This window comes from Streptomyces cinereoruber (genome assembly GCF_009299385.1).
GTDB classification, from domain to species: Bacteria; Actinomycetota; Actinomycetes; order Streptomycetales; family Streptomycetaceae; genus Streptomyces; species Streptomyces bikiniensis.
In genome coordinates, this window is sequence record NZ_CP023693.1 from 4,206,523 (window position 1) to 4,260,182 (window position 53,660).

63 protein-coding genes and 1 pseudogene (2 of these 64 only partly in view) are annotated in these 53,660 nt (G+C 72.7%); 37 read left to right on the plus strand and 27 right to left on the minus strand.

What is annotated here, in order from left to right; translation table 11 throughout:
* The 5 genes from CP977_RS18840 to CP977_RS18860 form a co-directional block, all read right to left on the minus strand.
* Positions 1-1,238, minus strand: the 5' portion of a protein-coding gene (locus CP977_RS18840) for a HAMP domain-containing sensor histidine kinase (protein ID WP_167308908.1). The gene continues 235 nt to the left of window position 1, outside the view; 1,238 of the gene's 1,473 nt are visible here — the first part of the coding sequence; the start codon lies at positions 1,236-1,238; its stop codon lies off the left edge, out of view.
* On the minus strand, positions 1,235-1,960 hold the full coding sequence (locus tag CP977_RS18845) for a response regulator transcription factor (protein ID WP_062753407.1): 726 nt from the start codon (positions 1,958-1,960) through the stop codon (positions 1,235-1,237). Before CP977_RS18845 ends, CP977_RS18840 begins: the two co-directional genes overlap by 4 nt.
* Positions 1,961-1,980: 20 nt before the next feature.
* Positions 1,981-3,096: a S1C family serine protease gene (locus tag CP977_RS18850; RefSeq protein WP_152370522.1), complete on the minus strand. Its 1,116-nt coding sequence runs from the start codon at positions 3,094-3,096 to the stop codon at positions 1,981-1,983.
* Positions 3,097-3,200: 104 nt separating this feature from the next.
* Positions 3,201-4,262: a LacI family DNA-binding transcriptional regulator gene (locus CP977_RS18855; RefSeq protein ID WP_062753403.1), complete on the minus strand. Its 1,062-nt coding sequence runs from the start codon at positions 4,260-4,262 to the stop codon at positions 3,201-3,203.
* Positions 4,263-4,286: 24 nt separating this feature from the next.
* Complete coding sequence (locus tag CP977_RS18860; RefSeq protein WP_062753401.1) at positions 4,287-5,105, minus strand: response regulator transcription factor; 819 nt, start codon at positions 5,103-5,105, stop codon at positions 4,287-4,289.
* A gap of 420 nt (positions 5,106-5,525) precedes the next feature.
* On the opposite strand from CP977_RS18860, the gene CP977_RS18865 reads away from it, so the two are divergent.
* The 7 genes from CP977_RS18865 (at position 5,526) to CP977_RS18890 (ending at position 9,823) form a co-directional block, all read left to right on the plus strand.
* Positions 5,526-5,780, plus strand: coding sequence for a MoaD/ThiS family protein (locus CP977_RS18865; RefSeq protein WP_062753399.1), 255 nt, complete (start codon positions 5,526-5,528; stop codon positions 5,778-5,780).
* Between the two features lie 11 nt (positions 5,781-5,791).
* Entirely contained in the window at positions 5,792-7,027 is a 1,236-nt protein-coding gene (locus CP977_RS18870) for a hypothetical protein (RefSeq protein ID WP_152370523.1), read from the plus strand.
* 114 nt (positions 7,028-7,141) lie between these two features.
* The gene (locus CP977_RS18875) at positions 7,142-7,828 is read left to right on the plus strand and encodes an LmeA family phospholipid-binding protein (protein ID WP_062753397.1); all 687 of its coding nucleotides are present in this window, start codon (positions 7,142-7,144) and stop codon (positions 7,826-7,828) included.
* Positions 7,829-8,038: 210 nt separating this feature from the next.
* The gene (locus CP977_RS35520; protein WP_350497993.1) at positions 8,039-8,119 is read left to right on the plus strand and encodes a putative leader peptide; all 81 of its coding nucleotides are present in this window, start codon (positions 8,039-8,041) and stop codon (positions 8,117-8,119) included.
* Positions 8,120-8,268: 149 nt separating this feature from the next.
* Positions 8,269-9,114, plus strand: coding sequence for a sulfurtransferase (locus CP977_RS18880; RefSeq protein WP_109185011.1), 846 nt, complete (start codon positions 8,269-8,271; stop codon positions 9,112-9,114).
* A gap of 52 nt (positions 9,115-9,166) precedes the next feature.
* Positions 9,167-9,454: a DUF1416 domain-containing protein gene (locus CP977_RS18885; RefSeq protein WP_030220952.1), complete on the plus strand. Its 288-nt coding sequence runs from the start codon at positions 9,167-9,169 to the stop codon at positions 9,452-9,454.
* Between the two features lie 105 nt (positions 9,455-9,559).
* Positions 9,560-9,823: a DUF3099 domain-containing protein gene (locus tag CP977_RS18890; RefSeq protein WP_062753393.1), complete on the plus strand. Its 264-nt coding sequence runs from the start codon at positions 9,560-9,562 to the stop codon at positions 9,821-9,823.
* Positions 9,824-9,869: 46 nt separating this feature from the next.
* On the opposite strand, the gene CP977_RS18895 is transcribed toward CP977_RS18890, so the two are convergent.
* Positions 9,870-10,232: a DsrE family protein gene (locus CP977_RS18895; RefSeq protein WP_030220947.1), complete on the minus strand. Its 363-nt coding sequence runs from the start codon at positions 10,230-10,232 to the stop codon at positions 9,870-9,872.
* Positions 10,233-10,288: 56 nt separating this feature from the next.
* Here CP977_RS18895 and CP977_RS18900 point away from each other — a divergent pair, with 56 nt between their 5' ends.
* The 7 genes from CP977_RS18900 (at position 10,289) to ygfZ (ending at position 16,373) form a co-directional block, all read left to right on the plus strand.
* The gene (locus CP977_RS18900) at positions 10,289-10,693 is read left to right on the plus strand and encodes a hypothetical protein (RefSeq protein WP_152370524.1); all 405 of its coding nucleotides are present in this window, start codon (positions 10,289-10,291) and stop codon (positions 10,691-10,693) included.
* Positions 10,694-10,921: 228 nt separating this feature from the next.
* Complete coding sequence (locus tag CP977_RS18910) at positions 10,922-11,494, plus strand: heme-binding beta-barrel domain-containing protein (RefSeq protein ID WP_062753387.1); 573 nt, start codon at positions 10,922-10,924, stop codon at positions 11,492-11,494.
* Positions 11,495-11,850: 356 nt separating this feature from the next.
* Entirely contained in the window at positions 11,851-12,513 is a 663-nt protein-coding gene (locus tag CP977_RS18915) for a hypothetical protein (RefSeq protein WP_152370525.1), read from the plus strand.
* An 11-nt stretch (positions 12,514-12,524) separates the two neighbouring features.
* A complete protein-coding gene (locus CP977_RS18920) occupies positions 12,525-14,189 on the plus strand; it encodes an N-6 DNA methylase (RefSeq protein ID WP_152370526.1) in 1,665 nt (554 codons plus the stop codon).
* 5 nt (positions 14,190-14,194) lie between these two features.
* Positions 14,195-14,803 (plus strand): restriction endonuclease subunit S, encoded by a 609-nt coding sequence (locus CP977_RS18925; protein ID WP_229991436.1) that lies wholly within the window; start codon positions 14,195-14,197, stop codon positions 14,801-14,803.
* Between the two features lie 84 nt (positions 14,804-14,887).
* Positions 14,888-15,334 (plus strand): Fur family transcriptional regulator, encoded by a 447-nt coding sequence (locus CP977_RS18930; protein ID WP_062753385.1) that lies wholly within the window; start codon positions 14,888-14,890, stop codon positions 15,332-15,334.
* A gap of 58 nt (positions 15,335-15,392) precedes the next feature.
* Positions 15,393-16,373 (plus strand): CAF17-like 4Fe-4S cluster assembly/insertion protein YgfZ, encoded by a 981-nt coding sequence (gene ygfZ, locus CP977_RS18935; RefSeq protein ID WP_062753383.1) that lies wholly within the window; start codon positions 15,393-15,395, stop codon positions 16,371-16,373.
* 9 nt (positions 16,374-16,382) lie between these two features.
* Here the strand turns inward: ygfZ and dtd are convergent, their stop codons facing one another.
* The gene (dtd, locus tag CP977_RS18940) at positions 16,383-16,808 is read right to left on the minus strand and encodes a D-aminoacyl-tRNA deacylase (RefSeq protein WP_062753381.1); all 426 of its coding nucleotides are present in this window, start codon (positions 16,806-16,808) and stop codon (positions 16,383-16,385) included.
* Between the two features lie 129 nt (positions 16,809-16,937).
* Between dtd and CP977_RS18945 the strand changes: the two genes are divergently transcribed.
* Both CP977_RS18945 and CP977_RS18950 read left to right on the plus strand, forming a co-directional pair.
* Positions 16,938-17,537: an RsiG family protein gene (locus CP977_RS18945; protein ID WP_079131098.1), complete on the plus strand. Its 600-nt coding sequence runs from the start codon at positions 16,938-16,940 to the stop codon at positions 17,535-17,537.
* 172 nt (positions 17,538-17,709) lie between these two features.
* Positions 17,710-18,954 carry a GNAT family N-acetyltransferase gene (locus CP977_RS18950; RefSeq protein ID WP_062753379.1) on the plus strand — a complete coding sequence of 415 codons (1,245 nt, stop codon included), beginning with the start codon at positions 17,710-17,712 and terminating at the stop codon, positions 18,952-18,954.
* A 12-nt stretch (positions 18,955-18,966) separates the two neighbouring features.
* On the opposite strand, the gene CP977_RS18955 is transcribed toward CP977_RS18950, so the two are convergent.
* The 3 genes from CP977_RS18955 to CP977_RS35215 form a co-directional block, all read right to left on the minus strand.
* Positions 18,967-19,722, minus strand: a complete 756-nt coding sequence (locus tag CP977_RS18955) for an ABC transporter permease (protein WP_062753377.1) — start codon at positions 19,720-19,722, stop codon at positions 18,967-18,969.
* Positions 19,715-20,740, minus strand: coding sequence for an ATP-binding cassette domain-containing protein (locus CP977_RS18960; protein ID WP_152370528.1), 1,026 nt, complete (start codon positions 20,738-20,740; stop codon positions 19,715-19,717). Before CP977_RS18960 ends, CP977_RS18955 begins: the two co-directional genes overlap by 8 nt.
* 103 nt (positions 20,741-20,843) lie before the next feature.
* A complete protein-coding gene (locus CP977_RS35215) occupies positions 20,844-20,975 on the minus strand; it encodes a hypothetical protein (protein WP_260321756.1) in 132 nt (43 codons plus the stop codon).
* On the opposite strand from CP977_RS35215, the gene CP977_RS18965 reads away from it, so the two are divergent.
* Positions 20,974-21,876 (plus strand): TetR/AcrR family transcriptional regulator, encoded by a 903-nt coding sequence (locus CP977_RS18965; RefSeq protein ID WP_152370529.1) that lies wholly within the window; start codon positions 20,974-20,976, stop codon positions 21,874-21,876. The two genes, CP977_RS35215 and CP977_RS18965, sit on opposite strands and share 2 nt — an antisense overlap.
* A gap of 87 nt (positions 21,877-21,963) precedes the next feature.
* On the opposite strand, the gene CP977_RS18970 is transcribed toward CP977_RS18965, so the two are convergent.
* The 4 genes from CP977_RS18970 to CP977_RS18985 all read right to left on the minus strand — a co-directional run bounded on the left by CP977_RS18970 (position 21,964) and on the right by CP977_RS18985 (position 24,731).
* On the minus strand, positions 21,964-22,983 hold the full coding sequence (locus CP977_RS18970; protein ID WP_152370530.1) for a helix-turn-helix transcriptional regulator: 1,020 nt from the start codon (positions 22,981-22,983) through the stop codon (positions 21,964-21,966).
* A 54-nt stretch (positions 22,984-23,037) separates the two neighbouring features.
* Positions 23,038-23,754 (minus strand): DUF5710 domain-containing protein, encoded by a 717-nt coding sequence (locus CP977_RS18975; RefSeq protein ID WP_062753371.1) that lies wholly within the window; start codon positions 23,752-23,754, stop codon positions 23,038-23,040.
* 77 nt (positions 23,755-23,831) lie between these two features.
* Entirely contained in the window at positions 23,832-24,251 is a 420-nt protein-coding gene (locus tag CP977_RS18980) for a VOC family protein (RefSeq protein WP_062753369.1), read from the minus strand.
* Positions 24,252-24,335: 84 nt separating this feature from the next.
* The gene (locus CP977_RS18985) at positions 24,336-24,731 is read right to left on the minus strand and encodes a helix-turn-helix domain-containing protein (RefSeq protein ID WP_062753367.1); all 396 of its coding nucleotides are present in this window, start codon (positions 24,729-24,731) and stop codon (positions 24,336-24,338) included.
* Positions 24,732-24,882: 151 nt separating this feature from the next.
* On the opposite strand from CP977_RS18985, the gene CP977_RS18990 reads away from it, so the two are divergent.
* Positions 24,883-25,383: an HAD domain-containing protein gene (locus tag CP977_RS18990; RefSeq protein ID WP_062756954.1), complete on the plus strand. Its 501-nt coding sequence runs from the start codon at positions 24,883-24,885 to the stop codon at positions 25,381-25,383.
* Positions 25,384-25,386: 3 nt separating this feature from the next.
* Here the strand turns inward: CP977_RS18990 and CP977_RS18995 are convergent, their stop codons facing one another.
* The gene (locus CP977_RS18995) at positions 25,387-26,340 is read right to left on the minus strand and encodes an endonuclease/exonuclease/phosphatase family protein (RefSeq protein ID WP_167308907.1); all 954 of its coding nucleotides are present in this window, start codon (positions 26,338-26,340) and stop codon (positions 25,387-25,389) included.
* Positions 26,341-26,375: 35 nt separating this feature from the next.
* Between CP977_RS18995 and CP977_RS35220 the strand changes: the two genes are divergently transcribed.
* Positions 26,376-26,504 (plus strand): hypothetical protein, encoded by a 129-nt coding sequence (locus CP977_RS35220; RefSeq protein WP_267891086.1) that lies wholly within the window; start codon positions 26,376-26,378, stop codon positions 26,502-26,504.
* Between the two features lie 114 nt (positions 26,505-26,618).
* On the opposite strand, the gene CP977_RS19000 is transcribed toward CP977_RS35220, so the two are convergent.
* Positions 26,619-27,467 carry a helix-turn-helix transcriptional regulator gene (locus CP977_RS19000; RefSeq protein WP_062753364.1) on the minus strand — a complete coding sequence of 283 codons (849 nt, stop codon included), beginning with the start codon at positions 27,465-27,467 and terminating at the stop codon, positions 26,619-26,621.
* A 138-nt stretch (positions 27,468-27,605) separates the two neighbouring features.
* Here CP977_RS19000 and CP977_RS19005 point away from each other — a divergent pair, with 138 nt between their 5' ends.
* The 4 genes from CP977_RS19005 to CP977_RS19020 all read left to right on the plus strand — a co-directional run bounded on the left by CP977_RS19005 (position 27,606) and on the right by CP977_RS19020 (position 29,968).
* Positions 27,606-28,385 (plus strand): NAD(P)H-dependent oxidoreductase, encoded by a 780-nt coding sequence (locus CP977_RS19005; protein ID WP_062753362.1) that lies wholly within the window; start codon positions 27,606-27,608, stop codon positions 28,383-28,385.
* Between the two features lie 87 nt (positions 28,386-28,472).
* Positions 28,473-28,919 (plus strand): helix-turn-helix domain-containing protein, encoded by a 447-nt coding sequence (locus tag CP977_RS19010; protein WP_229991423.1) that lies wholly within the window; start codon positions 28,473-28,475, stop codon positions 28,917-28,919.
* A 31-nt stretch (positions 28,920-28,950) separates the two neighbouring features.
* On the plus strand, positions 28,951-29,535 hold the full coding sequence (locus CP977_RS19015) for a hypothetical protein (protein ID WP_152370531.1): 585 nt from the start codon (positions 28,951-28,953) through the stop codon (positions 29,533-29,535).
* A gap of 88 nt (positions 29,536-29,623) precedes the next feature.
* Positions 29,624-29,968 (plus strand): DUF2516 family protein, encoded by a 345-nt coding sequence (locus tag CP977_RS19020; RefSeq protein ID WP_062753356.1) that lies wholly within the window; start codon positions 29,624-29,626, stop codon positions 29,966-29,968.
* A gap of 41 nt (positions 29,969-30,009) precedes the next feature.
* On the opposite strand, the gene CP977_RS19025 is transcribed toward CP977_RS19020, so the two are convergent.
* From CP977_RS19025 to CP977_RS19035, 3 genes are all read right to left on the minus strand, one after another.
* A complete protein-coding gene (locus CP977_RS19025) occupies positions 30,010-31,245 on the minus strand; it encodes a PP2C family protein-serine/threonine phosphatase (RefSeq protein ID WP_229991422.1) in 1,236 nt (411 codons plus the stop codon).
* A gap of 495 nt (positions 31,246-31,740) precedes the next feature.
* Positions 31,741-32,787, minus strand: coding sequence for a C40 family peptidase (locus CP977_RS19030; protein ID WP_062753352.1), 1,047 nt, complete (start codon positions 32,785-32,787; stop codon positions 31,741-31,743).
* Positions 32,788-33,011: 224 nt separating this feature from the next.
* A complete protein-coding gene (locus CP977_RS19035) occupies positions 33,012-33,806 on the minus strand; it encodes a class I SAM-dependent methyltransferase (protein WP_062753350.1) in 795 nt (264 codons plus the stop codon).
* Between the two features lie 366 nt (positions 33,807-34,172).
* Between CP977_RS19035 and mshA the strand changes: the two genes are divergently transcribed.
* The gene (mshA, locus tag CP977_RS19040) at positions 34,173-35,540 is read left to right on the plus strand and encodes a D-inositol-3-phosphate glycosyltransferase (RefSeq protein ID WP_062753348.1); all 1,368 of its coding nucleotides are present in this window, start codon (positions 34,173-34,175) and stop codon (positions 35,538-35,540) included.
* Positions 35,533-36,066: a type III secretion system chaperone family protein gene (locus CP977_RS19045; protein WP_152370532.1), complete on the plus strand. Its 534-nt coding sequence runs from the start codon at positions 35,533-35,535 to the stop codon at positions 36,064-36,066. Before mshA ends, CP977_RS19045 begins: the two co-directional genes overlap by 8 nt.
* Here CP977_RS19045 and CP977_RS19050 read toward each other — a convergent pair.
* The gene (locus CP977_RS19050) at positions 36,011-37,015 is read right to left on the minus strand and encodes an AraC family transcriptional regulator (RefSeq protein ID WP_152370533.1); all 1,005 of its coding nucleotides are present in this window, start codon (positions 37,013-37,015) and stop codon (positions 36,011-36,013) included. The two genes, CP977_RS19045 and CP977_RS19050, sit on opposite strands and share 56 nt — an antisense overlap.
* A 99-nt stretch (positions 37,016-37,114) precedes the next feature.
* Between CP977_RS19050 and CP977_RS19055 the strand changes: the two genes are divergently transcribed.
* Entirely contained in the window at positions 37,115-38,047 is a 933-nt protein-coding gene (locus CP977_RS19055) for an MBL fold metallo-hydrolase (RefSeq protein ID WP_152370534.1), read from the plus strand.
* A 78-nt stretch (positions 38,048-38,125) separates the two neighbouring features.
* On the opposite strand, the gene CP977_RS19060 is transcribed toward CP977_RS19055, so the two are convergent.
* Positions 38,126-39,457: an MDR family MFS transporter gene (locus CP977_RS19060; protein ID WP_152370535.1), complete on the minus strand. Its 1,332-nt coding sequence runs from the start codon at positions 39,455-39,457 to the stop codon at positions 38,126-38,128.
* A gap of 124 nt (positions 39,458-39,581) precedes the next feature.
* Here CP977_RS19060 and CP977_RS19065 point away from each other — a divergent pair, with 124 nt between their 5' ends.
* Positions 39,582-40,343: a phosphoglyceromutase gene (locus CP977_RS19065; protein ID WP_062753341.1), complete on the plus strand. Its 762-nt coding sequence runs from the start codon at positions 39,582-39,584 to the stop codon at positions 40,341-40,343.
* 136 nt (positions 40,344-40,479) lie between these two features.
* Here the strand turns inward: CP977_RS19065 and CP977_RS19070 are convergent, their stop codons facing one another.
* Complete coding sequence (locus CP977_RS19070; RefSeq protein ID WP_152370536.1) at positions 40,480-40,917, minus strand: NUDIX hydrolase; 438 nt, start codon at positions 40,915-40,917, stop codon at positions 40,480-40,482.
* Between the two features lie 150 nt (positions 40,918-41,067).
* On the opposite strand from CP977_RS19070, the pseudogene CP977_RS19075 reads away from it, so the two are divergent.
* Positions 41,068-41,460: pseudogene (locus tag CP977_RS19075) on the plus strand (YxiG-like protein); the annotation flags it as partial.
* 47 nt (positions 41,461-41,507) lie between these two features.
* On the opposite strand, the gene CP977_RS19080 reads toward CP977_RS19075, so the two are convergent.
* A complete protein-coding gene (locus tag CP977_RS19080) occupies positions 41,508-41,981 on the minus strand; it encodes a GNAT family N-acetyltransferase (protein ID WP_062753336.1) in 474 nt (157 codons plus the stop codon).
* Between the two features lie 304 nt (positions 41,982-42,285).
* The gene (locus CP977_RS19085; protein ID WP_152370537.1) at positions 42,286-43,503 is read right to left on the minus strand and encodes an MFS transporter; all 1,218 of its coding nucleotides are present in this window, start codon (positions 43,501-43,503) and stop codon (positions 42,286-42,288) included.
* A 172-nt stretch (positions 43,504-43,675) separates the two neighbouring features.
* Here CP977_RS19085 and CP977_RS19090 point away from each other — a divergent pair, with 172 nt between their 5' ends.
* The gene (locus CP977_RS19090; RefSeq protein WP_152370538.1) at positions 43,676-44,164 is read left to right on the plus strand and encodes a GNAT family N-acetyltransferase; all 489 of its coding nucleotides are present in this window, start codon (positions 43,676-43,678) and stop codon (positions 44,162-44,164) included.
* A gap of 46 nt (positions 44,165-44,210) precedes the next feature.
* On the opposite strand, the gene CP977_RS34140 is transcribed toward CP977_RS19090, so the two are convergent.
* Together CP977_RS34140 and phoU are read right to left on the minus strand one after the other, a co-directional pair.
* Positions 44,211-44,363: a hypothetical protein gene (locus CP977_RS34140; RefSeq protein WP_167308906.1), complete on the minus strand. Its 153-nt coding sequence runs from the start codon at positions 44,361-44,363 to the stop codon at positions 44,211-44,213.
* Positions 44,364-44,509: 146 nt separating this feature from the next.
* Positions 44,510-45,190, minus strand: a complete 681-nt coding sequence (gene phoU / locus CP977_RS19095; RefSeq protein WP_030221245.1) for a phosphate signaling complex protein PhoU — start codon at positions 45,188-45,190, stop codon at positions 44,510-44,512.
* Between the two features lie 313 nt (positions 45,191-45,503).
* On the opposite strand from phoU, the gene phoR reads away from it, so the two are divergent.
* Both phoR and phoP read left to right on the plus strand, forming a co-directional pair.
* Positions 45,504-46,730 (plus strand): two-component system sensor histidine kinase PhoR, encoded by a 1,227-nt coding sequence (gene phoR / locus CP977_RS19100; RefSeq protein WP_030221242.1) that lies wholly within the window; start codon positions 45,504-45,506, stop codon positions 46,728-46,730.
* 5 nt (positions 46,731-46,735) lie between these two features.
* Positions 46,736-47,407: a two-component system response regulator PhoP gene (phoP, locus tag CP977_RS19105; protein WP_465270246.1), complete on the plus strand. Its 672-nt coding sequence runs from the start codon at positions 46,736-46,738 to the stop codon at positions 47,405-47,407.
* Positions 47,408-47,477: 70 nt separating this feature from the next.
* On the opposite strand, the gene CP977_RS19110 is transcribed toward phoP, so the two are convergent.
* The gene (locus tag CP977_RS19110; protein WP_152370539.1) at positions 47,478-48,080 is read right to left on the minus strand and encodes a DUF461 domain-containing protein; all 603 of its coding nucleotides are present in this window, start codon (positions 48,078-48,080) and stop codon (positions 47,478-47,480) included.
* 631 nt (positions 48,081-48,711) lie between these two features.
* Here CP977_RS19110 and CP977_RS19120 point away from each other — a divergent pair.
* From CP977_RS19120 to CP977_RS19145, 6 genes are all read left to right on the plus strand, one after another.
* A complete protein-coding gene (locus CP977_RS19120) occupies positions 48,712-49,194 on the plus strand; it encodes a CarD family transcriptional regulator (protein WP_003953493.1) in 483 nt (160 codons plus the stop codon).
* A 357-nt stretch (positions 49,195-49,551) separates the two neighbouring features.
* Positions 49,552-50,301 carry a 2-C-methyl-D-erythritol 4-phosphate cytidylyltransferase gene (gene ispD / locus CP977_RS19125; RefSeq protein WP_062753327.1) on the plus strand — a complete coding sequence of 250 codons (750 nt, stop codon included), beginning with the start codon at positions 49,552-49,554 and terminating at the stop codon, positions 50,299-50,301.
* Positions 50,291-50,788, plus strand: coding sequence for a 2-C-methyl-D-erythritol 2,4-cyclodiphosphate synthase (gene ispF / locus CP977_RS19130; protein WP_062753325.1), 498 nt, complete (start codon positions 50,291-50,293; stop codon positions 50,786-50,788). Before ispD ends, ispF begins: the two co-directional genes overlap by 11 nt.
* Before the next feature lie 73 nt (positions 50,789-50,861).
* The gene (gene cysS / locus CP977_RS19135) at positions 50,862-52,262 is read left to right on the plus strand and encodes a cysteine--tRNA ligase (RefSeq protein WP_109185039.1); all 1,401 of its coding nucleotides are present in this window, start codon (positions 50,862-50,864) and stop codon (positions 52,260-52,262) included.
* 77 nt (positions 52,263-52,339) lie between these two features.
* On the plus strand, positions 52,340-53,296 hold the full coding sequence (rlmB, locus tag CP977_RS19140; RefSeq protein WP_062753321.1) for a 23S rRNA (guanosine(2251)-2'-O)-methyltransferase RlmB: 957 nt from the start codon (positions 52,340-52,342) through the stop codon (positions 53,294-53,296).
* Positions 53,297-53,402: 106 nt separating this feature from the next.
* Positions 53,403-53,660, plus strand: the 5' end (the start) of a protein-coding gene (locus tag CP977_RS19145; protein WP_152370540.1) for a DoxX family protein. 1,368 nt of this gene lie beyond the right edge of the window; only the first 258 of its 1,626 coding nucleotides appear in the window; it begins with the start codon at positions 53,403-53,405; its stop codon lies off the right edge, out of view.

Sequence of the window (53,660 nt, forward strand, 5' to 3'; positions counted from 1 at the left end):
TCCGCCGGGATCCCCGGACCGTGGTCCCGGACCGTCAGCTCGCCCCGCATCAGGGTCACCTCGACCGTTCCCCGGGGCGGCGAGAACTTCACCGCGTTGTCCAGGACGTTCACCAGGGCCCGTTCCAGCGCCGCCGGCTCCGCCCGTACGTACCAGGGCGCCAGGTCCGTCACGAAGGCCAGCTCCGGGCCGCGCAGCCGCGCCCGGTCCAGGGCCGCCCGCAGCACCGTGTGCAGCGGCACCACCCCGAGGGGGCCCGAGCGCCCCGCGTCCGGCCGGGCCAGCTCCTGGAGGTCCCCGATCAGCGACGCCAGCTCCGTCATCTGCGCCTTCACCGAGGCCATCAGGGCCCGCCGGTCCTCCGGCGGGATCGCCCGGCCCGTCTCCTCGCTCCGCGCGAGGAGCTCGACGTTCGTCCGCAGCGAGGTCAGCGGCGTCCGCAGCTCGTGTCCCGCGTCCGCGATCAGCCGCGCCTGGAGGTCCCGGGAGGTCGCGAGCGCCGCCGTCATCGCGTTGAACGAGCGCGACAGACGGGCGATCTCGTCCTCGCCCTCCACCGGGATCCGGACCGTCAGGTCCTCGGTCGCCGCCACGTGCTCGACGGCCCCCGTCAGCCGGTTCACCGGCTCCAGACCCGTCCGCGCCACCCACAGCCCGGCCGCGCCCGCGCCGACGACCCCGATCCCGGAGACCAGGAGCAGCACCCAGCGCAGCGTGGACATCGAGTTGTCGATCTCGGAGAGCGGCCGGGCGAGGGAGACCGCGATCCCGGGCGCCCGCTCCTGCGGGTAGGTGTAGACCCGCATCTCGCGCCCGTCGGCGTCCTTCACCGTGTGCAGGACGTCCTCCAGGCGCCCCTGCGCCACCGCGAGGTCGTCGCGCCCGACGGGGATCGCGGCCTCCCCCGAGGTGCACACGCTCCCGTCGGCGAGGATCACCTGCACCGTGTACGAGCCCGCCACCGACGGTGGCGCGGTGCCCTGGCGGCAGAACGACAGGATGCTCTGCGCCCCGCCCGGGTCGAGCCGGGTGGCGCTCAGCGAGGAGTCCAGCTCGGTCTCCAGCTGCTCCCGCGTCACGAACCAGCAGGCCAGCGACACCGCCGCCACCGCGAGCGCCACCGCGACGGCGGTCAGCAGCGCGAGCCGGGAGCGCAGCGGCCGGGACCGGAACCAGGCCAGCGGACGGAAGCGGGGCCCGGGCGGGGCGGCGGGCGCGGGCGGAGGAACCGTCGTCACTCCCCGCCCCCTCCGCGCAGCGCGTACCCCACGCCCCGCACCGTGTGGACCAGGCGCGGCTCGCCGCCCGCCTCCGTCTTGCGCCGCAGGTACATCACGTACACGTCGAGCGAGTTCGAGCTCGGCTCGAAGTCGAAGCCCCACACGGCCTTGAGGATCTGCTCGCGGGTCAGCACCTGGCGCGGGTGCGCCAGGAACATCTCCAGGAGCGTGAACTCGGTCCGCGTCAGCTCCACGGTCCGGCCGCCCCGGGTCACCTCGCGGGTGGCCAGGTTCATCCGCAGGTCCTCGAAGGAGAGGACGTCGTCGGCCGGGGCCGCGGACGCCGCCGACGCGTACGAGCTGCGCCGCAGCAGGGCCCGGATGCGGGCGAACAGCTCGTCCAGCTCGAAGGGCTTCACCAGGTAGTCGTCCGCGCCCGCGTCGAGCCCGGTGACCCGGTCGCCGACGGTGTCGCGGGCGGTGAGCATCAGGATCGGCACGGTCGAGCCGGACGCCCGGATGCGGCGGGCCGCCGTCAGCCCGTCCATGCGGGGCATCTGCACGTCGAGGACGACGAGGTCGGGGGCGTACGACTCCATGGCGGCGAGCGCGTCGAGCCCGTCGACGGCCTCCCGCGTCCCGTACCCCTCGAAGGCGAGGCTGCGGCGCAGGGCCTCCCGTACGGCGGGCTCGTCGTCCACGACGAGGATCCGCTCGGCTTCGTTCTGCTGTCCCGTCATGGAGGCAGCGTCCCACGCGTTCAGCTGTCGCCGCCCGAGCGGAGGTCGTCCAGGTCGGCCTTCACGGTGTCGATCGGGATCGCGAATCCGAGGCCGACGCTCCCGGCCGTGGAACCGCTCGAAGAACTGGGCGAATACATGGCCGAATTGATTCCGATGATCTCGCCGTTCATATTGATCAGCGCGCCGCCGGAATTCCCCGGATTGAGCGAGGCGTCGGTCTGGAGCGCCTTGTACGTGGTCTTCGACGAGCCCGTGTCGCCGTTGAACTGCTGCCCGCCGAACTCGAACGGCCACCCCTGCCGGGGGTCGTACTGCCGCTGCCCCTGGCCCTGGTCCTCGTCCTTCGCGACGGTCACGTCCCGGTCGAGGGCGGAGACGATGCCGCTGGTGACGGTCCCGGTCAGCCCCTCGGGGGAGCCGATCGCCACGACCTCGTCGCCGACCTTCACGTCCTTCGAGCTGCCGAGCGAGGCGGCCTTCAGGCCGGACGCGCCCTTCAGCTCGATCAGCGCCAGGTCCTTGTCGGGGTCCGTGCCGACGACCTCGGCCGGGAAGGTCCTGCCGTCGTCCAGGCGCACGGTGATCTCGGAGGCGCCGGAGATCACGTGGTTGTTGGTGACGATCTCGCCGCCGGAGGTGATGATCACGCCCGAACCGGTGGACTTGCCGGAGTTCGAGGCGGCGGAGATCTCCACGATGGAGGGGGAGACGGCCTCGGCGACCCCGGCGACCGTGCCGGCGCCGCGCGCCGCCACGTTCGTGCCCGCCACGGGGGCGGAGGCGGAGGTCGTCGCCGGGTCGGCGGCGAGCTGCTGGACCAGCGTGGCCGTGCCGCCGCCGACCGCGGCGGCCGCGATGGCCACGGCCGCCATGAGCCCCACGCCGCGCTTGGCACGGCGGCGGGGGCCCGGGACGGGGGCGGGTGCCGGACCCGCAGGCGGGACGTGCCCGCCATGACCCCCGTGCCCGCCCGACGGCCAGATCGTGGTGCCGTGCTCGGTGGTGAACGGCTCGGCGGCGGAGGGCTGGGCGGCGATCGGCTCCGTGAACGGCTCGTACGGGCCCCGGTCCGGCTCGTACGGCGGCCTCGGCGGGTAGTACGGCTGCTGCGGCTGCTCCTGGTGATCCGTCATGGGAAGACTCTCGGAGCCGTACATGAGAACCGTCTGAGGAGCGGCTGAGAAGCCCGACAGAACCCCGTATGCCCGATATAAAGGGCCGTGCGGCAGTCGGCGTCTCAGCGCAGGGTCGAGAACGGCGCCGGGTCCGGCCCGCCCCCGTCGCAGCCGCAGGAGCGGCGCACGATCAGGGCCGACGGGAAGAGCTTCACCCGCTCGCGGCGCGAGCCCGCCACCCGCAGCGAGTCGTCGAGGACCAGGTCCACCGCCGCCCGGGCCATCGCCGGGCGGTCCGAGTACACCGTGGTCAGCGGCGGGTCGGTGAGCCCCGCCTCCTTCACGTCGTCGAAGCCCGCGACGGCCAGCTCGGTCGGCACCTCGATCCGCAGCTCGCGCGCCGCCCGCAGCACGCCGAAGGCCTGGTCGTCGGTGGAGCAGAAGATGGCCGGCGGCCTGTCCGGGCCCGCGAGCAGCTTCAGGGCCACCTGGTAGGCGTCGTAGCGGTTGTACGGGGCCTCGAAGAGCCGGCCCTCGGTGGAGCGGCCCGCCTCGACCATGGCCCGCCGCCAGCCCTCGACGTGGTCGGCGACCGGGTCGCCCACGGCCGGGGTGTTCGGCACGCCGCCGAGGCACGCCACGTACGGGTGCCCGTGCTCCAGGAGGTGACGGGTGACGAGCTGGGCGCCGCCGATGTCGTCGGTGACGACCGCCACGTCGTCGATCGCCTCGGGCCGCTCGTGCAGCAGCACCACGCGCGCGTCCCAGGCCTCGATCTCGCTCGCGGCCTGCTCGCTCATGCCCTGGCTGACCAGGATCAGACCGGAGACCCGCATCCCGAGGAAGGCGCGCAGGTAGTGGATCTCGCGCTCGGTCCGGTAGTCGGAGTTCCCGACGAGGACCATCTTGCCGCGCTCGGCGGCGGCCTGCTCGACCGCGTGCGCCATCTCCGCGAAGAACGGCTGGCGCGCGTCCGGGACGATCATGCCTATGAGGTCGGTGCGCCGGGACGCCATCGCCTGGGCCACCCGGTCGGGGCGGTAGCCCAGCTCCTTGATGGCGGCGAGGACACGCTCGCGCGTGGCCGGGGCGACCGGCCTGGGTCCGTTGTTGATGACGTAGCTCACGACCGCGGTGGAAGTACCCGCCAGTCGAGCTACGTCATCCCGCGTCACCTTGGCCACGCGCGGCAGTCTACGCGGGGGGACCTACCTACCGGCAGGTCGCACTGTGGCATCCGCCACGTTCCTGTCCTCCGAGGGGGTGACGTCCTCCGTGGCGCCCTTGACGCGGGCGGCCCCCTCCTTCGTGCGCGCGCCCTCCTTGGCGCGGGCCTCCTCGGCCGCCCGCTCCACCTTCTCGGGGGCGACGAAGCGGTAGCCGACGTTGCGGACGGTGCCGATGAGGGACTCGTGCTCGGGGCCGAGCTTCGCCCGCAGCCGCCGTACGTGGACGTCGACCGTACGGGTGCCGCCGAAGTAGTCGTACCCCCACACCTCCTGGAGGAGCTGCGCGCGCGTGAAGACCCGGCCCGGGTGCTGCGCGAGGTACTTGAGCAGCTCGAACTCCTTGAAGGTGAGGTCCAGGACCCGGCCCTTGAGCTTCGCGCTGTACGTCGCCTCGTCGACCGACAGGTCGCCGTTGCGGATCTCCATCGGGGAGTCGTCGGAGACGATCTGCTGGCGGCCCATGGCGAGCCGCAGCCGCGCCTCGACCTCGGCCGGGCCCGCCGTGTCGAGGAGGACGTCGTCGATGCCCCAGTCGGCGGTGACGGCCGCGAGGCCGCCCTCGGTGACGACGAGGATCAGCGGACAGCCGGGCCCGGTGGACCGCAGCAGCTGGCAGAGCGAGCGGACCTGCGGGAGGTCGCGCCGGCCGTCGACGAGGATCACGTCCGCGCCGGGGGTGTCCACGAGGGCCGGGCCCTCGGCCGGTGCCACCCGGACGTTGTGCAGCAGCAGGCCGAGTGCGGGGAGCACCTCGGTCGACGGCTGGAGGGCGTTGGTCAGGAGGAGCAGTGAACTCATCGCCCACCACCTGCCCCGGTCGTGGTCATGCGATCGTGCTCGGTTCGCTCGCCCATAAGGTCGGTTCCTCCTCGGTCCCTGCGAGGACGTGCACTGCTTCGTACGGATCACTGCCTGCTCTCGCGCCCTGAGAGCTTTTGTTCATCCGTCCGTAACAACGGTCGGAAAACGCAAAAGGACCCGGTGGCTGCGTCGCCCGGATCCTCTGCCCAGCAGAATAGCCCAGATGCCTTCCGGCGGAGAGGGCGGATTTCACATGGTGGATGTCTCTTCGCTCACTTCCCGCACCCGGGACGCAATGTCGCGCGGGGCGCGGCGGCCGCGTCGCGGCGGTTCACCGGGACGGCGGTCACCGGTCCGGCCCACGCGCGCATGGCCCATCATGGGAGCGGCGCGCACACGAACGAAGGGAGCGCCGCTATGGCAGCGGGAACCATCCGCTACTGGGCCGCGGCCAAGGCCGCCGCAGGTGTCGCCGAGGAGCCGTACGCCGCCGAGCACCTGGCCGAGGCCCTGGACGCCGCCCGCGCGAAGCACCCGGGCGAGCTCGTCCGGGTCCTCCAGCGGTGCTCGTTCCTGGTCGACGGCGACCCCGTCGGCACCCGGAGCCATGAGACCGTACGGCTTGCCGAGGGCGGCACGGTCGAGGTGCTCCCCCCGTTCGCAGGAGGGTGAACCCCAGAGCAATGAGCAACGACCAGTACTACGGCGGGCAGCCGGACCCGTACGCGGGCGGGCAGCGGCCGCACGACCCGTACGCGGGCGGGCAGCAGGACCCCGACGTCACGCAGACGTGGGAGGGCCAGACCTGGGACACCCAGTACCAGCCGGCCGTCCGGCCCGGTTCCCGGCCCCAGGGGGAGCAGCCGTACGCGCCGCAGGGGTACGGGGCTCAGGCGTACGAGCAGCCGCAGCCGCAGTCGTACGGACAGCAGCCTTACGAGCCGCAGCCCTACGGACAGCAGCCGCAGTACGAGCAGCACCCGTACGAACAGCAGCAGTACGCGGGCGCGTACCAGCCGCAGCAGACCGCCACCCCGGCTCCGGCCCCGGCCCCGGCCCCGGTCCACACCCCGGCCCCCGCGCCCGCTCCGGCGCCCGCCCCGGCCTCCGGCCTCGACGACGGGCCCGCCTACTCCCCGCCGACCACCTCCGGGAACACCCGGATCACCGACGCCCAGCGGGCCCGCGCCGAGGGGCGCTCGCCGATCATCGAGCCCGGCGTGCAGCCCGCCGCCCTGACGGCGGTCCTCGGCCTGCTGATCGCCGGCGGCGCCGCCCTCGGCCCGTACGGCCTGCTCCTCCCGCTGGTCCTGCTCCAGGCGCTCACCGCGGCCGGCTGGTTCCGGCTCAACGGCATGTGGCCCGCCCGGCAGGGCATCGCCCTGGCCTTCGCCGGCGGCCTCGTCGCCGACGGCGCCCTGCTCGCCGCCGGCAGGGAGAACGCGGCCCCCGCGATCCTGGGCACGCTCGGCGTCTGGGTGCTGCTCTGCCTCGTCCTCCAGCTGCGCAGCCACGCGGACCCGGACGAGCGGATGTACGGCCTGATGGCCACCGTCGTCTCGGCGGCCCTGACCGTGGTCGCCACCGGGCACCTCGGCGCGGAGCCCGACGCGGTGGTCGTCGGCGGGGTCGCGGTCGCCGCCGCCGTCCTCGCCAAGGCGCTCCCGCTGCCCGGACCGGTCTCCGTCGGCGCCGCGCTGCTCGCCGCCGCGGGCGCCGGGATCGCGGCCGGGGGGCTCACGGACCTGGGCGCGTCCGGGGCGCTGCTCGGCCTCGGCGCCGGGGTCTGCGCGCTGGTCGGCCTGCGGGCGGCGAGCTACGACTACCCGTCGCGGTTCGTCCACATGACGGCGGGCGTCGCGCTGCCGCTGGCCGCCGCCGCGCCCGCCGTGTACCTGCTGGGGCGCGCCCTGGCCTGACACGCCGTTCCGCACCGCGCCTAGGGCCTGTCCGGGCGCGGGAACCAACCCGACCCCCGACACGTCGATCTTCGTGTCGGGGGTCGAAAACTTTCACGGGGGGACGCACCACGCATGCGAGCACTGCGGATTCTGCTCATCCTGGCCGTCGTCCTCGGCGGGGCCCTCGTCGGGATCGACCGCCTGGCCGCGTCCTACGTGGAGTCGGAGGCGGCGGGCTGGACGAAGGCCTCCGGCGTCCGGAGCGAGTCGATCGAGGTCGACGTCAAGGGCTTCCCCTTCCTCACCCAGGCCGCGGCCGAGCGGTTCGACGAGGTGGACGTGCGGGCGACCGGCATCCAGGCGCAGGCGGGCGACCGGAAGATCCGGGTCGGCGAGCTGGACGTCGTCCTGCGGGACGTGACCGTGACCGGCGACTGGACGGGCGCGAGAGCCGGCACCGCGGCCGGCACCGCCCTCATCTCCTACGCGGACCTCACCGCCGCCTCCGAGCGCGAGGCCACCGTCGCCTACGGCGGCAACGGCAAGGTGAAGGTCACCGGCAGCGTCCAGATCCTGGGCCGCACCCTGACCCGCACGGTCCTCTCGACGGTGACCGCCGTGAACGGCGACACGATCCGGTTCCGCGCCGACGAGGTGCCGGGCGAGGGCATTCCGGGCGTGGAGGAGCTGGTCCGCGCCCGCACCGACTTCGAGCGCCCGCTGCACGTGCTCGCCGGCATGAAGGTGGAGAAGGTCGAGCCGCGCCCGGAGGGCCTGGTGGTCACGGTCTCGGGCAAGGACGTCTCCCTGGCGGGCTGAGCGCCCGGGACCGGCGAGGGGCTCGTTTCTACCCGCTGGTCACATGCTGAGACGACGCCGTCCGATCCGCAGAAACGTAACCGGACGCCTCGGTACGGAGGCGCCCGGGGCCGCCCCGCGCCGTGATCGCGTCCCACATCTCGGACGATCGCGTCTCAAAATACGACACACCGGTGACACGGCCGCCTGTCCGTCCCTACGATCGGGGCCATGAAGCGACAGGCGGATCTCACGAAGCGGCGGGCAGTAGACCTGTGCCGCGTCGCCGCCATGCTCTGTCGCTCCGTCTGAGCGGGACGTCCGACCCCGCCTTCCCCACGGCCCGCCGACCGACGTCGGGGCCGCATCTCGCGCAGCCGTACGCCGTCGCCGCACGCTTCCGACGCGTACCCGCACCACCCCGCACCACACCGCCGCACACTGCCCCGGAGGAGAACAGCATGGCTCGCAGCGACGTCCTGGTCGACGCGGACTGGGTCGAGGCCAACCTCGACAACCCGCAGGTCGCCCTCGTCGAGGTCGACGAGGACACCTCGGCCTACGAGAAGAACCACATCCGCAACGCCATCCGCATCGACTGGACCCAGGACCTCCAGGACCCGGTCCGCCGCGACTTCATCGACCAGGAGGGCTTCGAGAAGCTCCTCTCGGCCAAGGGCATCGCGAACGACACCACGGTCGTGCTCTACGGCGGCAACAACAACTGGTTCGCCTCCTACGCCTACTGGTACTTCAAGCTCTACGGCCACCAGGACGTGAAGCTCCTCGACGGCGGCCGCAAGAAGTGGGAGCTCGACTCCCGCGACCTGGTCGACGGCTCCGAGGTCCCGAACCGCCCGGCCACCACGTACAAGGCCAAGGCCCAGGACGCTTCGATCCGCGCCTTCCGCGACGACGTCGTGGCCGCGATCGGCGCCCAGAACCTGGTCGACGTCCGCTCGCCCGACGAGTTCTCCGGCAAGCTCCTCGCCCCGGCGCACCTCCCGCAGGAGCAGTCGCAGCGCCCCGGCCACGTGCCGAGCGCCCGCAACATCCCGTGGTCGAAGAACGCCAACGACGACGGCACCTTCAAGTCGGACGACGAGCTCAAGGCCCTCTACGAGGCCGAGCAGGTCGACCTGGCGAAGGACACCATCGCCTACTGCCGCATCGGCGAGCGCTCCGCGCTCACGTGGTTCGTCCTGCACGAGCTCCTCGAGGTCCCGAACGTCAAGAACTACGACGGCTCGTGGACCGAGTACGGCTCCCTCGTCGGCGTGCCGATCGAGCTCGGCGCCGCCAAGTAACCCCTCCGGACCTCCCCTCTTCCGGACCTCTCGACCGTAAGGACAGAACACCATGTGTGGAGCGCAGCCCGGCGGCCCCGACGCCTCGACGATCAAGCCCGGTGAGACCACCATCCAGGGCTTCGTGACCAAGGACGGCGAGCCGGTCACCGGTTACGTCCGCCTCCTGGACTCGACCGGCGAGTTCACGGCCGAGGTCCCGACCTCCGCCACCGGACAGTTCCGCTTCTACGCGGCCGAGGGCACCTGGACCGTCCGCGCCCTGGTGCCGGGCGGCACCGCCGACCGCAAGGTCGTGGCGCAGAAGGGTGGCCTCGCGGAGGTCGCCATCGCGGTCTGACCCGCGACGTTTGATCGGCCGAAGGGCCGTGCCTCCTGGGGGGTTGGACGCCATTCCGGGACTTGGGGCACGGCCCTTCGGTCTGCCCGGACGTAGGCTGAAAGGGTGTACGCACGCCGTCGCCACGTCTACTTCTGGATGATGGGCGCCTGCCTGTTCCTCTTCGTGGGCGCCTGGGCCGTCGTACGCCTCTTCTCGACGCCGGCCGCCGTCGCCATGTGCGTCGTCGCCATGCTCATCCCCCCGGTCGCCGCGATGATCGCCAACCGCCGAGGCCCGGAGGACCGCTGGTGGGACGATCCCTCCGGCGACCCGCAGTCGGACGAGTGGTGGGACGAACTGGACGGGAAGAAGCGCCGGGAGCGGTAGGCCGTGTGCGGCGGACCGGGAGCGGTAGGGGCTCCCGCCCGGCGGATCAGTAGACGAGGGCCTGGACGTCGTCCGTCGTCGCCTCCTGGACGAAGACCTGCGCGCCGGCGATGCGGACGCCGTCCAGGACGTCCTTCTCCGTGATCTCGCGGCGGGCCGCGCACTGGGTGCAGAGCGTCACGCGCCCGCCGGCCAGGATCGAGTCGAGCAGGTCCGGCAGCGGTGCGGCGTGCGGGAGTTCGAACTCGGCGGCCCGGCCCGGGAGGGCGAACCAGGAGGACTCGCCGGTCAGCCAGAGCGACACCTCGACCCCGCTGGCGACGGCCACGGCGGCCACCGTGAAGGCCTGCGAGCAGCGTTCGGGGGAGTCGGCCCCGGCGGTCACCTTGATCACGAGCTTCTTCGCCATGTACCGAACTGTAATGCGAGACGTCGCAACCTCATGCACCCCTCGCGTGACAAGGGGTGCGCGGGTTGTGGAAGGTCCTCGACGACGTCGCCCTGCGCCACGTCACGGGCCGCGCGTGGACGACGCCGGACGGCACGAGGACCCGCGTCCTCCTGCTGAAGTTCTCCTCCGTCGCCCATGCCGACCACCTGGACAGCGCCCTCACCGGCGACGCCGACGAGGCCCTCCCCCAGGGCGTCGACGGGGCGGAGGTCCTCGACCGCGTGGCGGGCGACGTCCGGGTGCCGGACGCGACGGCGTACGCGTACGAGGAGAAGGCGCCGTACGGCCCGGAGGAGACCCTGTGGGCCCACATCGGGGCGGGCGACACGCTCGCGGTGGTCACCCAGACCCGTGAGGGCGGGGCGCCCACCGTGCCGTTCCGGCAGACCCTCGTCCTCCAGGCGCAGCTGCTCGGCTGACGGTCCACCCCGAGACCCACCTCACCGAGTGGGCCGGGCCCCGGGCCACTAAGCTGGGGTCCGGCCCGTTCCGCCTTCACACCTCAGTCGAGGAGCACCCCGTGATCATTTTCTTCGAAGCTCTGCTGGTCCTGGTCTGCGTCGGCGTGCTCGCCTTCGCGGGTCTGACCGTGAAGAAGCTGTACCAGGGCCAGCGGTAACCCCCTCTAGAGAACGCCAGAGCTGCTCATGATCGAGATCCCGTCCGACCTCAACCCGGACCTCGTCCCCCTCGCGTTCCTGCTCGGCACGTGGGAGGGCGCGGGCGTCTCCGACTTCCCCGGCGCCGAGAAGTGCAACTTCGGCCAGTCCGTGACCTTCAGCCACGACGGCCGGGACTTCCTGGAGTACCACTCGCACTCCTGGGTCCTGGACGAGAAGGGCGAGAAGGTCCGCCCGCTGGAGAGCGAGAGCGGTTACTGGCGGATCGACAAGGACCGCAAGGTCGAGGTCGTCATGGTCCGCGACCAGGGCGTCGTGGAGATCTGGTACGGCGAGCTCGCCGACCAGAAGCCGCAGATCGACCTGGCGACGGACGCCGTCGCCCGGACGGCCGCCTCGGGCCCGTACAGCGGCGGCAAGCGCCTGTACGGCTACGTCAAGAGCGACCTCATGTGGGTGGGCGAGAAGGCGACCCCCGAGGTCCCGCTGCGCCCGTACATGTCGGCGCACCTGAAGAAGGTCGTCACGCCGGAGGAGGTCGCGGAGATGGCCCGCAACCTGCCCGACATGCCGGACGACGGCATCGCCTTCTTCCGTTAGGCCGACGTACTTCTCCGGTGGCACAGGGCCCGTCCAGATGGACGGGCCCTGACTCATATGTGGTGATTCATTTTTATGGCTGGGCCCCGGTAATAAATTAAGGGAGGGGTTAACAGATCTGACATGACCATAGTCCACTTGCAAGGTGTGGTCGTCTGAGATACCGTCATGAACACGGGATCGTTGGAAACGCGAAACCCCCGGCCGCATGAGGCGTGGCCGGGGGTTTCACAAGCCGTGCTCCAGGAGGCATGTCGAGACAGAGGCGATCCTGAAGCGTTCCTCAACATTGTAACGCCTGGCGTTGCCGTAGGCCACAAACCATTCATCAGTCCGCGAATCAACAAGGGGGAAGCATGAAGGACGACGAGCTGCCCGCATGGATGTCCGAGGCGTTCTCCGAAGCCAGGCTCCACGCGTACACGGAGTTCATGCGAGGAGACCGTCCGGCCGGCATCCGCCTGTACTGGTGGAACACCGAGGCCTCGGCTGCGCTCTACGGTCCGTTCCACTGCCTCGAAGTCGCCCTGCGCAACTCCGTCCACCGCCGGTTGTCCGATCTCCACGGACGTGCGGACTGGTGGGCCGTGGCCCGGCTCGGCGACCGGGGGATGGGCAAGGTGGTCGAAGCCCGGCGGGTCTGCCGGGGGCGCGGCAAGACCGGTACGCCGGACGAGATCGTCGCCGAACTGTCCTTCGGTTTCTGGCGGCACCTGCTGACCAAGCCGAACGACCGGTACTTCTGGGTACCCGCCGTGCACAAGGCGTTCCCCGGCTACCGGGGGCGCAGGGACGCCCTGGACGACCAGGTCCACTCGCTGGTGCTGCTGCGGAACCGCATCATGCACCATGAGCCGATCCACCACCGCGATCTCCGCGAGGACCATGACAAGCTCTACCGGATCATGGGGTATGTAAACCAGGACCTCGCCAAGGAGATCCGCTCGATGGACCGGTTCCCCGCGGTCCTGGCGGCCAAGCCCGATGCGTTGGGTGGCCGACGGCCCCCACAGTTCTGAAAGGGGACACCGTGCACGCCTCGATCGAGGGGCTGGTCACCCGGTCGGAGATCGCCCGGCTCGCCGGCGTCAACCGGCCGGCCGTCACCAACTGGGCCCGGCGCCACGACGACTTCCCCCGCCCTGTCGACAGCGGGCCGGCCGGTACGGGGGAGGCCGACCGATTCCACGTTTCCGAGGTGGCCGCGTGGCTGGCGATGCGACGGATCCCGGTCAACGGCCTGCGAGCCGATGAGCCGGAGGGCACGACCTATGGGGACCGCTTCCTGGCTTTTCTCGGGGGCGAGCAGGGCGTCCATCCGCAGGCTCTGCTGACGCGGCTCCTGGACGACTTCCGGGGCGAAGGCAGTGTGGAACAGGTCCTCGACCTGCTGATCGCCGTCACGTACGTCGTCGCCCGGCGGGGCGAGGCGCCGTCGTCGCCCGACGGTTCCTGGCAGGCCGTGCAGCAGGCACTCGCGGAAGACGGCATCGACGGGTCACCTCTCGGACCGTCGCGGACCGAGGGGCGTCGGTACGACAGGTTCGTCGCGTACGCGGCCGGCCTCGTCGCGGAGGCGGACTGGGGCCGGGACACGGCCGTCGAGGCGCTCGACTGGCTGATCGAACAACGCAGTGGCACCGAGGGGCGGCGTGGCAACGACCTGGTCACGCCTGCCGCCGTCCGCCGTCTGATGGCGGAACTGGTCTTCGGGTCCGAGGCCGACGGCGAGGACGAGGAGGCCGAGCCGGGCCTCGAGGGCCGACGCCGGACGATCCTCGACCCCTTCTGTCGTACAGGGGAGATTCTGGACACCTGCGCCGCCGTCGCGGACAGGACGTCTCAGGCGTCGCTTTTCGTGCGTGGAGCGGTCGGTGAACCAGCCGACGCGGTGCTGACCCGGATGCGACTTGTCCTCCGCGACGTGCCTCATGCGATCGAGACGGCCGACGTCCCCGGCGCATGGTGGTCCGGGGCCGGTGAACGGTTCGCCGGAGTGGTGAGCAACCCGCCCTTTAACCAGCGCATGGAAGAGAGCTGGGACGCGCGGATCTTCCGGTACGGCCCGCCTCCTGCACGCAGTGCCAACTTCGCCTGGCTGCAGTTGGCTCTCTCTGCCCTCGCTCCGGGGGGCAGGGCCGCCGTGCTCATGCCGAACATCGCCGTGCAGTCCGCGAGCCGTGCCGAGCGTGCCCTTCGTGCCGCCATGGTCGAGGACGGTGCCGTCGAAGCACTCGTGGCCCTGCCGCCGCAGCTCTTCGGCAAGGCCACGAGCATCCCGGTGACCCTGTGGCTGTTGCGCAGCCCGACCGGTGCGGCCGGTGAGGTGCTGTTCGTCGACGCGGCCTCGCTCGGATCCATGTCCGGCCGGGTCCGGCGCACCCTTTCCGCGGCGGACGTCGAGTCCGTCGTCGATGTGTGCCGCCGGTGGCGGTCGGCGCGAGAAGGAGGGGAGTCGTTCTCCGGGGAGAAGGGATTCAGCGCGTTGGTGTCCGCCGACACCTTGGCCGCTCGGGACTGGCTGCTCAGTCCCGTCCTCCATGTCGAGGCCGTGAAGCCGGCGCGCGAGGGAAGCGCGGACGGGGCGAGGATCGGCCGACTGATCGCGGATCTCGCACGCTGGGACGAGCGGGCGAGGAAGGCCGACAGGCATGCCGACGAAATCCTGTCCGGATTCGAGAGGGAGGACACGTGAGCGGAATGCGTCCGCCGCAGCGCGCAGGGACCGTACCCCTCTCCGAGCTGTGCCACATCCAGGGCGGGATGCCCGGGCTGAAGCCCGATCAGTATGCGGATGCCGGGCTGCCGGTCGTACGACCGGTGGACCTGGGAAGTCACAGGGTGACCTCGTCCCCGTCCCGGCACATCACAGTGGAGGACGCACTTCGGTGGAGGAACTACGCCCTCGTCGCTGGTGACCTCCTGATGACCAGGTCCGGAACAGTGGGCCGGGTCGCGCAGGTCACCCCGGACGAGGAGGGCTGGCTCTGCGGCCCTTCCCTGATACGGCTCAGGACAGGTGCGTCCGGATCCGTCGATCCCGGGTACCTGCTGGCTTTTCTGTCCTCCACTCCCGCACAGGACTGGATTCGGAGCGCCGTTGTCGGATCGACCGGAGTCCAGCACCTCTCCATCCGGCTGCTCGGCGAACTCCCCGTACGCCTTCCTCCCCTGGAGGAGCAGCGACGGGTGGGCCGTGTGCTTGGGGCCCTCGACGAGAAGATTCGCGCACACGAGGACGTGGTACGTGCGACGCGCGTGCTGAGGGAGGCCCTGGCCGACACGATGACGGCGGGCGAGGGGGCATAGCGCTCCGTGGAGACGGCGGCGGAGACCGGGACGGAAGCCCGAGGGGGCAGCCCGTATTGAGGTCTCCCTCCTACACTGGGGGGCGTGGTGAGCACCGACTGGAAGAGCGACCTGCGGCAGCGCGGCTACCGGCTGACGCCGCAGCGCCAGCTTGTCCTGGAGGCCGTCGACGCGCTGGAGCACGCGACGCCCGACGACATCCTCTGCGAGGTCCGCAGGACGGCCTCCGGGGTGAACATCTCCACCGTGTACCGGACCCTGGAGCTCCTGGAGGAGCTCGGGCTGGTCAGCCACGCGCACCTGGGGCACGGCGCCCCGACGTACCACCTCGCCGACCGGCACCACCACCTCCACCTGGTCTGCCGGGACTGCTCCGGGGTGATCGAGGCGGACGTCGAGGTCGCCGCCGAGTTCACCGGCAAGCTCCGCGAGACCTTCGGCTTCGAGACGGACATGAAGCACTTCGCGATCTTCGGACGGTGCGGGGACTGCGCCGCGAAGAAGCGCGAGGAGGCCCCGGCGGGGGAGTAGGGCCCCTCTGCGTCCCCGGCCCCGACCCGCCCTGGACACGGAGTCGTAGGCTTTCCCCATGCAGCGACATTCCACGACCAGCCCCCTGCTGTCCCTGCCCGGCGCCGTCGCCGCCGAGGGGCGTGACGAGGGCGTCGCCGCGCACTACGGCGACCTGTTCCGCGAGCAGCGCGCCCTCTCCTCGGGCGAGGGCTTCGTCGACCTCTCGCACCGCGGCGTCGTCGCCGTCTCCGGCGACGACCGGCTGAGCTGGCTGCACCTGCTGCTCACCCAGTACATGACCGACCTGCCGCCCGGACGGGCCACCGAGGCGCTGATCCTCTCCGCGAACGGGCACATCGAGCACGCCCTCTACCTCGTGGACGACGGCGAGACGGTGTGGGCGCACGTCGAGCCGGGCACGCAGGGCGAGCTGATCGCCTACCTGGAGTCGATGAAGTTCTTCTACCGGGTCGAGGTCGCCGACCGCACGGAGGACACCGCGGTCGTCCACCTCCCGGCCGGCTCCATCGCCGGGGTCCCCGAGGGCGTCGTCGTACGGGAGACCCCGCACGGCCGCGACCTGTTCCTGCCCCGCGCCGACCTGGAGTCCTTCGCCGCCTCGCACGGCCCGGCGGCCGGGATCCTCGCGTACGAGGCGCTGCGGGTGGAGGCGTACCGGCCCCGGCTCGGCTTCGAGACCGACCACCGGACCATCCCGCACGAGATCGGCCTCATCGGCGGCGCCGTCCACCTCCAGAAGGGCTGCTACCGGGGGCAGGAGACCGTCGCCCGCGTGCAGAACCTGGGCAAGCCCCCGCGCCGCCTGGTCTTCCTGCACCTGGACGGCAGCGAGGTGCTCCTGCCGGGCCACGGCACCCCCGTCCGGCTCGCCTCCGACGGCGAGGACGGGCGGCAGCTCGGCTTCGTGACCACCGCCGTCCGCCACCACGAGCTGGGGCCGATCGCCCTCGCCCTGGTGAAGCGGAACGTCCCCGTGGACGCCCCGCTGGTCGCCGGGACGACGGCCGCCGCGCAGGAGACCGTCGTCGAGCCCTGACGGACGGGCTCAGACCTCGACGATCACCGTGAACGGGCCGTGGTTCGTGAGCGAGACGCGCATGTCCGCTCCGAAGCGGCCCGTCTCCACGTGCGCGCCCAGCTCGCGCAGTCGGGCCACGACCTCGTCCACGAGGGGCTCGGCGACCGGGCCGGGCGCGGCCGCGTTCCAGGTGGGGCGGCGGCCCTTGCGGGCGTCTCCGTAGAGGGTGAACTGCGAGATCACGAGCAGCGGCGCGTTCACGTCGGAGCACGACCTCTCGTCGTCCAATACCCGGACGGACCAGAGTTTTCTGGCCAATTGGGCGGCCTTCTCCGGGGTGTCGTCATGGGTCACCCCGACCAGGACGCACAGCCCCTCGCCCTCGATCTCACCGACGGTCTCCCCTGCGACGACGACGCTCGCGCCGTCGACCCTCTGCACCACTGCTCGCATGCGCCCCAACCTACCCACCCGAATCGGGGAGGGGCCGAACGGGTGCAGAGCGCCTGCACGTGCCCGGGTGGGAGTGGCACCATGCGTGTCAGGCGGTGCGGCTCCGCACCGGTCGAGGGGACGAAACTCATGAGTGCACCTGGCACCGGGCCCACGCCGTCCGGTCCCGTACCGCTGACGCGGGCGGGCGGTTCCTCCGTGACGCGGCCGCCCGCGCAGCGGACCTCCGAGCCCGCCCTGCCGGACCGGGCGCAGCCGGACCTCGGCACGCTGCGGCTGCCCGAGCTGCGCGCGCTGCGCCGGGACGCCCGGAGCGACGAGGCCGACCTGAGCTACGTGCGGCGGATGCTCCAGGGCCGGATCGACATCCTGCGGGCCGAGCTGGCGCGCCGGACCGACCCGGAGGCCCCGGTCCTCGACCGGCTCTCCGAGATCCTCGCCGACGTGCCCTCCCGGCACCGCACGTCGGCCCGGCACGTGACGCTCTCGACGCCGCGCGGGGAGGAGTACCGGCGGCTCGCGGCCGAGATGCTGTCCGAGGTCGAGCTGTCGGACCTGACGGCCCGTACGGACGACGAGCTGCACGCGGGAATGGGACGGCTCGCGGGGTACGAGCAGCAGATCTCCCGGCGCCGGCAGGAACTCCAGCGGACGGCCGACGACTGCGGGGCGGAGATCGCCCGCCGGTACCGGGAGGGCGAGGCGCAGGTGGACGACCTGCTGGCCTGAGGCCTTCCGGGCCGCCACCGAGGGCCCGGAAACCCGGTGCGGGGCCGCTCCCGGGGCGCTTCCTGAGCGCTTCAGGGCCGCTGCGGGGCTGTATCCGGGCCGCTTCGGGGCCGTTTCCGGGGCGCTCGAAAACCCCGTGCGGGCCCGTCCGGGCCCTGCATAGGGTCGGGGCATGACTGTCGACGTACGCGCGGTGACGGAGTCCGAGTTCCCCGACTGGCTGCGGGCCCTGCGCACCGGTTTCCTCCGCCCGCCCGTCGTCCCGGACGAGGACGTCGCCGACCGGTTGCCGCACGTGGACCTGGCGCGGACCCTCGGGGCGTTCGACCGGGACCGGGCCGTCGCCACCTTCCGCTCGTTCCGGCAGGTGGTCAGCACGGTCGGCGGGGGCAGCCTCACCGCCGACGCGATCACCCAGGTGACCGTCTCGCCGACGCACCGGCGCCAGGGCCTGCTGAGCCGCATGATGGGCGCCGACCTGGCCGTCGCGAAGGAGCGGGGCGACGCGCTCGCGACCCTGATCGCCGCCGAGTACCCGATCTACGGCCGGTTCGGCTTCGGTCCGGCGAGCTGGACCACCGAGTGGAGCGTGGACCTGCGGCGGGCCGGGCTCGACCCGCGCCGCTCGGGCCGCCCCGGGGACGGCGGCCGCGTGGACCTGGCCGACGGCGACGAGATCCGCAAGATCGGCCCCGACCTGCACCGCCGGCTCGCCGGGGTCCGGGCCGGCGTCACCGACCGGACCGAGCGCGGCTGGGCGCAGGGCACCGGCCTCGGCTTCCAGGTCGACCCGTGGACGGAGCCGTACTACGCGGTGTACCGGTCGGAGTCCGGCGAGCCCGAGGGGTTCGTGTCGTACCGCTCGGACGACAAGTGGGACGACGGCAAGCAGCCGGTGAACACCGCGACCGTGCGGGACCTGATCGCCGCCACCCCGGCCGCCGAACGCGCCCTGTGGCTCTACCTCTGCTCGCTGGACTGGGTGACCACCGTCCGCTCCGGCTACCGCGCGCCCGACGACCCGCTGCCGGAGCTGCTTCCGGACCCGCGCGCGGCGAGGGCGGTGTCCCACGCGGACATGCTGTGGGTGCGGGTCCTGGACGTGCCCCGGCTCCTGGAGGGCCGTACGTACCCGGTGGCGGACGCCCTGGTCCTGGACGTGCGGGACGCGGACGGCCTCGCGGGCGGGCGCTTCCGCCTCGACGCCTCGCCGGAGGGCGCCACCTGCGTCCGTACGGACGCGTCCGCCGACCTCGTCCTCGGCGTCGCGGAGCTGGGGACGCTGGCGTTCGGCGACCACTCGGCGGTACGGCTCGCCCGGCTCGGGCGCGTCGAGGAGGCGGTGCCCGGGGCGGCGGCCCGCGCCGAGCTGCTGTTCCGCACCGCGCTGCGCCCGTTCTCCCCCGACATCTTCTGAGCCCCGCCCCCTTCAGCGGGTACGGAGGCGGAAGAGGTAGCCGGAGGCGGCGAGTGCCAGGGCCAGCAGGCCCGCGCACCAGGCCAGCGCGATCCACGGCGCGTCACCGGCCGGTTGGCCGAGCAGCAGGCCGCGCATCGACTCGATGAGCGGGGTCACCGGCTGGTGCTCGGCGAAGCCGTGCAGCCAGCTCGGCATGGTCTCGATCGGGACGAACGCGCTGCTCGGGTACGGCAGGAACATCATGAAGAAGGTGATGGCCCCGGCCGCCTCCGCCGTCTTCGTGACGAGTCCGAGCGCCGCCGACAGCCAGGAGACGGCGGTGATCCAGGCGAGCAGCAGCCCGATCGCCGCGAGCCAGCCGGCGGCGGTTCCGGCCGGGCGGAAGCCGATGGCGAAGGCCGCGCCGAGCACGAGGGCGGTGGAGAGCACGTTGCGGGTGACGGTGGCGGCGACGTGCCCGGCGAGGAACGGCGTGCCGCCGACGTCGAGCGTGCGGAAGCGGTCGACGACCCCGAGCCGCATGTCCTCGCTGACGGTGACGGCGGTGCTCGCCGCGCCGAACCCGGCGCAGAGGACGAGGACGCCGGGGACGACGTAGGTCACGTACCGGGTGCCGGTGTCGATGGCTCCGCCGAAGAAGTAGACGAAGACCAGCATCAGCATGATCGGCAGCATCATCGAGGTGATGACGGCGTCGAGGTTGCGGCGGCTGATCCGGATGCCGCGGCCCGCGAGGACGCTCGCGGCGGAGAGGGCGTCAGGCACGGCTGGGCTCCTTGTCGTTCACGGCGAGGGCGGTGGTGTCGGTGAGGGCGAGGAAGACGTCGTCGAGCGTGGCCGTGTGGAGGGTGAAGCGGGCGATGTCCCGGCGCTCGGGGTCGAGGGCGTCGAGGAGCGCGCGGACGTGGGCGGCGCTGCCGTCGGTGGGGACGCCGAGGGAGAGGGCGTCGGGGGAGGTCGTGACGGGGGTGGTCGTGGCGGGAGCGGTTGTGACGGGGGTGGTTGTCACGGAGCGGGCCGTCACGGGGGACGCGGCGGACGTGAGGCGCAGATAGGCCTCCCGGTCCCGGGCGACGAGGTCGAGCCGGTGGTCCGCGTACCGCGACTTGAGCGCGGCGGGGGTGCCCGTGGCGAGGGTGCGGCCCGCGCCGAGGACGGTGATGTCGTCGGCGAGCCGGTCGGCCTCCTCCAGGTACTGGGTGGTGAGGAAGACCGTCGTGCCGGCGGCGGACAGTTCGCGGACCGCGTCCCACAACTCCTGGCGGCTGCGCGGGTCGAGGCCGGTGGTGGGCTCGTCGAGGAACATCACCCGAGTGGTGCCGGGGTCGCGGACGAGCCCGGCGGCGAGGTCGAGGCGGCGGCGCATGCCGCCCGAGTAGGTCCTGACGAGCCGGTCGCCGGCCTCGGTGAGGCGGAAGCGTTCGAGGAGTTCGGCGGCCCGGCGGGCGGCGGCGCGGCGGGAGAGCCCGGAGAGCCGGGCGGCGGTCCGCAGGTTCTCGGCGCCGGTCTGGGTCTCGTCGACGGCGGCGTACTGGCCGGTGAGGCTGATCGCGCGGCGCACCCGGGACCGCTCGGTGACGATGTCGTGCCCCGCCACGCGCGCGTGGCCGGCGTCGGGCCGGGTGAGGGTGGCGAGGATGCGGACGGTGGTGGTCTTCCCGGCGCCGTTGGGGCCGAGGAGGGCGAAGACGGTGCCCTCGACGACCCGCAGGTCGAGGGAGTCGAGGACGCGGACGGAGCCGTGGCTCTTGGACAGGGCGGTGGCTTCGACGGCCGGAGACATGACGTGCTCCTTGGGCTCGTGGAGGGCACGGCGGAGTGCCGCGCCGGTACTGCGTATGCCTTACGCGTTACTGTGTAAGGGTTACGCATTACTAGGATGGACGTCAAGCGTGCGGGGCCCTGCGGGCGGCGGGCGCGGGCTTGTACGCGCTGTACGTGCCGTACGGGTCGCGAGTGGTGCGGGCGGTGTGCGTCCCGCGGGGCTGGTCGTACGAGGTGCGGAGGCGGAAGGTCATGGCGGACGGCGGAAGCGACCGGGGCGACGGGCGGGCGGGAACCGGGACGGGCGGCCGGGCGGCGGACCGGGAGCCGGGTGGCCGGTCGGGGTCCAGCCCGGACCGGGAGCCGGGCGGCCGGCCGGGGCCCCGCGCGGGCGGCCCGGCCGGCGGCGGGTCCTTCCTGCCGCCCGCGGTCGAGGCCGCCTGGGGGGTGCGGGAGCGGCCCTCCAAGGGGCCAAGGCCCAGCCTGACCCTGGACCGGATCGTCGGCGCGGCCGTCTCCCTCGCCTCGACCGAGGGCCTCGACGCCGTCTCCATGGGCCGGGTCGCCAAGGAGCTGGGCGTCTCGACCATGTCGCTCTACCGGTACGTCTCCGCCAAGAGTGAGCTGTACGTCCTCATGCAGGAGGCCGCGACGGGCGCCCCGCCCGACCACCTCCCCCCGCCCGGCGCCGACTGGCGCGAGGCGCTGGCGGCCTGGGCCTGGGCGATGCGCGAGGTCTACCACCGCAACCTCTGGCTGCTGCGGGTCCCCGTCGCCGGGCCGCCCGCGACCCCGAACATGGTCGCCTGGTGGGAGAAGGCCCTCGTCGCCCTGGAGGGGACGGGCCTGGACGAGGGCGCCGTGCTCTCGGTGACCCTGCTGGTGGCCGGCTACGTGAAGAACGAGGCCGTCCTGACGGCCGACCTCGCCGCCGTGGTCGCCGCGAGCGACGACCCGCCGGAGCAGGTCATGGCCCGCTACGCCCGCACCCTGCGACGGCTCGCGGCCCCGGAGGAGTACCCGGCGGTGACGCGGATCCTCGACTCGGGCGCCCTGGACGTCGCCGACGAGCCGGAGGACGAGTTCCGCTTCGGCCTGGACCGGATCCTGGACGGGGTCGCGGTCCTGGTGGCGGGCCGGGGGGCCGCGTCGTGACGGCCGGATCCGGGGTGGCGCCCCGGACGCCCGGCCGCCGGGCCCCGGCGGCGGTCGCGGTCCTCGCGAACCGGCCGTAGGGGGCGCTCACCCGGGCCGTGTCACGCCTGACGCTCGTGCGCGCACGGGAGCTGCCGGAGTACGTACGACCTCCGACTCCCCGTACAGCGCGGCGAGTTCGGCGCCGATGCGGGCGAGGGCGGTACGGGCCTCCGGCGGGTCGAGGAGTTCGACGCGGGCGCCGAGGCCGGCGAGGCGGGCGGCGACCGCCTCGGGGGAGGGACCGTCGGCCTCGAAGGGCGCCCAGCCGTCCCGGGCGCGTGCCCCGTACCGTATCCGCCCGTCGAACAGGCCCTCCAGGACGCCCTCGGCGCCGGGGGCGGCCCGGCCCCGTACCGTCGCGGCGACCATCCGGTCCTCCATGCGGCCGGCGAGAGCGCGCCAGGCGGTGGGCAGGTCGAAGCCCTCGGGGCGCGCGGCGGGGGCGCCGGTCTCGGCCACCGAGACGACGCGGCCGACGCGGAAGGTGCGCAGCCCGTCCTCGGTGTCCGCGACGAGGTAGCGGACGCCGGACTTCACGGCGATCCCGAGCGGCTGCACGGTCCGCTCGCTCGGCTCCCGGCCGGGGCGGGCGTAGCCGATCCGCAGCTCCCGCCCCTCCACCACCGCCCGCTGGAGCGAGGCGAGTTGCTCTCCCTCCGCCTCCGCTCCCGTCCAGTCCGTGCCGTCGGCGACCCCGGCGCGGGCGGCGGCCTCGGCGCCCTCCCGGAGGGGCGCGGGGAGGGCCCGCACGAGCTTGCGCAGGGCGGTGCGGACGCGGGGGTTCGCGGCGGCGGAGTCCGGCCCGGTCAGGAGGAACAGGGCGCGGATCTCGGGGGCCGTCAGGCCGGTGAGATCGGTGCGGGCGCCGCCGACCAGCGCCCAGCCGCCGCCCTGGCCGGGCTGCGAGTAGACCGGGACCCCGGAGCTCGCCAGCGCTTCGAGGTCCCGGCGGGCCGTCCGCTCCGACACGCCCAGTTCGGCGGCGAGTTCGGCGGCGGTGACCCTGGCCCCGGCGGGCCGGGTCTGGAGGAAGAGCAGGGCGGCGACGAGACGGTCGGCTCTCATGCGGCCATTGTCACCGGAGCGGAGGACGGCTTGGACGGTCTGGCGTCCGGCCGGTCAGGCGCCCGGCCGCTTCGACATCCGGTTCAGCGTCTCCACCGCGACCCGGGCGCGCGCGTCGGCGTTCGGCGGGGCGGCGAGGGTGACGCCCGCACCGGTGAGGATGCCGAGGTCCAACTCCCAGTCGTGGCGGGAGCGGTGGTCCCAGACCTCGAAGGCGATCTCCACGTGCTCGCGCGCCCGCGCCTCGCTCATCCCGGTGACCTTCCGCAGATGGGCGAGGGCCCGGTCCTGGAGGCCGCGCACCTGCGCGAGGCCGAAGTGCGTGACGGTGTGGCAGTCGGTGCACAGGCAGATGAGCCGCTTGAGGGTCTGGACGCGGGCGGCCTCGTCGAAGGTCCAGCGCTCGTGCGCCTCCAGCCACCGCCGGGCCTCGCGGTCCTCGCCCGCCCCGCAGGCCTCGCAGCGCAGCCCGGCCCGGCGGGTGATCATCCGGCGCAGCCGCTCCCAGTCGGCGGGGGCGACACACGACCGTACGTTGGTGAACCAGCAGGTCCGGGGCACGAGATCCACGAACAGACCGCTGCCGAGGCTCCGGTCCTCCCCGGGCAGCAGCTCGGGCACGTCGGCGGCGGCGGTCCACCGGGCGAGCTCCGCCATCCCCGGCCGGGGCGCGTACCAGCGCCTGGCCGCCGGGTCCCAGCGGGCGCCGCCGCGCTTCGCCTCGTCCTTCTCGGCGTACGGAACGTCCAGCCAGACCCGCTCGACCGCCATGCCCGCCCTCCCGTCGGCCTTCGCCCCCGTCTCCCGGCCATGCTGCCACGGCCGGGAGACGGGGTACGGGGCGAGGATCAGCCGGTGGTACGACGGCGGGCGAAGCGGATCATGTTCCCGGACGGGTCGCGGAAGGCGCAGTCGCGGACGCCGTACGGCTGGTCGAACGGCTCCTGGAGGACCTCGGCGCCGGACTCCCGGATCCGTTCGAAGGTCGCGTCCACGTCGTCGGTGGAGAAGATGACGCCGCGCAGCAGGCCCTTGGCGAGCAGTTCGGCGGCGGCCTGCCGGTCGGCGGGGGAGGCGCCCGGGTCGGCGAGCGGCGGTTCGAGGACGATCTCCACGCCGGGCTGCGCGGGCGACCCGAGGGTCACCCAGCGCATCCCCTCGAAAGCGACGTCGTTGCGGACGTCGAGGCCGAGGGCGTCGCGGTAGAAGGCGAGCGCCTTGTCGTGGTCGTCGACGGCGATGAAGCACTGGGAGAGGGTGATGTCCATGGCTCCGACGCTACGGCGGGGGCGGGGGAGTCCGCTTCTCCGATCCTGACCGTTCGGGGCCCTTGTCGAGGGAATCCCGGCCCCTCACCCGTTCCTGAGGGGCCGGGTGAGGACCTTGGCGACGCACGCGGGGATCTCGGCGCCCTCCCGGTGGTCACGGGCCCGGTACGCGCTCGGCGTCTCCCCGACCAGCTCGGTGAAGCGCGAGCTGAACGACCCGAGCGAGGTGCACCCCACCTCGAAGCAGACCTCGGTCACGCTCAGGTCGCCCCGCCGCAGCAGGGCCTTGGCCCGCTCGACGCGGCGGGTCATCAGATAGCTGTACGGCGTCTCCCCGAAGGCGGTGCGGAAGCTCCGCGCGAAGTGCCCGGTCGACATCAGGGCCACCTTCGCCAGGGCCGGGACGTCCAGCGGCGACGCGTAGTCGCGGTCGATCGTGTCGCGTGCGCGCCGCAGCCGTGCCAGGTCCTCCAGGTTCACCCCTCCAGGATGGCACGGCACGGGGGCCGGAGCCGGGGGTACGGCCTCTCCGCCCCCGTACGGTGGAAACGTGCCCCCACGCCGACCGAGCCCCCGGGACGACTCCTCCCCCTCTCCCGGAGGGAACCCTTCCCCCTCCCCCCTCCTCTTCCTGGACGTCGACGGCCCTCTCATCCCCTTCGGAGGACCGTCGACGCCGCGCCCCGGGGGCTACCCGACGTACCTCCCGCCCGCTGGCCGGCCGGACGAGGGCATGAACCCGCTCCTCGCGCGGATCGACCCCCGGCTCGGGCCGCGCCTGGCGGCGACGGGGTGCGAGCTGGTGTGGGCGACGACGTGGATGGACGACGCGAACGCGTACGTCGCGCCCTGGCTCGGCCTGCCGGAGCTGCCGGTCGTGCTCTGGCCGGACGAGACCGACGAGGACATGGCCGAGCGCGAGCGCACCGGCCTCCACTGGAAGACCCGCCCCCTGGTCGCCCGGGCGGCGGGCCGCCCCTTCGTCTGGGTGGACGACGAGATCACCGGGGCCGACCGGGCCTGGGTGGCGGCCCACCACCCGGGCCGGGCCCTCCTCCACCGCGTGGACCCCCGCGACGGCCTCACGGACGCGGACTTCGGGGCCTTGGCGGAGTGGCTGGACACCCCCTAGGACTCAGGGCAGGGCGACCCGGGCGAGGACCGGCAGGTGGTCGCTGCCGGTGGCGGGCAGGGTGCGGATGCGCCCGACGGCGGCCGAACGGGCCATGACCTGGTCGATGCGGGCCACGGGGAAGGCGGCGGGGAAGCTGGGGGCGAGACCGCGCGCGGCCACGCCGAGGCGCGAGGTCAGCGGGTCGAGGCCGCGGTCCTCGACGGTGCCGTTGAGGTCGCCGAGCAGGACCACCGTCCGCACCTCCTCGGCGGCGAGCGCGTCCCCGAGCCGCCGGGCGCTCTCGTCGCGCCGGGCGGACGCCAGACCGCCCGCCCCGATCCGTACGGAAGGCAGGTGGGCGACGTACACGGCGACGTCGCCGCGCGGCGTACGGGTCACGGCCCGCAGCCCGCGCTCCCAGGGACCGTCGATCCCCCGGGGCCTGATGTCCACCGGGCGCACGCCGGTGAGCGGGTGCTTCGACCAGAGCCCGACCGTGCCGTGGACGGCGTGGTACGGGTACTCCGGCGCGAGCGTCCTCCCGTAGACGGAAAGCGCCGGGGGCACCAGCTCCTCCAGGGCGACGAGATCGGGCCCGGCGGCGGCCAGCGCGCGGGCGGTGCCGGCCGGGTCGGGGTTCTCGTCGCTCACGTTGTGCTGCACGACGACCAGACCGTACGCACCGCTTTCCGCCCCCTCGCCGGGCAGGAGCAGCCCGCCGAACGCGTACGTCCAGGCCGCCACCGGCAGGACGAGGACCACCAGCGCGACGCGGGAACGCCGCAGCAGCGCGAGCCCGAACAGCACCACGACCACCAGGCCGAGCCAGGGCAGGAAGGACTCCAGCAGACTCCCGGGGGAACCGGGCACGGCCCGGTGGAACAGCAGCAGCCCGGCGGTCATCACGGCGAGCCCGGCCGTCACCCGTCCCGGCCGCCGGACCGTGCCCTTCTTCCCGGCACCCTGCTGCCGCATCCTGCTCCCCCGCCTGGAAGGACGCCATGGCCTGCATGGCCTCCATGACCTGCATGGTTGACGTGGTGGACGATGTGGAAGACCCCGAACCCGCCCTCGCCGCCCCGGATCTGCACGTGGTGATGAGCCGTGCTCTGTGCACCTTCACCTGTACGCGGTGCTGAGCTGCGTCGTTCCTCGGGGAATCGAACCCCGGGCGAGCACGTCCGCCCGGCCGCGCAGTTCCGCGACCGTGCGGCTTTCGTCCCGCGGCGGGCGTTCCCGGGCACGCCGTCGGATCACTCGTGGATCCGGGCGTCCACCGGGGGGCGCGCGGATCCGGTGTCGGCGTCCAGGCCGGCGAGCAGGCGCAGTCCGTCCTCGGCGGCGCTGCCGGGAGCGGCGGAGAGCACCAGCAGCTCGATGCCCGATTCGTTCGGCAGCGCGAAGTTCTCCTGGTGCAGTTCGAGCAGGCCGACCAGGGGGTGCCGGTACGCCTTGCGCCCATGGGTGCGGGCGCGTACGTCCGCGCGGGCCCAGAGGCGGCGGAAGCGTTCGCTGCCCATCGCCAACTCGCCGATGAGCGAGGCCAGTCGGGGATCCTCGGGGTACTTGCCGGCGGCCAGGCGCAGGTGCCCGACCGCGTCGAGGGTGCAGTTCTCCCAGTCCGCGTACAGGCCGCGTTCGGCCTCCTCCAGGAAGAGGTGCCGTGCGGTGTTCAGGCCGGGAACGGGCAGCCCGTAGAGGAGCCCGGCGAGGCGGTTCCCGGCGAGTACGTCCAGGCGGTGGTTCATGATCAGCGCGGGTGCGCCGGACACCAGGTCGAGGACGCGCAGCAGCTCCGGCCGGATCCGTCCGCCCGGCGCCTTCGCACGGCGGCGGGGCTGCCGGGCGAGCCGGTGGAGGTGCCCGCGTTCGGTCTCGTCCAGGCCGAGGACGCGGGCGAGGGCGTCGAGGACCTGCTCGGAGGGCTGGGTCGCGCGGCCCTGTTCCAGGCGTACGTAGTAGTCGACGCTGACTCCGGACAGGTGCGCGACCTCTTCGCGGCGCAGCCCCTCGACGCGGCGACGGCTGTCCGTGGGGATGCCGGCGGTCGCCGGGTCGACCCGGGAGCGCCGGGTCCGCAGGAAGCCCGCGAGATCGTCCATGCGCCCAGTATGTCCCCGCCCGCGCCCGCGAAGGTGGCCCTGCCGTTACCAGGAAGTCCCGTCCGAGGGACGGAGCGCCCCTGAACACCGGGCGGCGCGGCGCCCAGGATCGGAGGCAACCGATCCGAAGGAGTCCCCGTGAAGACGCTGATCGTCCACGCCCACCCGGAGCCGAAGTCGCTCAACGGCTCGCTGAAGGACCTCGCGGTGTCCACGCTGTCGGACGCCGGGCACGAGGTGCGGGTGAGCGATCTGTACGCGATGAACTGGAAGGCGGTCGTGGACGCCGAGGACTACGGCCCCGCGGCCTCGCGCCCGCTGAGGGTGGCCCGGGACTCGGGCCGGGCCTTCGAGTCCGGGACGCTCACCCCGGACGTCCGCGCCGAGCAGGAGAAGCTGCTGTGGGCCGACGCGATCGTCTTCCAGTTCCCGCTGTGGTGGTACACGATGCCCGCGATCCTCAAGGGCTGGGTGGACCGGGTGTTCACCCACCGCTTCGCCTACGGCGTCGGCGAGCACAGCGACACCAAGTACGGCGAGCGCTTCGGCGAGGGCACCCTCGCGGGGAGGAGGGCCCTGCTGTCGGTGACCGTCGGCGGCCCGGAGTCGCACTACGCCGCGCGCGGGATCAACGGTCCCGTCGACGACCTGCTGTTCCCGATCCAGCACGGCATCCTCCACTACCCGGGCCTCGACGTGCTGCCGCCGTTCGTGCTGTACGGCGCCGACCGGACGACCGTCGAGGACTACCCGGACATCGCCAAGGCCTGGGAGCAGCGCCTGCTCACCCTGGAGTCGACCGAGCCGATCCCCTTCCGACGGCAGAACTTCGGCGACTACGAGCTCCCCTCGCTGCACCTGAAGGAGGGCCTGGAACCCACGGGCCGCACGGGTTTCGGGCTGCACGTGAGCGGCTGATCCCGGCCGCGAAGCACCCGGCGACGCGAGGGCGACTTTTGCAAGCAGGCGCTTGCAAAAGTTAGCAGGGGCTGGCATGGTCGGAGCATGGCATCGCTCAACGTCGGCAATCTCGGCAACCTCGGTGACTACCTCCGCGAGCAGCGGAGGACCGCGCAGCTGTCCCTGCGGCAGCTCGCCGAGGCCGCCGGGGTGTCGAATCCGTACCTGAGCCAGATCGAGCGGGGGCTGCGCAAGCCCAGCGCCGAGGTGCTGCAGCAGGTCGCGAAGGCGCTGCGGATCTCCGCCGAGACGCTCTACGTGCGGGCCGGGATCCTCGACGAGAAGGAGCGGGAGGAGCTGGAGACGCGCGCCGTCATCCTGGCCGATCCCTCGATCAACGAGCGGCAGAAGCAGGTGCTGCTCCAGATCTACGACTCGTTCCGCAAGGAGAACGCCGCCGAGGCCGCGTCCGAGTCCGGGCCCGTGCCCGGCACCGTGCCGGCGTCCGCACCCGCACCCGCACCCGATGCCGACGAACCGCCTTCGAGCTAGTACGTACGCCACATCCGGGAGGACCACCAGCATGGCCATCATCGACGAACTGCGTACCCCCCTCTACTTCGCCGCCGGCACCGCCGACCTCGCCGTGCGCCAGGCCCGGAAGGTGCCCGGTCTGCTCGAGCAGATCGCCGCCGAGGCGCCCGCGCGCATCGAGGCCGTCCGGAAGACCGACCCGAAGGTCGTGCAGGAGAAGGTGTCCGCACAGGCCAAGGAGGCCCAGGCCACCGCCCGGACGAAGTTCGCCGAGGTCGTCGAGGTCCTCGACACCGACCTCAAGAAGATCGGCGAGACCGCCCAGGACCTCGCCCTGCGCGGGGTCGGCGTCGCCGCCGAGTACGCGGTCAAGGCGCGCGAGAAGTACGAGGAGGTCGCCGCCCACGGCGAGGAGGCCGTCCGCACCTGGCGCGGCGAGGCCGCCGAGGAGATCACCGAGATCGCCATCGCCGTCGAGCCCGGGGCGGAGGCGAAGGAGGAGCCGAAGCCCGCCGGGACCGTCGGTACGGTCGAGGTCGCCGACGCCCCCGCGGCGGAGAAGGCGCCCGCCAAGAAGGCCTCCACCCGCAAGGCGCCCGCCAAGAAGGTGTCGGTCGCCGCCGAGAAGGAGTAGGGGCGGCCCCCGTACGGGTACACGGAGCGCCGTACCGGGTACCTTGACCGTGAGGCGCTCCCCCCATCCCCATTAGGCGGTGCTCAGCATGTTGCGCGCGGGATTCGATTCCCTCCTCTCCCTGACGATGTTCCTGGTCTTCACCGGCTTCGCCGTCGCCGCGCTCGTCTTCGCCGCCATGGCGCGCGAGGACGCCTACCGCGCCGCGGACAAGCAGACGAAGAAGTTCTGGCTGATCATCCTGGGCGTCAACCTCGTCCTGAACCTGCTCCTGCCGATGCTGTTCCTGCAGATCGCCGGAGTGATCGCCGCCATCGTCTTCATGGTGGACGTGCGCCCCGCGCTCGCGCAGGTCTCGGGCGGCGGCCGCGGCTCCCGCGGCGGCGGTTCCAGCAGCGACGGACCGTACGGCCCCTACAACGGCGGCCGGTAGCGGACCGGAGAACGTAGTGGGCGCACAGGACCCGGGGCTGTCTATCCCCGGGTCCTGTCCCTTTCCAGGGCCAGGACGGCCACGTCGTCCGTCAGCTCGCCGCCGTTCAGGGACCGGACCTCCGTCACGGCCGCCTCCAGGAGCTCCTCGCCCCGCAGGCCCTCGGCCAGCTGCCGGTTCATCATCGCGACCATCCCGTCCTGGCCGAGGCGCGGCGAACCGGGCCCGGCCGAGCGGCCCTCGATCAGCCCGTCCGTGTACATGAGCAGGCTCCACGCCCCGCCCAGCTCCACCTGGCGGCGCGGCCAGCGGGCGCGCGGCAGCAGTCCCAGGGCCGGGCCGCCGTCCTCGTACGGGAGGAGCCGGGCCGCCCGCCCCTGCCGGGCGATCAGGGGCGACGGGTGCCCGGCCAGGCACAGGCCCGCCCGGCGCCCGTCGGGCGCGATGTCGACCGTGCAGAGGGTCGCGAAGATCTCCTCGCTCTCCCGCTCGTGCTCCAGGACCTGCTGCATCGTGGAGAGCAGTTCGTCCCCGCACAGACCCGCGAAGGTCAGGGCCCGCCAGGCGATCCGCAGCTCGACCCCGAGCGCCGCCTCGTCCGGGCCGTGCCCGCAGACGTCGCCGATCATGGCGTGGACGGTGCCGTCCGGGGTGCGGACGACGTCGTAGAAGTCGCCGCCGAGCAGCGCGCGCGACCGGCCGGGCCGGTAGTGGGCCGCGAACCGCAGGTCGGAGCCCTCCAGGAGCGGCGTCGGGAGCAGTCCGCGCTCCAGGCGGGCGTTCTCCTGGGCCCGCAGCCGGGACTCGGTGAGCTTCACCTGTACGGCGTCGGCCCGCTTGCGCTCGACCGCGTACCGGATGGCCCGGCTCAGCAGCCGCCCGTCCAGCTCCTCGCGGAAGAGGTGGTCCTGGGCCCCGACCCGTACCGCCTCGGCCGCCAGCTCCGCGTCGGCCGAGGCCGCGAGCGCGAGGACGGCGTGGCGCGGGGCCAGGCGCAGGATGTGCCGGAGCGGGGCGAGCGGGTCGTCGCCGGCGGCGGCCCGGGGGCCGGGCAGCGAGAGGTCGACGAGGACGCAGTGGACGTCGTCGGTGAGGAGCCGCTCGGCCTCGGTGAGGTTGCGGGCGGTACGGATGCGGACCCGGGTGCCGGCGGCGCCCGCCGCGTCGAGGAGCTCGGGTACGGCGAGGGCACCCGCCGGGTCGTCCTCGACGACCAGGAGGGTCAGATCGGTGCGGTCGGTGCCTGTGACTGTGCCTGTCATAGCGGTGGCGTCCATGGCGCTGGCGTCCGTATCGGTGGCGTCCGTAGCGGTCGTGTCCGTGTCGGTGGCGTCGCCGGGGCCCGTGACGGCAGAGACGTTTCTCTGACGCGGTACGGATACGGGCATCGGTCCGGTCTTCCTTCCCTCCCCCCGAGGATGCGCGGGGCGCCGGGTGGCACTCCGCCCGTCCCGGACCATAGCGGTAGGGCGGCGCGCAGCGGAATGGAGATCAGCTGTGAGTGCGCGCGTCGCGGTTGGCATATGCCGCGGAAGGGGAGGTACTCGTCCCCGTACGGCCGGCGGGGAGGACCCGGGGGCAATGAGAAAGGTCACGCGGGCGGGGGTGGAGGCGGGGCGGGGAGGGACGAGCCGGAGGATGGTGCGGGTCCTGCCGGGGGTCGTGTGACGCGGGTCCCGTCGCGGGGCGCGGGTCGGGGGCCTGGCGCGGGCTCGAAGCCGGCACCGCGGGCCCCGGGCCCGTCGCGGACACCGCCCCCGCCCCCTCGGGCGTCACACCGGGCGGACGACTCCCAGGATCTCCATCGAGCCCGCGCCCGCGAGGGTGATGTTCCGCCCCGGGCGCGGCGCGTGCACCATCATCCCGTCCCCGACGTACATCCCGATGTGGCTCGCGTCCGCGAAGTAGACGATCAGGTCGCCCGGCCGCATGTCCTTCACGTCCACGCGCGGAAGCAGCCGCCACTGCTCCTGCGAGGTGCGGGGGATCCGGAGGCCCGCCGAGCCCCAGGCGCTCTGGGTGAGGCCGGAGCAGTCGAACGAGTCGGGGCCCTCGTCGCCCCAGCCGTACGGCTTGCCGATCTGGGCGGTCGCGAACTCGACCGCCTTCCGGCCCTCCGCCGTCGCCTCCGCCTTCAGGCCGGTGAGCGCGCCGGTGCGGAGCCAGGTCTTCTGGGCCTCGCGCTGCGCCAGTTCCTCCAGGCGGCGCAGCCGCTCCCGCTCCTCGGCGGCGAGCTCGGACTCCAGCTTCTTGGCCGCGTCGATCTTGGTGTTGATCTCCTTGCGCGCCGCGGCCTGGCGGACGCGGTTGGCCTCCAGCTTGGACCAGTGGGCGCTCGCCTCCTTGGCGTACACGTCCAGCGAGGCCTGGAGGCGGGTCATCTCGGCGAGGAGGTCCTTGGTGGCCTTCGCGCCCTCCTTGACGCGTCCCGCCGCGTCGAGGAAGAGCTGCGGGTCGTTGGTGAGGACGAGCTGCATGCCCTCGGGCAGACCGCCGTTGCGGTACTGGGCGCGGGCGGCGGCGCCGGCCTGGACCTTGAGGCCGTCGATCTTCTCGCGTCCCTCCGCGAGCATCCGGTTGACCCGGACGATCTCGGCGGACTGCTCCTTGGCCTTCTCCTCGGCGAGGTTGTACGCGTCGGTGGCGACGGCGGCCTGCCGGTACAGGCCGTCGATCTCCTTGCGCACCTCCTCCAGGGTCTTCTTCGGCGGGGGAGGCGGCAGCGGCGCGGCGGAGGCCTGGAGGGTCAGGGCGGGAGAGGCCAGCACGGCCAGGGCGCAGATCACGGTGAGCGCGGCGGCACGGCGGCGTCGGTTCACGAACTCCCCCTCTGGTGACCCACAACTGATTTACCGTCGGTAACCCGGCGGTGACCTTGGCGATAGTGCCACGCGAAACCGGAAAGTAACAAGGGGAAGAGAGGCCTGTCGGACTTGTTCCCCCCAGGGGGGACGTGTGGGACGGGAGTTGCGTTCCCGGCGTACGGAGAATTCAGGGGGAGCCGGGGCGGGGTCGGCCGTCCGGCCGAGGGCCCGTCCCCCGTTCACCCCCGGGGCGCCAACGCCCCCCACCGCACCGTCACTTCGCCCTGGCGCCACCGCCGCGGACCGTCCGTCAGCGGCCAGTCCGCCGCCAGGTCGCGCACGGAGCGGATCCAGCGCTGGCGCGCGCCGAGCGAGGCGTACGGGGCGGCCGCGGCCCACGCCCGGTCGAAGTCCCGCAGGAAGGCGTGCACCGGCTCGCCCGGCACGTTCCGGTGGATCAGCGCCTTCGGCAGCCGTTCCGCCAGGTCGGAAGGGCGGTCCAGCGAACCGAGCCGGGTGGCGAAGGTCACCGTGCGGGGCCCCTCCGGACCGAGCGCCACCCACACGTGCCGCCGCCCGATCTCGTCGCAGGTGCCCTCCACGAGCAGCCCGCCCGGGGCGAGCCGCCCGCACAGGCGCTCCCAGACGGCCGCGACCTGCTCCTCGTCGTACTGGCGCAGCACGTTCGCCGCCCGGATCAGGGCGACCCGGCCGGGGACCGGCACCTCGAAGCCGCCGTGCAGGAAGGAGAGCCCCTCGTGCTCGTACGGCCGGGCGGCCTCGACCCGGGCGGGCTCGATCTCGATGCCGTACAGCCGGGTGCGGGGATCGGCGGTGCGCAGCCGCGCGAGGAGTTCGACGGCGGTCCAGGGGGCGGCCCCGTACCCGAGGTCGACGGCGAGCGGCGGTCCGGGGGAGCCGCGCAGGGCGGCCCCGTGGACGGCGGCGATCCAGCGGTCCATGCGGCGCAGCCGGTTGGGGTTGGTGGTCCCGCGGGTCGGGGTGCCGACGGGGCGGGTGGTGCGCGGGGCCATGCCAAGAGCGTAAGGGGTGCGGGGGAGAGGGCCGCGTGCTCCGCCCTCCGGCAATGAATTGGCAAAACGCCCGCGCCGCCGGAAATGAAAGGAGCCGTTCCGGCGTTGTCGCCGCTGGAGGACGCACCGCGCCCTCCAGCTGCCATGCCCGACCGGGGCGGCTTGAACCGGCTCGCCTCGGACCGGGTCAGCCCGAACCGGTTCGACCCGACCAGCTCAGCCCGACCAGCTCAATCCGAACGAGCTCAGCCCGACCAGCTCAGCCCGAAAGCCGAAGACCGAACACCGAAGACCGAGGGCCCCGGTCCGCGACCCCCACCGGGATCCGGCCCCCGGTCCCGCCCCCCGAGCGGAAGGACCGCCGACGTGAGCCAGTACGTGTCCCGGTTCGCCGGTACCCGGCACCGGCACCCGGCGCCGGCCCGGCTCCGGCTTCCCGGCCGGCCCCGCACCCCCCGGCGCGTGGCCATGCTCAGCGTCCACACCTCGCCGCTGCACCAGCCGGGCACCGGCGACGCGGGCGGCATGAACGTCTACATCGTCGAGCTGGCCAGGCGCCTCGCCGCCATCGACATCGAGGTGGAGATCTTCACCCGGGCCACCACCGGCGGCCTGCCCCCGGTGGTCGAGCTGACGCCGGGCGTCCTCGTACGGCACGTGGACGCCGGCCCGTACGAGGGTCTGGCCAAGGAGGAGCTGCCGGCCCAGCTCTGCGCCTTCACGCACGGCGTGATGCAGGCGTGGGCGGGCCACCGCCCGGGGTACTACGACCTGGTCCACTCCCACTACTGGCTCTCCGGCCACGTCGGCTGGCTCGCAGCCCAGCGCTGGGGCGTCCCCCTCGTCCACGCCATGCACACCATGGCGAAGGTCAAGAACGCCTCGCTCGCCGAGGGCGACACGCCCGAGCCCGCGGCCCGCGTGATCGGCGAGACCCAGATCGTCTCCGCCGCCGACCGGCTGATCGCCAACACGGCCGAGGAGGCCGACGAGCTGGCCCGCTTCTACGACGCGGCCCCCGGCAAGATCGCGGTCGTCCACCCGGGCGTCAACCTCGACCGCTTCCGCCCCGCCGACGGCCGCGCCGCCGCCCGCGCCCGGCTCGGCCTGCCCCAGGACGCCTTCGTCCCGGTCTTCGCCGGCCGGATACAGCCGCTGAAGGCCCCGGACATCCTGCTCAGGGCGGCCGCCCGGCTCCTGGACCGGGATCCGTCCCTGCGCTCCCGCATGGTCGTCCCGGTGGTCGGCGGCCCGAGCGGCAGCGGCCTGGCCAAGCCGGAGGGGCTCCAGAAGCTCGCCGCCCGGCTCGGCATCGCGGACATCGTGCGCTTCCACCCGCCGGTGGGGCAGGAGCGGCTCGCGGACTGGTTCCGCGCGGCCAGCGTCCTCGTCATGCCCTCGTACAGCGAGTCCTTCGGCCTGGTCGCCATAGAGGCGCAGGCGGCCGGCACCCCGGTCGTCGCGGCGGCGGTGGGCGGTCTGCCCGTGGCCGTACGGGACGAGGTGACCGGCTTCCTCGTGCAGGGCCACGACCCGGCGGACTACGCGCGGGCGCTCGGCCGCTTCGTCGACGACCCGTCCCTGTCGGCCCGGATGGGCGAGGCGGCGGCGGCCCACGCGAGCTCCTTCGGCTGGGACACGGCGGCCTCGGCCACGGCGGACGTCTACACGGCCGCCGTGCACGACCACCGGCTGCGCGACAACCGGCGTCGCGTACGCTCCCACCATGGCTGAGGACAGGACCGCCGAGGACGTCAGGCAGACGATCGAGTCCACGCTCGACGACGCGGAGCTGGAGTGGGAGTCCACCGGACCGGGCTCCTACGTCGTCAAGCTCCCGGGCACGCGCAAGCTCTTCACGACGCTCTCCCTCCGCGCGGGCCGCCACTCCCTCTCCCTCAACGCCTTCGTCGTCCGCCACCCGGACGAGAACGAGGCGGGCGTCCACCGCTGGCTCCTCGAACGGAACCTGAAGCTGTACGGGGTGGGGTACGCGGTCGACGGGCTCGGCGACGTCTACCTCACCGGCAAGCTCCCGCTCGCCGCCGTCACGCCCGAGGAGCTGGACCGGCTGCTCGGCTCGGTCCTGGAGGCGGCGGACGGCGACTTCAACACGCTCCTGGAGCTCGGCTTCGCGACGTCGATCCGGCGCGAGTACGAGTGGCGGGTGTCGCGGGGGGAGTCGACGCGGAACCTGGACGCGTTCAAGAACCTGCTGGCGAAGACGCCGGACGGCGCGCCGGCGAAGCCGACGGACTGAACGCGACCCCGGGACCCTCCCGGTACCGCCCCGGCGTGACCCCGAACTCGCGCCGGAACGCGTGCGAGAGCGCGTACGGCGTGCTGTAGCCGACGCGGCGGGCGACGGAGCCCAGCGGCTCCGTGCCGTCCCGGAGCAGGGCGGCGGCGCGGGTCAGCCGCCACCAGGTGAGGTACGTCATCGGGGCCCGGCCGACGCGGGCGGTGAAGCGGCGGACCAGGGTGGCGCGGGAGACGCCCGCCTCGGCCGCGAGCCGGTCGACGGTCCAGGGCGCGGCCGGGTCGGCGTGCAGCGCGCGCAGCGCGGCGGCGGCGACCGGGTCGCCGAGGGCCGCCGGCCAGACGCCGCCCGCGCTCCCGTCCGCACCCCCGTCCAGCCAGGCCCGGACCATGTAGACGAGCAGCAGGTCGAGCAGACCGGGCAGCGCGATGCCGGACCCGGGCCGCTCGGCTTCCTCCCCGCCCAGCTCGCACGCCAACAGGCTCACGGCGGCCCGGAGTTCGGGGGAGGTCCCGTCGCGGCCCCGCAGGTGGACGAGGGAGGGCAGCTCGGCCAGGAGCGGGTGCGCGTGGCTGCGGTCGAGCCGGTACTTGCCGCAGAGCATCACCACCACGGGCTCCCCCGGCCGGGGCGCGGGCACGGTCCCGCGCGCCGGACCCTCGCCGTCCCAGCGGACGAAGGGCTCGGCCCGCGCGACGGTCTCCGCGTCGGCGGGCGAGTCGGCGATCACGTGCCCGGTCCCGTGCGGGAGCAGCACCGCGTCCCCCGGCCCGAGCACGACCGGGTCGCCGCCGTCGGGCAGCAGCCAGCAGGTGCCTTCGAGGACGACGTGGAAGCCGGCGCCGTCGTACGGTTCGAGCCGCGCGCACCAGCGCCCGCCCGTCCGCACCCGGTGGGAGAAGGGCCGCCCGACCCGTACGGCCGAGATCGCGTCGCTCACCACGTCCATGCGGGCACCGTACCGCCGCCGGGGAGTGAGCCGTACGCGTATCCACAGGAGCCGTACGGGCATTGAGCGGCTCACGGAACCCTCCCTAGGGTCGAGGGCATGAGCGACGACACGAGTGGCGAGAACGCGCGGCGCATGGTCCTGGGGGACGTCGAGATCATCCGGGTGGTGGAGTGGCGGGGCCCGTTCGGGCCCGCCCGCGACCTCGTGCCGGGGGCCGGGCCCGGCCTGTGGGAGGACAACGAGGCGTGGCTGGCGCCGGACCACTGGGACCCGGCCGACGGCAGCGCGCGGATGGCGCTGCAGAGCTGGGTGCTGCGCAGCGGGGGCCGGACCGTCCTGGTCGACACGGGGGTGGGCGACGGGCGCGAGCGCCCGGACGCGCCGCTCTTCCACCGGCGGCGGGACGACTTCCTGGGGAGCCTGGAACGGGCGGGCGTACGGCCCGAGGACGTGGACGTGGTGGTGAACACGCACCTGCACGCGGACCACGTCGGCTGGAACACCCGGCCCGGCGACGCGCCGGGCGCGTGGGAGCCGACGTTCCCGAACGCCGTCTACCTCCTCCCGGCGGCCGACGACGCCCACTTCGGCCCGGGGAACGCGTACGGCGGCGGGCTGCGCGCGCAGGACCGGCTGGTCTACGAGGACAGCGTGGCGCCCGTGCACCGCGAGGGCCGGGCGGTGCTGTGGGACGGGGAGCACCGCGTCGACGGGAACCTGACCCTGGAGCCGGCGCCCGGCCACACCCCCGGCTCGGCGGTGCTGCGCCTCGAATCCGGGGGCGACCGGGCGGTGTTCGTCGGGGACCTCGTCCACAGCCCCGTACAGCTCCTCGACCCCTCGCACGGGAGCTGCTTCTGCATGGGCCCGGCGGGGGCGGAGGCGAGCCGCCGCCGGATCCTCGAACGGGCGGCGGACCGGCGGGAACTGGTCGTCCCCGCGCACTTCGGCGGGGCGGGAGCGGCCGAGGTGCGCAGGGAGGGCGGGGGCTTCGCGTTGAAGGACTGGGCGGAGTGGACGGGGCGGTGAGGCGAGGAAGCCGGCGGCTCGGGTGCCGACGGGCCGGACGCCGACGGGTCGGGTGCCGGCAGCTCGGGTTCTGACGGCTCAGGTTCTGACGGGGGAGTCCTCGGCGTCCCCGCCCTTCACGACGACGGGCGCGGGCGCGGGCGACGGCACGGGACCGGGCACGGGAACGGGCGCGGCCACGACGTCCTCGTCCTCGGCGAGGGCCTTGCGCAGCCGGGTGGCGTACCCGGCTGCGGCGAGGACGCCGATCGCGGCGGTGGCCGCCCAGAGGACGTCGGGCCCGGGTCCGTCGACGATCGCGCCGGCGAGGACCGGGGCGACGAACCCGGCGACGGCCCAGGACATGCCCATGACGCCCTGGTAGCGGCCGCGGGCGTGCTCGGGGGCGAGGCGGGCGGTGGCGGCGGCGTTGGTCGGGACGTGGATCATCTCGCCGACGGTCCAGACGACCACGGTCGCGGCGAAGGCGACGGAGGAGCCGGCGAGGGCGGTGGCGCCGGTGCCGAGGCCGAAGAGGAGGGAGGAGAGGACGAGGAGGAGGACGGGGGAGCGCTTGTCGGTGAACTTGTTGACGAGGAGCTGGAAGCCGACGATGACGACGCCGTTGACGGCGATGACGGCACCGTACGAGGAGGCGGAGAGCCCCTGGTCGGCCATGGTGAGCGGAAGCCCGATCCAGGGCGCGGTGAACACGAGGCAGACGAGCAGGTTGAGCAGGACGAGCGTCCGGAAGGGCGCGTCGCGCAGCACGGTGAGGGTGCTGACCTTCTCCTCGGCGGCGGACTCCGTGGGGGCCTGCGGCCCGGATCGGGGCGCGGGCCGGGTCTCGGGGAGCCGGAGGAAGACGATGACGGCGCACAGGACGGTGGCGACGGCGTCGACGAGGAAGAGGGTGCGGTAGCCGAGGAAGGCCGCGGCGCCGCCACCGAGGGAGGCGATGGCGAAGCCGAGGTTGAGGGCCCAGTAGTTGAGGGAGTAGGCCCGGCGCACGTCGTGGGCGGGGACCATGTCGGCGATGGTGGCGTTGATGGGAGGCCGGACGGCCTGCATGGCGGCGCCCATCAGCAGGACGGCGGTGGCGATCCCCCAGGCGCTGGTGACGAAGGCGAGGGCGCCGGCGCAGGCGGCCGCCGCGAGGTGCATGGTGATCATGGTGGGGCGGCGGCCCCAGCGGTCGGTGAGCACGCCGCCGAGCGGGGAGCCGGCGACGCCGCCGAGGCCGTGGAGGGCGACGACGAGCCCGGCGAACCAGGCGGAGTGCCCGAGCTCCAGGGTCAGGTAGAGGGAGAGGAAGGTGAGGACGAAGGCGCCGGTCCGGTTGACGAGGGTGGAGAGCCAGAGCCACCAGAAGCCGGGCGGAAGACCGGAGACCGTCTCGCGGGCCGATCGTCTGAGCGTACTGATGGACATGTGTGGCGCCCCCTGGCGTGCGTAAGCCCCTATATGGCTCCGCGTAACTTACGCATCTCTCATGCCGGACACCACTCAATTGACGACGCGCGTCAATCGTCAGAGGTCGATTAGGCTCGTACGCATGGCCGACGCACCGTACAAGCTGATCCTCCTCCGCCACGGCGAGAGCGAGTGGAACGAGAAGAATCTGTTCACCGGATGGGTGGACGTGAACCTCACCGCGAAGGGCGAGAAGGAGGCGACGCGCGGCGGCGAGCTGCTCAAGGACGCCGGCCTGCTGCCCGACGTGCTGCACACCTCCCTCCAGAAGCGCGCCATCCGCACGGCGCAGCTCGCCCTGGAGTCGGCGGACCGCCACTGGATCCCGGTGAACCGCTCCTGGCGCCTGAACGAGCGCCACTACGGCGCGCTCCAGGGCAAGGACAAGGCGCAGACGCTCGCCGAGTTCGGCGAGGAGCAGTTCATGCTGTGGCGCCGCTCGTACGACACCCCGCCGCCGCCGCTCTCCGACGACAGCGAGTACTCGCAGGCCCACGACGCCCGCTACCAGACGATCCCGCCGGAGCTCCGCCCGCGCACGGAGTGCCTGAAGGACGTCGTGGAGCGGATGCTCCCGTACTGGTACGACAGCATCGTCCCGGACCTCCTCACCGGCCGCACGGTCCTGGTCGCCGCCCACGGCAACAGCCTCCGCGCCCTGGTCAAGCACCTGGACGGCATCTCGGACGCCGACATCGCGGGCCTCAACATCCCGACCGGCATCCCCCTCGCCTACGAACTGGACGAGAACTTCAAGCCCCTCAACCCGGGCGGCACGTACCTCGACCCGGAGGCGGCGGCGGCGGCGATCGAGGCCGTGAAGAACCAGGGCAAGAAGAAGTAGCCCTGCCCTGACGCACGAATGGCCCCCGCCCTGCGGTTCCTTCCGCCGGGAGGGGGCTCATTCGTTCCGTGGGCCGTGTGCGGGCCGCCGGGTCGCGTCGTGCGCGGCGGCGACGGTCTTCCGGGCCGGGGACGGATCAGAGCGTTGCCTCGGTTCCGAGGCTCCCGGCGCTGATGGCGTCCCGCAGGACGTGGGCGATCTCCTCGGGCTTGAGGTCGATGCCGTCGAGCCCTTCCAGGGTCAGCGGGATCTCCTCCAGCGCGTACTCGCCGCGGCCCTCGGCGCTGAACTCGGGTCCGGTGCGGTCGTCGAAGGACCAGGTGGTGATGCGGGCGAGGTAGAAGAGCTGACGCTCGTCGTCGGACTCCAGCGTGTGGAGGAGACGGACGATGTCGGCCTTCCCCGCGATCTCCTCGTGGATCTCCCGGTGGAGGGCGGCCTCGCGGGACGCGTCGCCGGGCTCGACGCCGCCGCCGGGCAGGACCCGGTACTCGGGGATGCCGGGCCTGGTGCGGCGGATGACCAGCATCGTGTCGTCGGGGGTGACGAGGACGGCGCGGACCCGTTCGATCATGTCGGTTGGTCTCCTTGCTTGTTGACGGTCTGCTTGGCGGCGGTCTCAGTGCAGCAGCCAGCCGCCGTCGACGTGGACGGAGCCCTGGCCACCTGGCGCGACTTCTCGACTGCGCCGACGGCGTCCGCTCCGTGGAGGTCCAGGCCGCGCTACATGCGTGACTACGAGGTCGTCATCAACCTGTGGAACGGCCCTCGGAGTCCGCAGACCTACCTGCGGTACCTCTTTCGCCACTGCGTCGAGGCCCGATGCGAGACGTTCCGGTCCGCAGACGTTTGGCGGGCTTCCTTGGACGACCGTCTCCTCGACCGCGGAACCGCTGACCCAGACCCGGGCGGGTACGTCCGGGGCGCGAAGCATCACGAGATGTACGGAGCCGAGCTCCGCCCCGACTCGGAGGCTGCCCGTCGTTGGTCGAAGGCTGTGGGGATCGACTTCCACGAGGTTCACATCGAGACGAACGCGCACGACCTGACCTTGCTCTTCTCAGACCTTGAGGTGAGCGAGGTCCCGGTCGGCTGCGCACCCTTCGTCGCGGACTGATCGCCAGGACGAATCGCTGTGGCAGAGCATGGTCGCCCGGACACGCCCTAACTGACCGGAAGCGCCATCACGATCTCCTCGTCCTCCAGGTCTCCGGTCGGCCGGAATCCGAACGAGGTGTAGAGGCTGCCGGCTGAGGTGTTGTCCGGGTGGTAGGAGAGACGGATCTGCCGGCACTCCGGCAGATCCGACAGGCGCTCGATCACGGCGCCCATGGTGGCGCGGCCCACCCCCTTGCCCTGTTCGGCCGCGCTCACCACCATGCCGCCGATCCAATGGGTGCCCTCTTCATCGTCGTACGCCCACATCACGTGGCCCACGATGTCGTCACCGGCGCGGACGCCGAGGGACGTCCACACTTCGCCGCGTTCGGAGAGCAGGAGGTAGCGCGCCGCGAGCGCGGCCACGTACCGGCGCTGCTCGTCGGTGGGCGCCACGTCGGCGACATCGCGCCAGTTGCCCTCCGTGATCTCCTCGAGCACCACGGCCCGACCCTGGCGGTCGGTGAACTGCTGTGTCATGCGTTCCCCACATTTGTGCTGTTCAGAGAGGGTGAGCGTAGCCAGTCATACAGATGCCCGGGTAGTGGTTTTCCCGTGTCTACCGGGGCGCCCGACTGTCGAGGCCCAGGGACCGGGACAGCGCCTGGTGGGTCGGTCGGGCACTGCGGGGACCATCGCGTCAGGTTTCCAAGAGCTTCCTGCCCGAGTTGCTTCAAGACGAAGAAGAAGCAGAAGTAGCCCTGCCCTGACGCACGAGAGAGCCCCCTGCCCGTGGCGGAACCACGGACAGGGGGCTCCTTCGCGTCCGGGACCGCCGACGCGTTCAGGATCGCTCGTCGCCGTCCGGCCCGACCCGGTGTGCCCCCACCGCCACGACCATGAGCGCCGCGGTGCAGCCGCCCAGCAGCATGACCGTGGAGGGGGAGGTGCGGTCCAGGAGGAGGCCGCCGGTGAGTGCGCCGAGGGAGATCGTCGCCTGGAACGAGGCGGTGAACAGGACCGACGCCGCTTCCGGGGCGTGGGGCGCCGCCTTGGAGAACCAGGTCTGCGACGCGACCGGTACGGCGCCGTACGCGAGGCCCCACACGAGCAGCAGCGTCACCGCGCCGGCCGTCCCCCGGCCCAGTACCGGCAGCAGGAGGGTCGCCGCGGCGATCAGGGCGCCCGCGAGCCCGAGGACGGCCCGGGGGTGCCGGGCCACCCTGGCTCCGCCCAGGAAGGTGCCGAGGATGCCGGCGGCGCCGTAGAGCAGTAGGAGAACCGTGATCTGACCACCGCTGACGCGGGTGACCCGTTCCAGGAACGGCGTCACGTAGGTGTAGGCGCCGAAGTGGGCCAGTACGACGAGGAACGTCAGCAGGAGCGCGAAGCGCGTGCCGCCGCCACGGAGCATGCCGCCGAGCACGCCCAGCCGCGTGGCCCGGACCGGAGGGAGCGGCGGCACACACAGGAACAGCATGGCCAGGACGGCGACCGTCAGAACTCCCATGACGGCGAAGGCAGTTCGCCAGCCGACGAGGTCTCCGACGAGGGTGCCCGCCGGCACGCCGAGGACGGATCCCAGAGGGACGGCGGAGAAGATCACTGCGGTCGCCCTGCCGACCGAGGCCGGCGGCACCAGCCGCTCCGCCAGCCCGGCTCCGATCGACCAGAAGCCGCCGATCGTGATCCCGACCATGACCCGGGAGACCAGGACGAGCCAGTAGCCGGGGGCCACGGCGGCGAGGAAGTTCGCAAGGGCCAGCAGGAGCATGAACAGACACAGCATCAGCCGGCGGTCGAAGCGGGCCGTGGCCGCGGTGACCAGGGGAGCGGAGACCGCCGCCAGGAAGCCCGGCATGGTCATCATCAGCCCGGCCGTCCCGTCCGAGACGGTGAAACCGGATCCGATCGAGGTCAGCAGGCCGATCGGCAGGATCTCGGTGGTGACGACGACGAAGATCCCCAGCATCACCGAGACCACGGCCGGCCACCCCGACGGCGGAGACCGGTGGGGTAAGGGTGTGCCGTTGCCCGAAACGGCGGTGGTGGTGGTCTGCATGACGTTCCGTCCCCTGAAAGGCAGTACGTTTCGCGAGCAGTCCAACAGGCCGTGTCGAGGCGTGGCTGGCAGATTCGCGACCGCACCCTCGCCCTGCACGGGTGATGTCGGATTCCGGCGTACGAACGTAAATCGCACGACGGATTCGGGTACCCCCCATACCGTTCGGATCATGAGCAACGTTCCCCACCCGTCACTCCGTCTGGAGCAGGTCACCCCCGCCACCGTCGACGCCGCGCTCGACCTCCGCGTCCACCCCCACCAGGAGCGGAACGTCGCCCCCGTCGTGCGGTCCCTCGCCGAGGCCTACGCCTTCGGGGAGGCCGCCTGGCCGCGGCTGATCTTCGACGGGGAGCGGCTCGTCGGGTTCCTCATGGCCTTCCTCGACCTCCCGTGGAGGGACGAGGACGCAAGCGATCGGCGCAGTGGGCTCTGGCGGCTCAACATCTCCGCCGACGCGCAGGGACGGGGGTACGGGCGCTTCGCCGTGCTCTCCGTCGCCGACGAGCTGCGGCGGCGCGGTGTGTCGCAGATGTACGTGACCTGGGAGCCCGGCGACGACGGACCCGGCGCGTTCTACCGCCGGCTCGGGTTCCGTACCACCGGGGAGACGAGCGGGCGGCAGGTCGTCGGGGTGCTCGACCTCCAGCAGATCCGATGAAGGGGGAGGGGCGCGGTTCTCCGCACCCCTCCCCCTTGCGCGTGCCTCAGCCCGAGCAGCCCCCGCACTGGCACGGGCCGCCCGACTGGCAGCCGCAGCCGCAGCCCGAGCCGCAGCCGCAGGCGCCGAGGACGGGCAGCAGGGTCGCCTCGCGCGGCGGCTCCGTCCCGGAGTCGGTCGTCATCGGGGAATCGGCCATGGGGGTCCCTCCCTTTCGAGGCGCGGATCGCCTTCCCCCATTGCATGCCCACCCGGACGGGCGCATCAACGGCGCACCGGAGCCCGCACACCCGTGCGCCCCCCCGAACACCCCCGAGCGCGGACCCGGACCGCCCCGGCGAGGGGCTACGCCCCCTCCACCGGCGCGTCCGCCGCCTGGAGCTCGTCCGCGTGTTCGCCCGTCACCAGGTAGACCACCCGCTTCGCCACCGACACCGCGTGGTCCGCGAACCGCTCGTAGTACCGGCCGAGCAGCGTCACGTCCACCGCCGTCTCGATGCCGTGCTTCCACCGGTCGTCCATCAGGTGCCGGAACAGCGTCCGGTGCAGCAGGTCCATCTCGTCGTCGTCCTGTTCCAGCTGGAGCGCCAGGTCGACGTCCTTCGTGATGATGACCTCCGCCGCCTTCGCCATCAGGCGCTGCGCCAGCTGACCCATCTCCAGGATGGTCGCGTGCAGGTCCCGCGGCACCGCCGACTCCGGGAACCGCAGCCGTGCCAGCTTCGCCACGTGCTGCGCCAGGTCGCCCGAGCGCTCCAGGTCGGCGCTCATCCGCAGCGAGGTCACCACGATCCGCAGGTCCGTCGCCACCGGCTGCTGGCGCGCGAGCAGGGCTATCGCCCGCGCCTCCAGGTCGTGCTGGAGGTCGTCGACCTTCTGGTCCGCCGCGATCACGCTCTCCGCGAGCTTCAGGTCCGCGTCGAGCATCGCCGTCGTGGCGCGCCCGATCGCCGACCCGACGAGCCGGGCCATCTCGACCAGGCTCTCTCCGATCGAGTCCAGTTCCTCGTGGTACGCGTCCCGCATGGCTGTCCCTCTCTACGCAAAACCGCAAAACTGCAAAGCCGCAAGGCTCCGGAGGCCCTGGGGGCTCCGGAGGCCCCGGGGTACGGGTGGGGTCCGAACCCCACGCTCCCACGTTCGGCCCCCTGTGCGTCCGGTTCCACCCCCTCGTGTGAACCGCCCCCGTCTCCCAGGTGAACTCTGGGCGACGCACGCCACCGCCCCCTCCGGGGCAAGTGAACCGACCGCATCCCCACGGTGAACTCTGGGCGACGACTGTTCGAGCAGCCACTCGGACGGCTGGGAGAGCGCCCGGAAGCCCGCATAACCTTGAGACATGGACGTGAACGCGGCGGTCGCCGCATTGGCAGCGATCGCCGGCGTGTGCACCGGCGTGATCGCCATGCTGGCGTTCCGCTGGAGCGAACGCGACCAGACGCGACCCACCCGTACCTCGCTGCACACCGACGCCGTGCTCCCGCCCGGCGTCGACACCGTGCTGTCCGTACTGCGCTCCTCCGCGGTCGTCCTCGACGAGAGCGACTCCGTGGTGAAGGCCAGCTCGGCGGCGTACGCGCTCGGTCTGGTCCGCGGCGGCAAGCTGGCCGTCGAGCCCATGCTCAACATGGCCCGCGACACCCGCCGCGACGGAGAGATACGGCAGGTCGAACTGGACCTGCCCCGGCGCGGCACCGGACGCGGCGAGGCCCTCGCCGTCTCCGCCCGCGTCGCCCCGCTGGGCTCCCGGCTCGTACTGCTCCTGGTCGAGGACCTCACCGAGGCCCGGCGCATCGAGGCGGTGCGGCGGGACTTCGTCGCCAACGTCAGCCACGAGCTGAAGACGCCCACGGGCGCGCTCTCCCTGCTCTCCGAGGCGGTCATGGACGCCTCGGACGACCCCGAGGCGGTCACCCGCTTCGCCGGCCGGATGCAGATCGAGGCGACCCGCCTCACCAACCTCGTACAGGAGCTGATCGACCTCTCCCGCGTGCAGAACGACGACCCGCTGGAGGACTCCGAGCCGGTGTCCGTGGACGAGCTGGTCGCCGAGGCGATCGACCGCTCCCGGCACACCGCCACCACCAAGCAGATCACCATGGCCTCCGGGGGCTCGGCCGGACTGCACGTCTGGGGCAGCCGCGGCCAGCTCGCCGCCGCCCTCGGCAACCTCGTCGAGAACGCCGTCAACTACTCACCGGCCCACACCCGCGTCGGCATCGCGGCCCGCAAGGTCGCCGCGCCCGGCGGCGACCTCATCGAGATAGCCGTCACCGACCAGGGCATCGGCATCCCCGACAAGGACAAGGAGCGCGTCTTCGAGCGCTTCTACCGCGTCGATCCCGCCCGCTCCCGTGCCACCGGCGGCACGGGCCTGGGCCTCGCCATCGTGAAGCACGTGGCCGCCTCGCACGGCGGGGAGGTCACCGTCTGGAGCACCGAGGGTCAGGGCTCCACCTTCACCCTGCGGCTGCCCGAGGCGGGCTCCGCACGGGACCGCCGGCCCGCCTCGCCCACCCCCGATCTCATGACCGAACCGCTTCCCGCCCCGGAGGTCCTTCCGTGACCCGAGTGCTCGTCGTCGAGGATGAGGAATCCTTCAGCGACGCCCTGTCGTACATGCTCCGCAAGGAAGGCTTCGAGGTCGCCGTCGCGGCGACCGGGCCCGACGGCCTCGACGAGTTCGAGCGCAACGGAGCCGACCTCGTCCTCCTCGACCTGATGCTTCCGGGCCTCCCCGGTACCGAGGTGTGCCGCCAGCTGCGCGGCCGCTCGAACGTCCCGGTGATCATGGTGACCGCCAAGGACAGCGAGATCGACAAGGTCGTCGGCCTGGAGATAGGGGCCGACGACTACGTGACCAAGCCCTTCTCCTCGCGGGAGCTGGTCGCCCGCATCCGCGCGGTGCTGCGCCGCCGCGGCGAGCCGGAGGAGGTCACCCCGGCGGCCCTGGAGGCCGGCCCGGTCCGCATGGACGTCGACCGGCACGTGGTGACGGTCTCCGGCGGCAAGGTCGACCTGCCGCTGAAGGAGTTCGACCTCCTGGAGATGCTGCTGCGCAACGCGGGCCGCGTGCTGACCCGCATGCAGCTCATCGACCGGGTCTGGGGCGCGGACTACGTCGGCGACACCAAGACCCTCGACGTCCACGTCAAGCGCCTCCGCGCCAAGATCGAGCCGGACCCGGGCGCCCCGCGCTACCTGGTGACGGTCCGCGGCCTGGGCTACAAGTTCGAGCCGTAGACACCGCCGTGCGGATACGTGAGAAGGGGCGCCCCCACCGGGGGCGCCCCTTCTCACGTGCGTACGGCGGTCAGTGGCCGGCCTCGGCGTCCTCGCCGTGCTCGGCCTCGCCCGACGGCGACGCCGAGGCGGACGGCGTGGCGGTCGGGGGAGCGGGGACGACCTCCGGGCCGAACTCCTTGAAGTAGCTGTTCGCGGGGACGACGAAGGCCTCCAGGGGCACCTCGCCGGTCCGGCTCAGCTTGAAGACGACCTCCTGCGCGTCGCCGAGGCGGGCGGCCTCGGTGCCGTTCTCGATCACGGCGGTGGCGTTGCCCTTGCCGCCGATGACGACGGAGCCGTTGGCCGGGACGGTGACCGCGCCGGAGCCGCCGGCCGGGGTCAGCTTCACGGTGGCGGAGGTGCCCGGCAGGGTGATCGCGTCGAGGGTCTGCGGCTGGGGGCCGTTGTTGAAGACCGTGGCCGAGACGGCGGCCGGTCCCTTGACGCCGCTCGTGGGCTGCGTGATGACCAGGGCGTTCTGGATCTTGACGTCGTCCACGGTGACGGCGGCGTTGTCCGGCCGGATCTGGAGGGTCTGCGCGTCGTTGCCCGCACCGCATGCGGACAGGGCGGCGACGGAGAACACGATGGCGGTGGCGGCGAGGGCGCCGCGTCGAAGGCTGCGGCTCACGGCGGCGGCATCTCCTAGGACGTACGGACGGACGGGCTGGGTGACCGGACCGACGCAAGGCGTGTCGGCGCGCTTAGGTTACCGAGCCGCACTCTCCGTCCCGCACCCGACCCGCCCCTAAGCAGGAGCACCCCTCCCCGGTCGCCGGCTCCCCGGACCGCCCGGCGCGGCGCCGTGCTCGCTCCGCGTGGCCGGATCACGACCCATTGACCTGTTGTTCACATAACCGCCTTGATCAATTCGGGGGCGGTCGCGCATTCCCCGGAGCCACCCCTCCGGGAAATCCCGGACCGATCTCGGCCGGTCTCGGCTGATCAATTCCGGGAATCGCCCCGTGATGCATCCGTACGAGTGACCGATCCTCGAACGGAGCACGTGAAGAAGGCCACTCCGAACCCGACAAAACGGGACATCACTCCCTCTTCGCGGGAGCCCGGTTAGGTGTAACGTGCGCGTTTCTCTCCGTCCGCGCAGCCGCTCCGACCTGCGGATACCCCCTTCCGGAAGCTCTCCGCAGCACGTCCGCATCGTGGTTGCCAAGCCCCGAGATATGCCCTGACCTGCGAAAACGCCATTCAGAAGAAGCCGTATCCGTGTTACTCTGGATAGCCACGGAAGGGGTACCTGTCACATGACGTTCAAGGTTGGCGACACCGTGGTCTATCCCCATCACGGGGCCGCGCTGATCGAGGCCATCGAAACTCGCCAGATCAAAGGCGTGGACAAGACCTACTTGGTGCTCAAGGTCGCGCAGGGTGACCTGACGGTCCGCGTGCCGGCGGACAACGCGGAGTTCGTCGGGGTCCGCGACGTGGTCGGTCAGGACGGGCTGGACCGGGTCTTCGAGGTGCTGCGCGCGCCGTACGCCGAAGAGCCGACGAACTGGTCCCGTCGCTACAAGGCAAACCTGGAGAAGCTCGCCTCCGGCGACGTCATCAAGGTCGCCGAAGTGGTGCGCGACCTGTGGCGGCGCGAGCGCGAGCGGGGTCTCTCCGCAGGTGAGAAGCGCATGCTCGCCAAGGCCCGGCAGATCCTGGTCAGCGAGCTGGCCCTCGCGGAGAACACGAACGAGGACAAGGCCGAGGCCCTCCTCGACGAGGTCCTCGCGTCCTGAGCGCGGTCCGGTTCCACCGGAGCGCGTTCCTCAAGTGAAGCGATGCCGCGGTGCCCGCTGGCGTGCTGTGATCCACACAGCGCCGTCGCCGGGCGCTGCGGCATGTTCGCGTATGTACGTCGTGCCTGCGTACGGTTCGCGTACGGGAAAGCCGCCCTGGGCCTCCTCGGCGCGGGCCGCGTCCGGCCCGCCCGTACGTCCTGAGACCCTTGCGGAACCCCGCACGCACGAACCCCCTGTGCTGGGCGGCAACGCCTCGACCGTCGTCACGGAAGGGCCCGGTCAAGGCGGAGCGTCCGGCACGGTGAAGGCCATACCCATGTCGGCCGCGGAAACAAACCTGCCGGAGTGCAACCGATGTCAGACGAAGCGCGTCCCCGTCGTACCGCCGTCGTGATCCCGGCGGCCGGACGGGGCGTACGCCTCGGCCCGGGCGCCCCCAAGGCGCTGCGCGCGCTGAGCGGCACCCCCATGCTCGTCCACGCCGTCCGCGCGATGGCCGCCTCCCGAGCGGTCTCGCTCGTCGTCGTGGTCGCGCCCCCCGACGGCGCCGCCGAGGTCAAGAACCTCCTCGACGCCCACGCCCTCCCCGAGCGGACCGACTACCGGGTCGTGCCCGGCGGCGAGACCCGCCAGGAGTCCGTGCGCCTCGGCCTCGAAGCGCTCCCCGAGGGCATCTCCACCGTCCTCGTCCACGACGCGGCCCGCCCCCTCGTCCCCGTCGACACCGTGGACGCCGTCATCGAGGCCGTACGGGACGGGGCCGTCGCCGTCGTCCCCGCGCTGCCCGTGGCCGACACCGTCAAGGAGGTCGAGCCGGCGGAGAAGCCCGGCGACCCCGAGCAGGTCGTCGCCACCCCGGTCCGCGCCCGCCTCCGCGCGGTCCAGACCCCGCAGGGCTTCGACCACGACACCCTCGTCGACGCCCACGCCACCGTCGCCCTCACCGGCGAGGGCGCCACCGACGACGCCGGCATGGTCGAGATGCTCGGCGCGCCCGTCGTCGTCGTCCCCGGCCACGAAGAGGCCTTCAAGGTGACCCGCCCCCTCGACCTCGTCCTCGCCGAGGCCGTACTCGCCCGCAGGAGGGCCAACGATGGCTTCTGACGCGCCCGTGCTTCCCCGCACCGGCATCGGCACCGACGTCCACGCCTTCGAGAAGGGCCGCGAACTCTGGTGCGCGGGCCTGCTCTGGGAGGGCGAGGAGTACGGACTCGCCGGGCACTCCGACGGCGACGTCGCCGCCCACGCCGCCTGCGACGCCCTCTTCTCCGCCGCCGGCATCGGCGACCTCGGCGCCCACTTCGGCACCTCGCGCCCCGAGTGGTCCGGCGCCTCCGGCACCACCCTGCTCGCCGAGGCCGCCCGGATCGTCCGCGCCGAGGGGTACGAGATCGGGAACATCGCCGTGCAGGTCGTCGGCGTCCGCCCCAAGGTCGGCAAGCGGCGCGACGAGGCGCAGAAGGCGCTGAGCGAGGCGGCCGGAGCGCCCGTCTCCGTCTCCGGCACCACCACGGACGGCCTCGGCCTCACCGGCCGCGCCGAGGGCCTCGCCGCCCTGGCGACCGCCCTCGTCTATCCCGTAGGGCGGTAGGAGCGGCGAAAAACGTGCCCCGTGGCCGGGAGCAGGTCGCGGGGCACCACCACGCGCCCACTACCCTGGAGGGGTGACTATTCGCCTGTACGACACCAGCGCCCGGCAGATCCGTGACTTCACCCCGCTCACGCCGGGCTGTGTCTCGATCTACCTCTGTGGCGCCACCGTCCAGGCGGCCCCGCACATCGGCCACATCCGGTCGGGGCTGAACTTCGACATCATGCGCCGCTGGTTCGAGTACCGCGGCTACGACGTCACGTTCGTGCGCAACGTCACCGACATCGACGACAAGATCATCGCGAAGGCCGCGGACCAGGGCCGCCCCTGGTGGTCCATCGGGTACGAGAACGAGCGCGCGTTCAACTCCGGCTACGACGCCCTCGGTTGCCTGCCGCCCACCTACGAGCCGCGCGCCACCGGGCACGTCCCCGAGATGATCGAGATGATGCGCGGGCTCATCGAGCGCGGCCACGCCTACGAGGCGGACGGCAGCGTCTACTTCGACGTGCGCTCCTTCCCGGGCTACCTGGAGCTGTCCAACCAGGACATCGACGACCTCCGCCAGCCCGCCGAGGACGGCATCACCGGCAAGCGCGACCCCCGCGACTTCGCCATGTGGAAGGCGACCAAGCCGGGCGAGCCCGACTGGGAGACCCCGTGGGGCCGCGGCCGTCCCGGCTGGCACCTGGAGTGCTCGGCCATGGCCCACAAGTACCTGGGCCCCGCCTTCGACATCCACGGCGGCGGCCTCGACCTGATCTTCCCGCACCACGAGAACGAGATCGCCCAGGCCAAGGCCTTCGGCGACACGTTCGCCCGGTACTGGGTGCACAACGCCTGGGTCACCATGAGCGGCGAGAAGATGTCGAAGTCGCTCGGCAACAGCGTGCTCGTCTCCGAGATGGTGAAGAACTGGCGGCCCATCGTCCTCCGCTACTACCTGGGCACCCCGCACTACCGCTCGATGATCGAGTACAGCGAGGAGTCCCTGCGCGAGGCCGAGTCGGCGTTCGCCCGCATCGAGGGCTTCGTCCAGCGCGCCACCGAGAAGGCTGGGGCGCCCGTCGCCCCCGCCGCCGAGGTGCCGCCGGCCTTCGCCGAGGCCATGGACGACGACCTGGGCGTGCCGCACGCGCTCGCGATCATCCACACCACCGTCCGCCAGGGCAACAGCGCCCTCGCCGCGGACGACAAGGACGAGGCCATCGCCCGCCTCGCCGAGGTCCGGGCCATGCTCGGCGTCCTCGGCCTGGACCCCCTCGACCCGCACTGGGCCGAGGAGTCCGGCGGCGGCGAGGAGCTCCACGGCGTCGTCGACACCCTCGTACGGCTCGTGCTCCAGCAGCGCGAGTCGGCGCGCGAGCGGAAGGACTGGGCGACCGCGGACGCGATCCGCGACCAGCTGAACCAGTCCGGCCTCGCCGTCGAGGACGGCCCCGACGGCCCCCGCTGGACGCTGGGCAACCGTTAGAAGACGTGCCGCTCGGACCTCCGGGCGGCACACTTCACTTACAGACTTCGTACGTCAGCAGAGGAAATCGGGTAGTCATGGCCGGGAACAGCCAGCGCAGGAATCGCCGCACGTCGAACAAGAAGGGTGCGACGGTCGGCAGCGGTGGCCAGCGGCGCAAGGGCCTCGAAGGCAAGGGCCCGACGCCCAGGGCCGAGGACCGCAAGGGCCACAAGGCGTACCGCGTCTCCAACGCGATGGCGCGCCAGGCCGCCAAGCGCAAGCCCGTCGCCCGCCGCGGCGGCAAGGGCCAGTCCGAGATGGTCGTCGGCCGCAACCCGGTCTACGAGGCCCTGCGCGACGGCGTGCCCGCCACGACCCTGTACGTCCAGCAGTTCATCGACAACGACGAGCGCGTGCGCGAGGCCCTGAACCTCGCCACCGGCCGCGGCAACATCCACATCATGGAGGCGCCGCGCCCCGAGCTGGACCGGATGACGAACGGCCTGAACCACCAGGGCCTCGTCCTCCAGGTCCCGCCGTACGAGTACGCGCACCCCGAGGACCTGGCCGCCGCCGCGTTCGACGACCACGACGACCCGCTGATCGTCGCCCTCGACGGCGTCACCGACCCGCGCAACCTCGGCGCCGTCGTCCGCTCCGTCTCCGCCTTCGGCGGCCACGGCGTCGTCGTCCCCGAGCGGCGCGCGGCCGGCATGACCGCCGGCGCCTGGAAGACCTCGGCCGGCACCGCCGCCCGCACCCCGGTCGCCCGCGCCACCAACCTGACCCGTTGTCTGGAGCAGTACCAGAAGGCCGGTCTCACGGTCGTCGGCCTGTCCGCCGACGGCGAGACCGAGGTCCACGAGCTGGAGGCGCTGTCCGGCCCGGTCGTGATCGTGGTCGGCTCCGAGGGCAAGGGCCTGTCCCGGCTCGTCGGCGAGACCTGCGACTTCCTCGTCCGCATCCCGATGCCGGGCGGCGCCGAGTCGCTCAACGCCGGTGTCGCCGCCGGTGTCGTGCTGTACGAGGCGGCCCGCCGCCGCAGGGGCTGACACCGGCCCCGGCAGTACCCCGGCCCCGGCCGTGGCGTGATCTTGACGGGTCTCGGACATTTGCGCCCCGTCAAGGCAGTGTCCTAAACCCGGATCACTCGGTTAGATGAGTGTGGACACCAGAACGCCCCGGCCGGGGTTCGACGATCAGCCCGCGCTGAGCATGGTCAAGGTGGATTCCGATCCCGCCCAGGTGATCGTGAACCACGCCAGCTTCCGTGTGCGGCTCGCGCCGGCCCCGCAGCCGAAGTTCGCCGCCGGCGCCCGTACCGCAGCCCTGTCCGGAGCCGGAGTCGCGGCCGGTGCCGCGGCCCGGGCGGGCGGCGGCCCGCGCCGGCGCCCCGTCGTGTGGACCGGGAAGTCG

Coding starts and splice junctions, on each gene's coding strand:
- CP977_RS18845 (WP_062753407.1), bottom strand. CDS start 1,960: ATGACGGGACAGCAGAACGAAGCCGAGCGGATCCTCGTCGTGGACGAC.
- CP977_RS18850 (WP_152370522.1), bottom strand. CDS start 3,096: ATGACGGATCACCAGGAGCAGCCGCAGCAGCCGTACTACCCGCCGAGG.
- CP977_RS18860 (WP_062753401.1), bottom strand. CDS start 5,105: ATGAGTTCACTGCTCCTCCTGACCAACGCCCTCCAGCCGTCGACCGAG.
- CP977_RS18865 (WP_062753399.1), top strand. CDS start 5,526: ATGGCAGCGGGAACCATCCGCTACTGGGCCGCGGCCAAGGCCGCCGCA.
- CP977_RS18870 (WP_152370523.1), top strand. CDS start 5,792: ATGAGCAACGACCAGTACTACGGCGGGCAGCCGGACCCGTACGCGGGC.
- CP977_RS18875 (WP_062753397.1), top strand. CDS start 7,142: ATGCGAGCACTGCGGATTCTGCTCATCCTGGCCGTCGTCCTCGGCGGG.
- CP977_RS35520 (WP_350497993.1), top strand. CDS start 8,039: ATGAAGCGACAGGCGGATCTCACGAAGCGGCGGGCAGTAGACCTGTGC.
- CP977_RS18880 (WP_109185011.1), top strand. CDS start 8,269: ATGGCTCGCAGCGACGTCCTGGTCGACGCGGACTGGGTCGAGGCCAAC.
- CP977_RS18885 (WP_030220952.1), top strand. CDS start 9,167: ATGTGTGGAGCGCAGCCCGGCGGCCCCGACGCCTCGACGATCAAGCCC.
- CP977_RS18895 (WP_030220947.1), bottom strand. CDS start 10,232: ATGGCGAAGAAGCTCGTGATCAAGGTGACCGCCGGGGCCGACTCCCCC.
- CP977_RS18910 (WP_062753387.1), top strand. CDS start 10,922: ATGATCGAGATCCCGTCCGACCTCAACCCGGACCTCGTCCCCCTCGCG.
- CP977_RS18915 (WP_152370525.1), top strand. CDS start 11,851: ATGAAGGACGACGAGCTGCCCGCATGGATGTCCGAGGCGTTCTCCGAA.
- CP977_RS18925 (WP_229991436.1), top strand. CDS start 14,195: ATGCGTCCGCCGCAGCGCGCAGGGACCGTACCCCTCTCCGAGCTGTGC.
- ygfZ (WP_062753383.1), top strand. CDS start 15,393: ATGCAGCGACATTCCACGACCAGCCCCCTGCTGTCCCTGCCCGGCGCC.
- dtd (WP_062753381.1), bottom strand. CDS start 16,808: ATGCGAGCAGTGGTGCAGAGGGTCGACGGCGCGAGCGTCGTCGTCGCA.
- CP977_RS18945 (WP_079131098.1), top strand. CDS start 16,938: ATGAGTGCACCTGGCACCGGGCCCACGCCGTCCGGTCCCGTACCGCTG.
- CP977_RS18950 (WP_062753379.1), top strand. CDS start 17,710: ATGACTGTCGACGTACGCGCGGTGACGGAGTCCGAGTTCCCCGACTGG.
- CP977_RS18960 (WP_152370528.1), bottom strand. CDS start 20,740: ATGTCTCCGGCCGTCGAAGCCACCGCCCTGTCCAAGAGCCACGGCTCC.
- CP977_RS18965 (WP_152370529.1), top strand. CDS start 20,974: ATGGCGGACGGCGGAAGCGACCGGGGCGACGGGCGGGCGGGAACCGGG.
- CP977_RS35215 (WP_260321756.1), bottom strand. CDS start 20,975: ATGACCTTCCGCCTCCGCACCTCGTACGACCAGCCCCGCGGGACGCAC.
- CP977_RS18970 (WP_152370530.1), bottom strand. CDS start 22,983: ATGAGAGCCGACCGTCTCGTCGCCGCCCTGCTCTTCCTCCAGACCCGG.
- CP977_RS18975 (WP_062753371.1), bottom strand. CDS start 23,754: ATGGCGGTCGAGCGGGTCTGGCTGGACGTTCCGTACGCCGAGAAGGAC.
- CP977_RS18980 (WP_062753369.1), bottom strand. CDS start 24,251: ATGGACATCACCCTCTCCCAGTGCTTCATCGCCGTCGACGACCACGAC.
- CP977_RS18995 (WP_167308907.1), bottom strand. CDS start 26,340: ATGCGGCAGCAGGGTGCCGGGAAGAAGGGCACGGTCCGGCGGCCGGGA.
- CP977_RS35220 (WP_267891086.1), top strand. CDS start 26,376: ATGGCCTCCATGACCTGCATGGTTGACGTGGTGGACGATGTGGAAGAC.
- CP977_RS19000 (WP_062753364.1), bottom strand. CDS start 27,467: ATGGACGATCTCGCGGGCTTCCTGCGGACCCGGCGCTCCCGGGTCGAC.
- CP977_RS19010 (WP_229991423.1), top strand. CDS start 28,473: ATGGCATCGCTCAACGTCGGCAATCTCGGCAACCTCGGTGACTACCTC.
- CP977_RS19015 (WP_152370531.1), top strand. CDS start 28,951: ATGGCCATCATCGACGAACTGCGTACCCCCCTCTACTTCGCCGCCGGC.
- CP977_RS19020 (WP_062753356.1), top strand. CDS start 29,624: ATGTTGCGCGCGGGATTCGATTCCCTCCTCTCCCTGACGATGTTCCTG.
- CP977_RS19025 (WP_229991422.1), bottom strand. CDS start 31,245: ATGGACGCCACCGCTATGACAGGCACAGTCACAGGCACCGACCGCACC.
- CP977_RS19035 (WP_062753350.1), bottom strand. CDS start 33,806: ATGGCCCCGCGCACCACCCGCCCCGTCGGCACCCCGACCCGCGGGACC.
- CP977_RS19045 (WP_152370532.1), top strand. CDS start 35,533: ATGGCTGAGGACAGGACCGCCGAGGACGTCAGGCAGACGATCGAGTCC.
- CP977_RS19050 (WP_152370533.1), bottom strand. CDS start 37,015: ATGGACGTGGTGAGCGACGCGATCTCGGCCGTACGGGTCGGGCGGCCC.
- CP977_RS19055 (WP_152370534.1), top strand. CDS start 37,115: ATGAGCGACGACACGAGTGGCGAGAACGCGCGGCGCATGGTCCTGGGG.
- CP977_RS19060 (WP_152370535.1), bottom strand. CDS start 39,457: ATGTCCATCAGTACGCTCAGACGATCGGCCCGCGAGACGGTCTCCGGT.
- CP977_RS19065 (WP_062753341.1), top strand. CDS start 39,582: ATGGCCGACGCACCGTACAAGCTGATCCTCCTCCGCCACGGCGAGAGC.
- CP977_RS19070 (WP_152370536.1), bottom strand. CDS start 40,917: ATGATCGAACGGGTCCGCGCCGTCCTCGTCACCCCCGACGACACGATG.
- CP977_RS19080 (WP_062753336.1), bottom strand. CDS start 41,981: ATGACACAGCAGTTCACCGACCGCCAGGGTCGGGCCGTGGTGCTCGAG.
- CP977_RS19085 (WP_152370537.1), bottom strand. CDS start 43,503: ATGCAGACCACCACCACCGCCGTTTCGGGCAACGGCACACCCTTACCC.
- CP977_RS19090 (WP_152370538.1), top strand. CDS start 43,676: ATGAGCAACGTTCCCCACCCGTCACTCCGTCTGGAGCAGGTCACCCCC.
- CP977_RS34140 (WP_167308906.1), bottom strand. CDS start 44,363: ATGGCCGATTCCCCGATGACGACCGACTCCGGGACGGAGCCGCCGCGC.
- phoU (WP_030221245.1), bottom strand. CDS start 45,190: ATGCGGGACGCGTACCACGAGGAACTGGACTCGATCGGAGAGAGCCTG.
- phoR (WP_030221242.1), top strand. CDS start 45,504: ATGGACGTGAACGCGGCGGTCGCCGCATTGGCAGCGATCGCCGGCGTG.
- CP977_RS19120 (WP_003953493.1), top strand. CDS start 48,712: ATGACGTTCAAGGTTGGCGACACCGTGGTCTATCCCCATCACGGGGCC.
- ispD (WP_062753327.1), top strand. CDS start 49,552: ATGTCAGACGAAGCGCGTCCCCGTCGTACCGCCGTCGTGATCCCGGCG.
- ispF (WP_062753325.1), top strand. CDS start 50,291: ATGGCTTCTGACGCGCCCGTGCTTCCCCGCACCGGCATCGGCACCGAC.
- rlmB (WP_062753321.1), top strand. CDS start 52,340: ATGGCCGGGAACAGCCAGCGCAGGAATCGCCGCACGTCGAACAAGAAG.